This is a genomic window from Rhizobium sp. AP16 (assembly GCF_000281735.1).
Taxonomy (GTDB): domain Bacteria; phylum Pseudomonadota; class Alphaproteobacteria; order Rhizobiales; family Rhizobiaceae; genus Rhizobium; species Rhizobium rhizogenes.
In genome coordinates, this window is the sequence record NZ_AJVM01000069.1 from 1 (window position 1) to 57671 (window position 57671).

Sequence of the window (57671 nt, forward strand, 5' to 3'; positions counted from 1 at the left end):
TACTAGGGGATTTGTCGGGGTGATTGAATGGCAGTGAAAATCGTCCTCTTAAGCGGGCTTTTTCGGATTCATTTTACGAGTCATCGGGGAATCCACCTTCCTATAAAGGACGAAGATTGCGGAATCGGGTTTCCCTACCGAATACACCGCCGGTCAGCGCCGCCAATTGCCAGTTTCTCAGCTAAGACCTAATAGAAAGTCCCAAGCAATAGAGGAGCGGACAATGCTGGTCCTTAATGAAGAGCAGACACGTACGGCGCTGGCCTGGCCGGCACTGATCGAGGCGATCGCCTCCATGTTTACCGGCGACTGCGTCATGCCGGTCAGGCATCACCATGATATGGAGGTGCCGGGCGAAAGCGAAGCGACCCTGCTTTTGATGCCAGCCTGGCTGCCGGGACAATATATGGGCGTAAAGATGGTCTCGGTCTTTCCCGATAATGCCACCCGCGCCCTGCCGGCGATCTTCGGCACCTATCTGCTGTCCTCCGGCAAGACCGGTGAGATGCTGGCGGTAATCGACGGCGGCGAGCTGACGGCACGACGCACAGCGGCCACTTCGGCGCTGGCGGCGCGCTATCTTGCGCGCACGGATGCCGAGAAGCTGCTGGTCTGTGGGTCGGGGCGGCTGTCGCTCAATCTGATCCAGGCGCATGCCGAAGGACGGAGCCTGAAGCGGATCGGCATATGGGGCCGCGATCACGACAAGGCGGCAGACATCGCCGGCCAAGCGCGGGCTCTTGGTCTGGATGTCATCGCCGTCACCGATCTCGAGTCCGCCGCCCGCAGCGCCGACATCATTTCCTGCGGGACATTGTCGAGCACGCCCCTGATCAAGGGCGAATGGCTGAAGCCCGGCGCGCATCTCGATCTCGTCGGCGGTTTCAAGCCGGACATGCGCGAGACCGACGACGCCGCGATCCGACGCGCAGAGGTTTTCGTCGATACGCGCGCCGGCGCTATGAAGGAAGCCGGCGATATCGTGCAGCCGTTGAAGAGCGGCGTGCTGACGGAGGATGCCATCCGCGCCGAACTCAGCGAACTCGTTCGCGAAACAAAGTCGGGACGCGCGAACGACGCCGACATCACCCTGTTCAAATCGGTGGGCGCGGCACTCGAGGATCTCGCCGGCGCAATTCTGGCCTATGAATATGCGCGGGGCAGGCAAGCGTGACATCCATGACGCCTCCGCTGCCCGAGCTGCCGGTCTCGCATGTGCTGGCCGATATCGGCACGGCCCTTGGCCGAGAGCGGCGCGCGGTGCTGTCCGCACCGCCCGGCGCTGGCAAGACGACGCTGGTGCCGCTTTACCTGTTGGGCCAGAGCTGGCGCGGCGACGGCAAGATCATCCTGCTGGAACCACGACGGCTGGCGGCAAGGGCGGCGGCGGCGCGCATGGCCTCACTGCTCGGCGAAGAGGTTGGTGGCACCGTCGGCTACCGGATGCGGCTCGACAATCGCATTTCGGCAAAGACGCGCATCGAAGTGGTGACCGAGGGCGTGTTCGCGCGGATGATTCTCGACGATCCCGAACTTGCCGGCGTCTCCACCGTCATCTTCGATGAATTCCACGAGCGATCACTGGATGCGGATTTCGGCCTGGCGCTGGCGCTCGACGTGCAATCGGCCCTACGCGAGGATCTGCGTATCCTGGTGATGTCGGCGACGCTTGATGTCGAACGGGTAGCAGTGCTGCTTAACCATCCACCTGTGATCGAAAGCATGGGCCGCGGTTTTCCGATCGACATCCGCCATCAGGACCGGCCGGCCGGAGAGCGGATCGAGGATACGGTGACACGGGCGATCCTCGACGCGCATGCGACGGAACAGGGCTCGATCCTCGCCTTTCTGCCGGGACAGGCGGAAATCACCCGTACGGTCGAAAGGCTTGAAAACCGATTGCCATCGGAGACGGTCATTGCGCCGCTTTATGGCAATCTCGGTCAGAAGGAGCAGGACGCGGCGATCCGCCCGGCGCCCAAGGGCACGCGCAAGGTGGTGCTGGCGACCTCAATCGCCGAGACCTCCATCACCATCGACGGCGTCAGGATCATCATCGACAGCGGCCTGCAGCGGTTACCCGTCTTCGAGGCCTCGACCGGCATCACCCGGCTGGAGACGGTACGCGTATCGCGAGCCTCCGCCGACCAGCGGGCCGGCCGTGCCGGACGAACCGAGCCCGGCACTGCGATCCGGCTGTGGCATCCCGGCCAGACGGCAGCGCTGCCGGCCTTCACGCCGCCGCAGATCCTCTCCAGCGATCTCTCAGGGCTAGCGCTCGATCTTGCCCATTGGGGCGTGCAGGACCCCGCCACGCTTGCCTTTGTCGATCAGCCGCCGGCAACCACACTCAGTGAGGCGCGCGTGCTGCTGCGGCAGCTGGGGGCGCTGGACGCCGAGAACGGCTTAACGACGCGCGGGAAGCTGATGCGCGATCTGGCCTTGCCGCCCCGGCTGTCGGCCATGGTGATCTCGGCAGCGGAATTCGGCCAGGCGCGAGAGGCTGCAATGCTCGCCGTGTTGCTGACGGAACAGGGACTGGGGGGGGCGAGCGTCGATCTGGAAGAACGACTCAGGCGGTTCAAGACGGAAAAGGGCGAGCGGGCCGAGGCGGCGCGCCGACTGGCCGGAAGGCTGGCGATGGCGGCAGGCGGCGGCAAGACCACGACTGCGGGTGCGCCGATATTGGCCGGCTCCCTGTTGCTGCATGCTTTCCCGGATCGCATTGCCCTGCAGCGCGGCGGCCGTGGGCGCTTCGTCATGGCGAACGGGCGAGGCGCCGAACTGCCGGAGACGGAGCGGCTGGCCGGCTCGCAGATGCTGGTGATCGCCGATCTGACCGGCCGGGCCGCGCAAGCCCGTATCCTGGCCGCGTCCGAGATTTCGCGGGGGGATGTCGAAGAGCATCTGCCGGGCGAAATCCGCACGGAAGACCAAAGCGTCTTCGACAAGGCGAGCCGGCAGGTGCGTGCGCGCCGCGTCACCCGGCTCGGCGCCATCATCTTTGAAGAGACACCCTTGCCGCGCCCATCGGGGGAAAAGGCAGCAAGAGCCTTGGCCGAGGGCATTCGCGAGCTCGGGATCGGCGTGCTGCCGTTTTCCAAGGACGCAAATCAATTGCGGGACCGGATCGACTTCCTACACCGTACGATCGGCGAGCCCTGGCCCGATGTCAGCGATGACGCCCTGCTCTTGCGGCTCGAAGACTGGTTCACGCCCTTCCAGACGGATGCGCGCGGCCTTTCCGATATTTCCCTCGGTGGGCTCTCCAATGGATTGATGTCGCTGGTGCCGCACGAGCTGCAACGCGACCTTGGCCGGATGGCGCCGACGCATTTCGAGGCACCGACCGGTCAGCGTCACCCGATCCAATATGAAGGAGAGGAGCCGCTGTTGACGATTCGCGTACAGGAACTCTTCGGGCTGAAGCAGCATCCGACGATCGGCGGCGGTCGCTTGCCGCTGGTGCTGGAGCTGACGTCGCCGGCACACCGGCCGATCCAGACGACGCGCGACCTGCCGGGTTTCTGGGCGGGATCGTGGAAAGACGTGCGCGCCGACATGCGCGGGCGCTATCCGAGGCACCCCTGGCCGGAAGATCCGGCGGAGGCCTCGCCGACGACACGAACCAAGCCGAGGGGAACCTGAACATGGCCAGTTTCTTCAGAGGATTGGACAAGATCGCGATCGCGGACGCCAAGCTGCAGGACGATTATCACACCAGCCGGCGGCTGAGATTGCAGACATTGGTGCGCCTGCGCTGGCTCGCGGTCGGCGGCCAGACGGCAACGGTGATGATCGTCGCCTTCTGGCTGAAATTTCCGATGCCGCTATTGGCCTGCTGCGTGCTGATCGCCTGCCTTGCCTGGATCAACTTCTTCCTGACGCTGCGTTACCCGCCGACGCACCGGCTGGAGCCGCCGGCCGCCTTTGCACTGCTCGGCCTTGACCTTCTGCAACTCTGTGGGCTGCTGTTGATTACCGGCGGACTTGCCAATCCGTTCTCGGCGCTGGTCTGCGTGCCGGTCATTATCTCGTTTGCCTCGCAGCCGATCCGCTACAGCATGGTGCTGATCGTGCTGGCGATGATCTGCATCACCGGTCTTGCCTTTTCGCCCTTTCCCCTGCCCTGGTATGGCGGCGTCGAAGTGAACGTCCATAGCGTCATGCAGCTCGGCGTCTGGTGCTCGATTGCCTCGACCATGGCCTTTGCCGCCTTCTATGCCTATCGCGTCTCCATGGAGGCATCGCAGCTCGCCGATGCGCTGGCGGCGACGGAACTGGTATTGCAGCGGGAAAAGCATCTGTCGCAGCTAGACGGGCTGGCGGCGGCCGCTGCCCATGAGCTCGGCACGCCGCTTGCGACCATCAGCGTCGTTGCCAAGGAGATGGAGCGCGAACTCAAAGAGGACGACCGCTTCCGCGAGGACGTGGCGCTGCTGCGCAGCCAGAGCGAACGCTGCCGGGATATCCTGCGGCGACTGACGACGCTGTCGGCCGAAGACGAGGCGCATATGCGACGACTGACGCTGTCGTCGATGATGGAAGAGGTCATCGCGCCGCATCGGGAATTCGGTATAAAGCTGGAGCTGATCGAAAAGAGCCCGAGGGCCGGCGAACCGGTGCTCAACCGCAATGCCGGCATCATGTACGGGCTCGGCAATCTCATTGAAAATGCCGTCGATTATGCGCGCAAGACCGTGACCGTCACGGTGGAGTACGACCCGGCCTTGCTCATCATCATCATCGAGGACGACGGCAACGGCTATGCACCCGACATCCTGACGCGGATCGGCGAGCCCTACGTCACGACGCGGCAGCGCGACGACACGGCCGGCGGCCTCGGGCTTGGACTGTTCATTGCCAAGACCCTGCTGGAACGCTCGGGCGCGGCCATTTCCTTCGGCAATCGCGATCCGGAGACGCCGGGCGCCCGTATCCGCGTCGAATGGCCGCGCGTTTTGATCGACAGTAATTCGACAAAATGAGTTTCACGGCTTAAAACACCGGTCGTTAAAATCAGTAGGACTTGTGCAGGCGGGATGCCGCCGGGATTGAAGATGATGACGGATAAAGAGCTTGCCGATCCCCACGCTGGGGCCAAGGATATTGCGGACCATATCGGCCCGGATGCGACATTGCTGATCGTCGATGACGACGGACCCTTTCTGCGCCGTCTGGCGCGCGCCATGGAGACGCGCGGCTTCACGGTCGAGACGGCGGAATCAGTGGCGGAAGGCGTCGCCAAATCCAAGGTCACTCCACCAAAATATGCCGTCGTCGACCTTCGCCTCGGCGACGGCACCGGCCTCGAGGTCATCGAGGCGATCCGGCAGCGGCGCGACGACACACATATCGTCGTCCTGACCGGCTACGGCAATATCGCAACGGCGGTTACCGCTGTGAAGCTCGGCGCGCTCGATTATCTCGCCAAGCCGGCTGACGCGGACGATGTCTATGCGGCGCTGACGCAGCGGCCGGGCGAAAAGGCCGAAGTGCCGGAAAATCCGATGTCAGCGGATCGGGTTCGCTGGGAGCATATTCAGCGCGTCTACGAAATGTGCGAGCGCAACGTTTCCGAAACGGCCCGCCGCCTCAACATGCATCGCCGCACACTGCAACGCATCCTCGCCAAGCGCGCGCCGAAATAACCATCATTCAGGTGAAAAATCCTTGCCCGTCGCCCATTCGGCTAATAACAGCCGCTGGGCGGCGGCGCGGGAGAAGTTCAGCGTCACCGACTTGCGCGTCGCCGGAGCCAAGCGATGCTCGGGCGCCTCGCGGATCATATGCGCGCCATAGCCGTCCGACAGGAACAGCCCGCAATCTTCCGGGAAGATATCGAGCGGCACGTCCTTATGGGTCGCGAAGAATAGGCGGTCGCAATGCTGACGATAATCCGGCCATTTGCGATCGACGCGGAAGTCCTCGATCGAGGTCTTGATCTCGATGATCCAGATCTCTCCCTTTTCCGACAGGGTGATGAGATCGGCCCGGCGGCCGCTTGCGAGCGGCAACTCCGGCAAGATGGCGTGACGCATCTCATGCAGTAATAGTTGCACGCCCCGACGTACAAGCATCGCCCGTTCCGACTGGCGGCCATCTATTAACGGATTATTATTGTAAACATTCAAAATCGTCATGAATTGCCTCGGGAACCGGCAAGAAACGTTGCAAAAAAGCCATGTCCCTTTAATTTGCGCAGCGGCGCCATTGAACTAGGAGCGCTGCCGCTTGCAAAGCAAAGTTTAATGGAAAATAAACCATATTCAAAGATGGTGAATACCATCCCATTCCCTGCCACAACGCACCAAGAGACTTCCATGCTCACCCGCAATGCTATCACCGCACTGGGCCTCGTCGCGACGCTCGCTATGGCTGGCTATGCCACCACGGCCGCAGCCACGCCGACCGCCACAGCCAATTCCGCAACCGAGACCGTAAAGTCCTTCGATGGTGATTACGGCGTGATCAGTGACAACGGCTACCAGCTGCCGGCGATCCCGATCCAGAAGGTGAAGCCGCAGTTCCGCCGCCAGATCGTGGCCTACCAGTCCAATGAGGCTGAAGGCACGATCATCGTCAACACGCGCGAGCGCCATCTCTATTATATCCTCGGCAACGGCGAAGCGATGCGCTACGGCATCGGCGTCGGCAAGCAGGGTTTCTCCTGGTCCGGCACCGCCTATGTCGCCTGGAAGCAGGAATGGCCGACTTGGCATCCGCCGAAAGAAATGGCAGTGCGCCGTCCGGAAATCGCGAAATATGTCGACGGCGGCATGAACCCGGGTCTCTCGAACCCGCTCGGTGCCCGCGCCATGTATCTCTACAATGAAAAGGGCCAGGACACGCTGTTCCGCCTGCACGGCACGCCGGAATGGGCCTCGATCGGAACCGCTGCTTCCTCGGGCTGCATCCGCCTGATCAACCAGGACGTCATCGATCTCTACAGCCGCGTTCTGCCGGGTCACAGCACCAAGGTCGTCGTGATCCAGTAATTGCTGGCAATCGGAATTTGAAAAGGCCGCCGGATATCGATCCGGCGGCCTTTTTGTTTGTACCCGAATGGTGGACGCAGGCCTATACGGCCTGCTTCGCCTTCAGTTCGATGCGGCGGCGGTGCAGGACCGGCTCGGTATAGCCGTTCGGCTGTTCGCGGCCTTTGAGCACGAGCTCGAGCGCGGCCTGGAAGGCAACCGAGCCATCGAAATTGCCGGCCATGGCGATGTAGAGCGGGTCACCGGCATTCTGCTGGTCGACCACGGTGGCCATGCGCTTCATCGTCTCAACAATCTGTGCCTCGGTGATGACCTTGTGGTGCAGCCAGTTGGCCATGTGCTGCGCCGAGATGCGCAGCGTGGCACGATCCTCCATCAGGCCGATATTGTTGATATCCGGCACCTTCGAGCAGCCGACGCCCTGATCGACCCAACGGACGACATAGCCGAGGATGCCCTGGCAATTATTGTCGATCTCGTGCTGGATCTCTTCCGGCGTCCAGTTCGGGCGCGAGGCGACCGGCACGGAGAGGATATCGGAAAGTTTGGCGCGGACGCGGCTCTTCAGGGTCTGCTGGACATTGGCAACATTGACCTTGTGATAATGCGTGGCATGCAGTGTCGCGGCCGTCGGCGACGGCACCCAGGCGGTGTTGGCGCCGGCTTTTGGATGGGCGATCTTCTGTTCCAGCATCGCCGCCATCAGGTCCGGCATGGCCCACATGCCCTTGCCGATCTGCGCATGGCCGGAAAGGCCGCATTCCAGGCCGATATCGACGTTCCAGTTCTCGTAGGCCGCGATCCAGGCGGCCTGCTTCATGTCGCCCTTGCGGATCATCGGGCCGGCTTCCATCGAGGTATGGATCTCGTCGCCGGTGCGATCAAGGAAGCCGGTATTGATGAAGACGACGCGCTCGCTGGCGGCGCGGATGGCTTCCTTGAGGTTGACCGTGGTGCGGCGCTCCTCGTCCATGATGCCCATCTTGATGGTGTTGCGCGGCATGCCGAGCACGTCTTCGACCCGCGAGAAGATCTCGACGGCGAAGGCGACTTCTTCCGGCCCGTGCATCTTCGGCTTGACGACATACATCGAGCCGGCGCGGGAATTCTTGCGGCGGCCTTTGGGGCCGACGTCATAAAGCGCGATCAGACCGGTGATCATGGCATCCATGATGCCTTCCGGCACTTCGTTGCCGTCACGGTCGAGGATCGCCGGATTGGTCATCAGGTGACCGACATTGCGTATCAGCATCAGCGAGCGGCAATGCAGCTCGAAGCTGGCACCATCGGGTGCCGTATAGGTCACATCGGGATTGAGGCGGCGCGTGAAGGTCTTGCCGCCCTTGGCGACTTCCTCCGTCAGGTCGCCCTTCATCAGGCCGAGCCAGTTGCGATAGACCTCGGCCTTGTCCTCGGCATCGACGGCGGCGATGGAATCTTCGCAGTCCATGATCGTGGTGATCGCTGATTCCAACCGGACATCGGAAATATGCGCCGGATCGACCTTGCCGATATCAGTACTTGGATCGAGGACGATCTCGATATGGATGCCATTGTTCTTCAGGAGAATATGTGAGGGTGCAGCGACATCGCCGAGATAACCGGCGAAATGCCTTTCGTCGGTAAGAGCGACAGTGCCGCTCTTCGTCGCAATCGCCAGAACTCCACCCTTAACGGCAAAGCCCGCGACGTCCTTCCAGCTGGCATCGCTAAGCGGCACAGCAGCGTCGAGGAAATCGCGCACCCAGGCGATGACCTTCTCGCCGCGCTTCGGATTGTAGCCTTTGCCCTTCTCGGCGCCATCAGTTTCGGGGATGGCGTCGGTGCCGTAGAGCGCATCATAGAGCGAACCCCAGCGCGCATTGGCGGCGTTCAGTGCATAGCGGGCGTTCATGACCGGAACGACGAGCTGCGGGCCGGCGATGGAGGCGATTTCGGTGTCGACATTGGCGGTCGAAACCGTGAAGGCCGGGCCTTCGGGAATGATGTAGCCGATCTCGCGCAGGAAGGCTTCGTAGGCGGCGAGATCCACCGGTGCGCCGTTCTTGCGATACCAATCGTCTATCGCCGCCTGCATCCGGTCGCGCTTGGCAAGCAGCTCGCGGTTCTTCGGAGCGAGGTCATGGACGATCGCCGAGAAACCGGCAAAGAAGGTATCCGCGTCGACGCCGGAGCCCGGCAGGGCCTCCTTGACGAGGAAATCATACAGGACCGGTTCGATCTGAAGCCCGTTTTTCTCGATGCGGCTCATACACTCAACTCCTCACGGCCGTTCAACGGCTCAATTCTGACATGGTGCCACTTTGCGGGCGGTTTCGCCTTCCGTCAATTTGGCAATAGTTCGAAAGATTTATGCAGTTTTGGAAACAATCAATCCGCGGCGATTCGCGGCCTGCCGCTGGCCGTCGCGATAAAGCGAGCTTCGATCAGCTTGCGATTGCCCTCAACCTCCGGCGCGTCCACCTGTTCATCCACGGCGATGACGGGGTCGACGGCACCGTTCAGCCGTGCCTGCGCCATCGCCACCGCGATCGCCCGCGCGCGCGCCATGGAGAAACTCTTCTTTTCGTCGGTAAACCGCAAGGTCTCGCCAGCGCCGTTCAGCACATAGATGCCGTCCTCCGGCATGGTGACGAAGACAGTGGCGCTGGTGCGGACCTGGCCGACAACAGCGCCGATGGCGTTGGCGACATCTGAATCAGCAGGGATGGCGCTCTCGCTCGCCAGCATCGCGGCGATGGCGGGATAATAGACCGGAGCGGAAGCGCCGAGGCCGACCAGGGGACGATCGAGCGAAACGGCAAAACGGGCGATGCCCGGGGCACGACGAAGAGCGCGATCGATCGAGATCGACTTGGCCGGATCGAGATCGGCAACGCCATCCTCGGCAAGGCAGGCGGCCAGAATGACATCGGCGGACTGGCGGGTCAGCCGATCGACGATCTTTTGTGCCAGTTCCTCCACGGATGCCGCGATCGGGCGACCGGAACCGTCCTTCATCCGCATTGCCAGCGCGAGGCCGAGCCGCGCGGCTTCCCCGTTCCACTGGCTCTGCCGGCCGAGCACATGCATGGCATCCGATGGCGTCAGGCCGCTAAGGTGCACGAGACCGCGCGCCACCAGCCGATCCAGCGTCGCCTTCTGCGAGGTCGAGGTCAGAAGTTGGTCGAGGGCCAGGGGCGCGGCACCGATCTTGTCGAACAGCGCCTGTTCCAGCGGTGTGAGCCCGCTTGCCAGATGATCCGGCACACCGGTACGCACGGCAAAGCGGCCGGCGTTGCGGCCGAGATGCGGCGCGCGCAGCTGCTGTTCCAGCACGGCAATGATGCTCTCGCTGTGCGTATGGGCGACAAGGCTGAGCGGCAGCAGGCGGCGCGGCCCAAGCTCGAAGCCGGCGACAAGGCCGCGATCGTTGATCTTCACCTCGGAATCGCCGCCGAGCCCATAGGTACGCATGGCAACCGCTTCGACCATGGTGCGATAACCGCCAACCACGGCGCCATCGGCATCGAGCCGCGGCCGGCCGGCCTCCATGACGGCGACATCGGTGGTGGTGCCGCCGATATCGGACACCACGGCATTGTCGAGACCGGTCAAGTAGCGCGCGCCGACAAGGCTTGCCGCCGGACCGGAGAGGATGGTTTCGATCGGGCGGAGCTTGGCTTCAGCGGCCGAGATCAGCGCACCGTCGCCGCGCACCACCATCATTGGCGCCGAGATGCCGCGCGCGGCGAGAAACCCTTCACAGGCGCCGACCAGCCGGTCGATCATCGAGACAAGGCGCGCATTGAGCAACGTCGTCAGCGCCCGGCGCGGACCGCCGAGCTTGGAGGAGAGTTCGTGGCTGCAGGTAACCGGCAGATGCGACAGCTCGCGAATGGCATCGCGCACACGGATTTCATGCGCCGGATTCCGCACAGCGAAATAGCCGGCGATAGCGAAGGACGAAACATTCTTCGAAAGCTCCGGTAGAGCCTCTTCCAAGGCCGTCAGATCGAGCGGGCTCTCATTGCCGTGGACATTGTGCCCGCCGGGCAGGAACAGCACGGGATCGGATCCTAACGCATCGACCAGGCCATCGCGCTTCAGATCATCAGGCCCGAAGCCGATCATCACCAGCCCGGCGCGGCCACCCTGTCCTTCGACCAGCGCATTGGTGGCAAGCGTCGTTGACAGCGATACCAGGCCGATGGCGGAAACCGGAACACCGGCCTTGGCGATGACCGTATCGACGGCGCCGGCAATGCCGACGGCCAGATCATGCCGCGTAGTCAGCGACTTCGCCTTGGCGACGATGCCATCGATTTCATGAAAGAGAACGGCATCGGTATAGGTTCCACCCGTGTCGATGCCGAGCAGGAAGTGAGATGTCACGCTAATATCTAACCTTTTGAACGGAAGGTGACCTGTTATTGCACCCTTCCCGCCTGGCCCGCTAGCTGCGAAGCGGCAAAAACAATCCTACCGTCTCGTTACCCGCATCGGCAGTCCGCCTTGCGGCTGTGTCGTCAGTTTCTGCACCGGCCATGGATTGGTCTCGTCAGTGAGATCGAAGCGGAAGCGGTGCATCATCACGGCAAGGGCGATGACGGCCTCCTGCAGGGCGAAGGTGGCGCCGATGCAGACGCGCGGGCCGGCACCGAAGGGCAGGTACTGGAAGCGGTTGATCTTGCCGCGATTCTCCGGAAGGAAGCGTTCGGGCATGAAGGCGCGCGGCTTATCCCAATAAAGCGCGTGACGATGGAGCGTCCAGGGCATGATCAGCACCGTGACCCCGGCCGGGATCTCGACACGCTCGCCACTGGGGCTTGTCCATTCATCATCGGCGATGGAGGCGCGGTTGATAGAGGGGGCCGGCGGATAGAGGCGCATCGCCTCCTCGAAGGAGGCGCGGACATTCGGCATCAGGTCAAGCCAGGCGACGGGCTCGACGCCGGTGGCAAGCACCCGGTCGATTTCCGTCTCCATGGCCTCACGAATATGCGGGCAATTGGCGACGCAGTAGAGCGTCCAGGCGAGCGCGCGGGCCGTCGTCTCATGACCGGCGCCGATGAAGGTGAGGATATTGTCCTCGATCTCCTCCATGGTCAGGCCGTCGGGGCCGGTCTTTTCCAGGAGCAGCGTCAGGAAGTCGTCGGGTGCAGACGCACGATCCTTCCGCATCTTGTCGAGGCGGAGGTTCATCGTATCGCGGACGATACCGCGAAACTTGTCGAGCACCTTCTGGCCGCCGATGCGGGTGACGCGCGGCACCCAGGAGGGCGCCCGCAGGAGGTCCATCGGATCGACGCGGCCCATACGATGCAGCAGCTGGTTGACGTCATCGGCGAAACTGGCGCCTTCCGTGACGATCTCACCGGAAAACAGCGTCTCGGCGAGAATGGCAAAGGTAAGCTCGGTCATATCGACAGCGATATCGAAGACCTCACCCTCGCTGCCGACATCCTCGTATTTGCGGACGTAATCTTCGCTCTGGCTCAGCATCTGACCGGCAAAGCCCTGGGCGTGGCGCGGCGTGAAGACCGGGGCGACGGCCTTGCGCGAGCGCTTCCAGACCGGCCCTTCCGCCGTCAGCAGGCCATCGCGCAGGATCGGCCGGAGTATGAGCTGGCGGATATCGGACATGCGGTAATTGGCGGCATTGTCGACCAGCACATGCTTGATCAGGCCGGGATCGTTGACAATCAGCGTGCGCTCGCGAATGAAGCGCGTCATGATCCAGGGCAGCGTATAGGAGGGTTCGCCCCATAATTCGAGCGGATTGCGCAGGATGGTGCGGATGATCGTCAGCCGCGACGGCGGCACGGTGCGCGGGATCGGGGCCGGCGGAGAAAAGGCTTCCGGGATCATATCCATGAGATCAAATCTCCTCGAAAACCTTATTTTCTCGACAGTTTCGAAGTCTAGAGCAGCGACTTCAGGTCGTCCAGCTTATCATTGATAAGCCATCCATAGTAATTTTCTTCCGGCCAGACCGGCTGGCTCGCGCCCCGGTTCCTGGCGGCGAGTGCTGCGGCGCGCTGGCGAGAATTGCCGACATTATAGAGCGTCGCCGTGAGGCCGGGATTGCCGGAGATATCCATGCCGGCGATCGAGCGGTAATCGTCGATCGACTTGCGGATCGAGCCGGCGACGAAGGCGAGCGAAAGGTCCGGATCCATGATCGCCTTGTAGACGCCGCTAGCATCCTTCTCGTCCAGCTTCGCAATGCCCGAGGTGGAGCTGACGAGATCGGAAAGCTCCAGAGCAGTCAGGGGATTGATCTGGCCGAGGCCGAAGGTCTGGCCGGCATAGAAGGGCTGGAAGAACACCGCGCTGAAACGATTGTCGGGGAAGGATTTGCCGTCGACCTTCTTACCTCGGAAAGCACTGTCCCAGACATCTTCGCGGCAGGTCCAGAGGCTGTAGGAATCCCTTTTGCTCTTGCAGACGTCGAATTGCGGCCGGGCGACGAAATCGTCGATATTTTCGCCGCTATAGGCAAAGCGGAAACTCTGGCCGGCATAGGAGGCGGCCTTGACGTAGTACGACTGCAGGCCGTCATAGGCATCGACATTATAGGTATGCTCGCCGACCAGCGCGCCGATGATGTGGATCGGATCGATGCCATAGGCGCGCGCCGTCGACTTGATTTTCGACATCAGCCGGCTGTCGGTCGCCAGCAGTTCGCGGACCTTCTGGTATTTCCGGTCGAAGGTCGAGTTCGTGCCCCTCGTGCGACGCACGGAGGCGCCGGGGATCGCCGGCTGCTCGGCATTGCGGTTGCCCGGCGGCACCATGGTCGCCGCATCGGCATAGGCCGGTATCCAGGAAAGGCTGACGAGCGCCAGAAGAAGGGGGATCAGTATGCGTCGCACGATGGCTGCCCTATCGAAGTTTCATCCGATGCTTCCATGCGGCTGCCTGACGGACAATCTTGGCCGAATAAAGCCAAGTCACACAAAGAAACGGGCCCCTAACTAAAAAGTTAACGGCCCGCTGTCGAGTGATTAATATTTCAAGATGCCGCAGCCGGCATCGGTCGCGCTAAAGAATGAAGCGCGACAGGTCGGTATTGTTGGCGAGGTCGCCGACATGCTCGCGGACATAGGCGGCATCGATGGTCACCGATACGCCGGCGCGGTCCGAGGCATTGTAGGAAATTTCATCCAATACCCGCTCCATCACCGTCTGCAGACGGCGAGCGCCGATGTTCTCGACGGTGGAGTTGAGATGCACGGCGACATCAGCGAGCGCATCGATGGCGTCGTCGGTGAAATCGAGCTTCAGGTCTTCCGTCTCCATCAGCGCCTTGTACTGGCGGATGAGGCTGGCTTCCGGCTCGGTCAGGATGCGGCGGAAGTCCTCCTTGGTCAGCGGCCGGAGCTCGACGCGGATCGGCAGGCGGCCCTGCAATTCCGGCAGAAGATCCGAAGGCTTCGACACATGGAACGCGCCGGAGGCGATGAAGAGAATATGGTCGGTCTTGACCGGGCCATACTTGGTCGAAACCGTCGTGCCTTCGACCAGCGGCAGCAGGTCGCGCTGCACGCCTTCGCGCGAAACGCCGGCACCCATGCCACCGTCGCGGGCCGCGATCTTGTCGATTTCGTCGAGGAAGACGATGCCGTCATCCTCGGCGGAGCGCACGGCTTCGCGCTGGATCGCCTCATTGTCGATCAGCTTGTCGGATTCGTCGCGCACCAGTTCCTTATAGGAATCCTTGACCGTGGTGCGGACCTTCTTGGTGCGGCCGCCCATGGCCTTGCCGAACATTTCGGAGAGGTTGAGCACGCCGATATTGGCACCGGGCATGCCGGGGATCTCGAAACCGCCGGGCATGCCGGAGCCGGTGTCGGCCACTTCGATATCGATTTCCTTGTCGTCGAGCTGGCCGTCGCGCAGCTTCTTGCGGAAGCTGTCGCGCGTTGCCGGCGAGGCGGTCGCGCCGACCAGGGCATCGAGCACGCGTTCCTCGGCGCTCATATGCGCCTTGGCCTGTACCTCGGCGCGCTTCTTTTCACGCACCAGGCCGATGCCGACTTCGACGAGATCGCGGATGATCTGTTCGACGTCGCGGCCGACATAGCCGACCTCGGTGAACTTGGTGGCTTCCACCTTGATGAAGGGCGCACCGGCGAGCTTGGCGAGGCGACGGGAGATTTCCGTCTTGCCGACGCCGGTCGGGCCGATCATCAGGATGTTCTTGGGCATGACTTCGTCGCGCAGATCGGGCTCGAGCTGCTGGCGGCGCCAGCGGTTGCGCAGCGCAATCGCCACGGCGCGTTTGGCCTCATGCTGGCCGACAATGTAGCGGTCGAGTTCGGAAACGATCTCGCGGGGGGAAAAAGTGGTCATTTCGTGTGTTTCCCGTCAGGGCTGGATACGATCAAGATAGGAATTCAGGCTTCGGCATCGAGCGTCTCGATCACCACATTATGGTTGGTGTAGACGCAGATGTCGGCGGCGATATCGAGGGCGCGGCGGGCGACGTCCTCGGCGGATTTGTCAGTATCCATCAGCGCACGCGCCGCAGCGAGCGCGTAATTGCCGCCGGAGCCGATCGCCAGCGCACCGTGTTCCGGCTCGAGCACATCACCGTTGCCGGTGATGGCGAGCGTCACGCTCTTGTCGGCAACCAGCATCATGGCCTCGAGATTGCGCAGATACTTGTCCGTGCGCCAGTCCTTGGCGAGCTCGACGGCCGCGCGCATCAACTGGCCGGGATATTGTTCGAGCTTCTTTTCAAGCCGCTCCAGCAGCGTGAAGGCATCGGCGGTCGCGCCGGCGAAACCGGCGATCACGTCGCCCTTGCCGATGCGGCGAACCTTGCGGGCATTGCCCTTCATTACGGTCTGGCCAAGACTGACCTGGCCGTCACCGGCCATCACAACCTTGCCACCTTTGCGAATAGTCACAATTGTCGTCATGTAACACCTGTTTGCCCCCATTCTGGCGGGCTTTCTGCCGGGCCGCGTTTCGGCCCCGTCGAGATCTATGTAAGAGGGCTTTTTGCGATTGCAAATGCCTTCCATTTTGGAATGATGCTTGGAAGCCGGCTAGATAAGTCATTGGAGACTTAACTTCTGGATATTTGCCGATGTGCCTGATAAGGAACGGCCGTCATCCCGATGGAGCAGCCCATGGCAGAGACTGTAGCGAGCCGCACGGCAAGCGTTTCCCGAAAGACCAACGAGACCTCGGTCTCCGTATCCGTCAATATCGACGGCAGCGGCAAGTCGACCATTTCGACGGGCGTCGGTTTCTTCGACCATATGCTGGAGCAGCTGTCGCGACATTCGCTGATCGACATGGAGATCGACACCAAGGGCGACCTGCATGTCGACGATCACCATGCCGTTGAAGATACCGGCATCGCCATCGGCCAGGCCATTGCCAAGGCGCTCGGCGACCGGCGCGGCATCACGCGCTATGCCTCAATCGACCTCGCCATGGACGAGACGATGACGAAAGCGGCCGTCGACCTCTCGGGCCGGCCTTTCCTCGTGTGGAACGTCGCCTTCAGCGCGCCTAAGATCGGCACCTTCGACACCGAACTGGTGCGCGAGTTCTTCCAGGCCTTGGCGCAGAATGCCGGCATCACGCTGCATATCCTCAACCATTATGGCGCCAACAATCACCATATAGCCGAGACATGCTTCAAGGCCGTTGCCCGCGTACTGCGCACGGCAACCGAGATCGACCCGCGGCAGGCAGGCCGTGTGCCCTCGACAAAGGGCACCCTCGCCTGAGCCCCACTATGGGGGAAGTGAAGAGATGGCAAGCTATCTGATTTTGACGCCACCCGGCGGGCCGGACGAAAACCAGGACAAGACGCGCTTCATCCGCGACGGCTTTTCCTGGCGAGCCTTTCTGTTTCCGACGCTGTGGATGATTTACCACCGGCTGTGGCTGCATGCCGCTGCCGCCTTTCTGCTGCAGGGCATCGCGCTGGAGTTGATCCGCCGGCCGGGATTTTTCGCCGCCGGCATCGCAATCCTCATCGGCGTCCGTATCCTTGCGGCGCTCGAAGGCCCGAATGCTGTCTACCGTCGTCTTGCCGATGGTGGATGGAGGACGGAAGGGCTGGTTTCGGCGCAGAATCTGGCGATGGCGGAAGAGATCCATTTCTCGGGCATCGAGCCGAAGGCGCAGGAAAATATCCGCGCGAACAATTGGGATATCCCTTCCTATCCAAACAATAATAATTCTGGCCATGGCGGATCGACATTCGGTCTGCCCGGTTATGATGGAGGACGCTGAATATGCGCGTCGCGATTATCGACTACGGCTCGGGCAATTTGCGCTCGGCCACCAAAGCCTTCGAACGCGCTGCCCGCGAAGCCGGCATCGACGCCGAGATTGATCTGACCGACGATGCCGAGCGCGTCGCCAGTGCCGACCGCATCGTGCTTCCGGGCGTTGGCGCCTATGCCGATTGCCGCCGCGGGCTCGACGCCGTTTCCGGCATGGCGGAAGCCGTCATCGATGTCGTGGAACACAAGGCCCGCCCCTTTCTCGGGATCTGCGTCGGCATGCAGCTGATGTCGTCGCGCGGGCTGGAAAAGACAATCACTGAGGGCTTCGGCTGGATCAAAGGCGACGTCAAGGAGATGACGCCGAGCGATCCGAGCCTGAAAATCCCGCAGATCGGCTGGAACACACTGGATCTGAGGCATCCGCACGCGCTCTTTGACGGCATTCCGACCGGACCGGACGGTCTGCACGCTTATTTCGTGCATTCCTATCATCTAGCCGCCGACCACGCCGACGACGTCATCGCCACGACCGGCTATGGCGGGGCGATGACCGCTTTCGTCGGCCGTGACAACATGGCCGGCTCGCAGTTCCATCCGGAAAAGAGCCAGAAGCTCGGCCTCGCCCTGATTGCCAATTTCCTGCGCTGGAAGCCGTAAGGCTCGCGCTTCAAGGACAGAAACCATGATTCTTTTCCCCGCCATCGATCTGAAAGACGGCCAGTGCGTGCGCCTGAAGCTCGGCGATATGAACCAGGCGACGGTCTATAATCCCGACCCCGGCGCCCAGGCCAAGGCCTTCGAGGACCAGGGCTTCGAATGGCTGCACGTGGTCGATCTCAACGGCGCCTTTGCCGGCGAAACCGTCAACGGCGCTGCCGTCGATGCCATCCTCAAGGCGACGAAGAACCCGGTGCAGCTCGGCGGCGGTATTCGCACGCTCGACCATATCGAAAACTGGCTTGCGCGCGGGCTCACCCGCGTCATCCTCGGCACGGTTGCCGTGCGCGACCCGGCGCTGGTGATCGAGGCTTGCAAGAGATTTCCGGGCCATGTCGCCGTCGGCATCGACGCCAAGGGCGGCAAGGTGGCGGTCGAGGGCTGGGCGGAAGCCTCCGAACTCGGCATCATCGAGCTGGCGAAGAAATTCGAAGGCGCCGGCGTTGCCGCGATCATCTATACCGATATCGACCGCGACGGGATTCTGACCGGCATCAACTGGGCTTCGACACTGGAACTGGCCGACGCCGTTTCCATTCCCGTCATCGCCTCCGGCGGGCTGGCTTCAATGGACGATATCCGCCGCATGGTCGAGCCGGACGCCCGCAAACTGGAGGGTGCGATTTCCGGCCGGGCGCTTTATGATGGCCGTATCGATCCGCAGGAGGCCCTGGCGCTGATCAAGGCGGCCAAGGCGAAGGAGATCGCGCAATGACCCTGAAAGCCCGCGTCATCCCCTGCCTCGACGTCAAGGACGGCCGCGTCGTCAAGGGTGTCAATTTCCTCAATCTCGTCGATGCGGGTGATCCGGTGGAGGCCGCCAAGGCCTATGATGCCGCTGGCGCTGACGAGCTTTGCTTCCTCGATATCACCGCCTCTTCCGACAACAGGGAGACGATCTTCGATGTCGTCGCCCGCACCGCCGAACAATGTTTCATGCCGGTGACGGTCGGCGGCGGCGTTCGCGCCATCGCCGATATCCGCAAGCTGCTGCTTTGCGGCGCCGACAAGGTGTCGATCAATTCGGCAGCGGTGAACAATCCGGATTTCGTCGCTGAAGCCGCCGACAAGTTCGGCAATCAATGCATCGTCGTCTCGATCGACGCCAAGCGCCGGCGCACCGAGGCGCTGGGCGGCGACAATCAGAGCGCCTGGGAGATCTATACCCATGGCGGCCGCAACGCGACCGGCATCGACGCCGTCGATTTCGCGCGCCGAATGGTCGAGCGCGGCGCCGGCGAACTGCTCGTCACCTCGATGGACCGCGATGGCACCAAGGTCGGCTACGATCTGGAGCTGACGCGGGCGATCGCGGATGCGGTGCGCGTGCCCGTCATCGCCTCGGGCGGCGTCGGCGATCTCGATGATCTCGTCGCCGGCATCAAGGAAGGCCATGCGACCGCCGTGCTCGCAGCCTCGATTTTCCACTTCGGCACCTATTCGGTCGGCGAAGCAAAACGGTATATGTCGGAACATGGCATCGCCATGCGGCTCGACTAGGGAGGACCACGACGGATGAGCGGATTTACCCTTTCCGACCTCGAAAGGATCGTCGACGAGCGCTCCAAGGCACCGCCGGAGGAATCCTGGACGGCAAAGCTTTGCGCCGCCGGCCAGCCGAAGGCGGCAAAGAAGCTGGGCGAAGAAGCGATCGAGGCCGTGATGGCCGCCGTGACCGGCGATCGCGACAACCTCACCTATGAGGCAGCCGATTTGCTTTATCATCTTATGGTCGTATTGAAGATTGCAGGCATTCCGTTGCAGAATGTCATGGGTGAGCTCGAAAGGCGCACCGCTCAATCCGGCCTTCAGGAGAAGGCAAGCCGGTAGAACGCGATGACAATAGCGACCAAAACCCCAACCACACCCGAGACGCTCGATATTTTTCAGGCGAAGGCCTATTCGCCCTATTATTTCTTCTCCACGGAGGAATGGGCGAAATTCCGGGCCGATACGCCGCTAACCCTGACCGCCGACGAAGTGACGCGGCTGCGCTCCATGGGCGACCCGATCGACCTCGACGAAGTCCGGCGCATCTATCTTTCGCTATCGCGGCTTTTGTCGTCGCATGTCGAATCCTCGCAGATCCTGTTCGAGCAGCGCAACCGCTTCCTCAGCCTCAACGGTGTCGCCAAGACGCCCTTCGTCATCGGCATCGCCGGCTCCGTCGCCGTCGGCAAGTCCACCACGGCTCGTATCCTGAAGGAACTGCTGCGCCGCTGGCCGTCGAGCCCGAAGGTCGACCTGATCACCACCGACGGCTTTCTCTATCCCAATGCCGAATTGCAGCGCCGCAATCTGATGCAGCGCAAGGGTTTTCCGGAGAGCTACGATACCGCCGCCTTGCTGCGCTTCCTTTCGGCGATCAAGGCCGGGCAGCCGGATGTCAAGGCGCCCTGCTATTCGCACCTCGTCTATGACGTACTGCCGAGCGAATACAAGACCGTCGACCGGCCGGATATCCTGATCTTCGAAGGCATCAACGTGCTGCAATCGCGACACCTGCCGGCCGACGGCAAGATTGTACCGATGGTCTCGGACTTCTTCGACTTCTCGATCTATATCGATGCCGATGAAGATCTCATCCATAATTGGTATGTCACCCGCTTCATGCGGCTGCGCGAAACCGCCTTCCGCGACCCGCACTCCTTCTTCCACCGCTATGCCTCGATCACCGAGGAAGAGGCGCTTGGGATCGCCGAGGGACTGTGGAAGAACATCAACCTTAAAAACCTGCGCCAGAATATCCTGCCGACCCGCCCGCGGGCCGACCTGATCCTGCGTAAGGGCAAGAACCATCTGATCGAGCAGGTGGCGCTCAGGAAGCTGTAAGTCGCGGCTCTTCTGCCGCAAACGTCGTTTCCATGCCTCGCGACCGTCCGTCGCGCAGGATATGCGTGAGCATCCACGCCGCTAGCCCCGCCGGGATCAGAACACCAAGCGAAACCAGTTGCCCGGCAACCTGATGATTGAAGAGCGGGTAAAGCCAGGCGATGCCGAGAAAGACCAACGAGCTTCGGTAGTTGAAGAAAAAATATGCGATGGCGACACTTATGGGGATCGTGTCGTAGGAATAGCCGTAAGGCATCGCGACAAGCGTCAAGACAACGGTGAGGCAGACCTTGGTCGGATGATCGACGGTGGTTCTGCCGCGCCATAGCCACAGGGTTGCAGCGATGGCGGCAACGGAAAAGACCGCTTGAAATGAATAGGAGGCGGCAAGGCCGAGCCCCAGGGACCGCGCCAACATGAAGAATGTCATGGCGTTGACTTGATAACCCTGCGGATAAGGCGCCTCCAGGATCGCCGTCATCAGCGGGCGCGTCTCGGTCAAAAACAGCCGCCAGACATCGAAGCCGAAGAGCAGACCCGTCGCGATCACCAGCAAAAGCGTTGTCACGCCAGCCGAAAGAATGGCGCGGTAATTCCCGCTGGCAAGCAGGCAGAAAGGCACAAGGATGCCCAATTGTGGCTTGACGGTCAGCAGGCCAAACAGAATACCAGCGATGATTGGCCGGCCCGGAGCGAGAAGCAGCCCAGATAGCAGGAGCGCCGTCGTCAGCGCGCCGTTTTGCCCGAAGATCGCGTCCATGACGGCCGCTGGCGAAACAATAATGAGCATCCGCGCCCACCAGGTCAGATCGAGCGATTTCGTTGCCAAGAAGAGCAGGAACAGCGTTCCCAAAGTCCAGAAGAGATAGGCGGCGAAAATCGGCAATCCGGCGAAGGGAATACCGATCAACAGCATGGAGGGCGGGTAGCTCCACTCCTGATTCGGCAGCAGAGGCGACAGGAGCACGCGAAGCTCCTGTCGATAGGCCTCAACATCGAAGAGATGAGCCACATTGCCCTTTAGCGCCATCAGCGTACCAGCCCAGAGATTGGTGAAATCCCAATAGGGCAGACGGTCGGAGATGATGGAGAATCCGTCTGGCCTCAGGGTCCATAGGGATATTTCGAAATGGAGACCGCGCGCCAATCCCAAGATAACGATCAGTGCCGCAAAAATCAGCTCCGATCTCGTTCTCAACCTTATCACGACCGCCCTCAATCGCTTTGTCTTCAATACGCTTATGAGGTCACACGCCTTAACGTCAGGTTTATACGCCCACCGCTCTTTAGTAACGTCGAAGTTGCAGGATGGATGCGGTCGACGCCGTGGAAGCAGAGCCTGCCCTCGCCGCCAAGGACGACGATGTCGCCGCTGGAGAGCTTGAAGGATAGTGTGCGATCATTACGATTGAGCCCGCCGACGCGGAAGAGGCAGGTGTTGCCGAGCGAGATCGACAGCACGGGCGCCGCCAAATCCTGTTCGTCGCGATCCTGATGCAGGCCCATGCGGGCATCGTCATTGTAGAAATTGACGAGACAAGCTTCCGGCGGCTTTTCATAGCCGGCTATATTAGCCCAAAGCTCCAACAGTTGTGGTGGGATCGCCGGCCACGGCCTGCCCGTCACCGGATGGGTCGGCTGATAACGATAGCCATGTTGCTTGTCCGTCACCCAGCCAAGCGAGCCGCAATTGGTCATCCGGACCGACATCTCCTTGCCCGTGCCAGGCATGGCGGGCGTGTAGAGTGGTGCTTCAGCGACGACGTTGCGGATGGCTTCGACCAGGGCTTCCTGTTGGGGCCGGTCGAGATAACCAGGAAGATGGCGAATTCCGTTGGGAAGAAGCATCGATGTGTTCCAAGATTGGCGGTGCCGGCCAGGTGAGTACGCCGTCGCCGCACCTTTGTGCATGGCCCCTCACCCCAACCCTCTCCCCGCAAGCGGGGCGAGGGAGCCGATCTTGCCTAACGCAGTACCATCCGGGTGGGGAGGTAAGATAGCTTGCGCGGTCGCCCCTTCTCCTCGCATTGCGGGGAGAAGGCTAGGATGAGGGGCCAGGCACACAGTTGCAGCACCACCAGACTCACCTGACAAGCCCTACTTTACCCCAGCCAAACCAAAACCGCAGCCCGAAAGCCTAATCGCCGCCCGGCTTGCCGCGCATCTTCTTGACTTCCGAGCGGCCGGATTTTTCCTTCAGGCGCCGTTCGATCGAGCCTTTGGTCGGCTTGGTCTTCTTGCGCGGCGGCGGCGGTGGGGCGGCGGCTTCGAGGATCAGTTCTTTCAGGCGCTCGCGCGCATCCTCCCGATTGCGGTCCTGACTGCGGAAGCGGCTGGCTTCTATCATCAGCACACCGTCCTTGGAGACGCGACGGCCGGCGAGCCTCACGGCATTGGCCTTGACGCGGTCGTTGAGCGACGGCGAATTCACGATACCGAAGAAGAGCTGGACGGCGGTTGCGACCTTATTGACATTCTGCCCGCCGGGACCGCCCGCCAGAACGAATTGTTCCGTCAGCTCCCAGCCGGCAATGGTGATCCGGTCGTTGATGTAAAGCGCGTCGCTGGCCATGATTTTCTCCGCGCCTGTCTATCCCATATTGTTCAGCGGTTGAAAACAGCACGGCGGCAAAATGAAACCCCGGCAGACCGGCTGCCGGGGTTTCACGTGAGTCATCAATGTGATGCGACCGATTATTCCGCTGCGGCGCGCAATCCCGGGGCTGCGTCGCGGACGTTGCCGTCGACATGGTCCTCGAACTTGGCGAAGTTGGACACGAACATCTGCACCAGCTTGGCCGCCTGCGCGTCATAGGCCTGACCATCGGCCCAGGTGGAGCGCGGGTCGAGAATGGCGCTGTCGACACCCTCGACGGCGACCGGTACGGCGAAGCCGAAATTCGGGTCGATGCGGAACTCGGCCTTGTCGAGGTCACCCTTCAGAGCGGCGGCCAGCAGGGCGCGCGTCGCCTTGATCGGCATGCGCCGGCCCGTGCCGTAGGCGCCGCCGGTCCAGCCGGTGTTGACCAGCCAGCAGCCGGCGCCGTGGCGGGCAATCAGCTCCTTGAGCAGATTGCCGTATTCGGTCGGATGGCGCGGCATGAAGGGAGCGCCGAAGCAGGTCGAGAAGGTGGCTTCCGGCTCGACGACACCCTTTTCCGTGCCGGCGACCTTGGCGGTGTAGCCGGAGAGGAAGTGGTACATGGCCTGTTCCGGCGTCAGCCTGGCGATCGGCGGCATGACGCCGAAAGCGTCGGCCGTCAGCATGATGATCGTCTCGGGGTGACCGGTCATGCCGGATTCCGAGGCGTTTGGGATGAAATCCAGCGGATAGGCGCTGCGGGTATTTTCCGTCAGCGAGCCGTCGTCGAGATCCGGTACGCCATGCTCGTCGAGCACGACATTTTCCAGCACCGTGCCGAAGCGACGGGTGGTCTCATAGATTTCCGGCTCGGCTTCAGCCGACAGGCGGATGGTCTTGGCGTAGCAACCGCCTTCGAAATTGAAGATGCCGTTTTCGCCCCAGCCATGTTCGTCGTCACCGATAAGCGTGCGCGTCGGATCGGCCGACAGCGTCGTCTTGCCGGTGCCCGACAGACCGAAGAAGATCGCCGCGTCCCCTTCCGGCCCGACATTGGCCGAGCAGTGCATCGGCATGACGCCGCGTTCCGGCAGAAGGTAGTTCAGCACTGTGAAGACCGACTTCTTCATCTCGCCGGCATAGGACGTGCCGCCGATCAGGACGATGCCGTTGACGAGGTCACAGGCGATCACCGTTTCCGTGCGGCAGCCATGACGCTCGGGATCGGCGTGGAAACTCGGCAGGTCGATGATGGTCAGCTTCGGTGCGAAGCTTTCCAGCGCCGAGCGCTCCGGGCGGATCAGAAGGTTGCGGATGAACAGCGAGTGCCACGCAAATTCGGTGACGACGCGCGTCGGCAGGGCGTAATCATGATCGGCGCCGCCGATCAGATCCTGAACGAACAGATCCTTGCCGTGCACATGCGCCAACATGTCCTTATGCAGCAGCGCGAAATGCTCCGGCGACATCGGCTTGTTGTTGTCCCACCAGATCTGGTCTTCGGTCACGGCATTGCGGACGACGAACTTATCCTTCGGCGAACGGCCGGTATGTTGCCCGGTCAATGCCCGCAGTGCGCCATGAGCGGTCAGATCGGCTTCACGCCGACGAATCGCTTCCTCATAAAGATGGGACTCCAGGAGGTTATAGCGCACGCTGGCAGCGGCTCCCAGACCGATCGAGTCGAGTTCGATTGCGGGATTACGGACGCCGAATTGCTCCATCGCTTCATTCCTCTACAGGGCCGTGGCCGTTAAACTAAATGAAACCTAGTGGGGTCCTTTTAAAAGCACAAGAGCAAATAACGAGAAATATCGAATGATATCAGGTATTTAATCGATTTAGATAAATATCAATAATTTTAAATCGTTTGAATGAGCGACATCGAGACGTTTGGTCGCACAACTCCAGGTCAGGGTTTTTCCCGTTCAACAATCCACCCCTTTATCTTTGCCACAATTTGTTCCACCTTTATCCCCATAAGCGCGCCAGGTTATCGCCAACCGAGCTGGCAACCCACCTGGGCTGGTTTCCAAATCCGGGAGACGCGCACTAATGACGGAGACGAACACCATGTTGACAATCGCGCTCGTAGATGACGACCGCAATATCCTGACTTCCGTGTCGATTGCCCTGGAAGCCGAGGGATATAAGGTGGAAACCTACACCGACGGCGCTTCCGCGCTCGATGGCCTGCTTGCCCGGCCGCCGCAACTGGCGATCTTCGACATCAAGATGCCGCGCATGGACGGCATGGAGCTTCTGCGCCGCCTGCGGCAGAAGTCCGATATACCGGTGATCTTCTTGACCTCGAAGGATGAAGAGATCGACGAACTCTTCGGCCTGAAGATGGGCGCCGACGACTTCATCACCAAGCCCTTCTCGCAGCGCTTGCTGGTCGAGCGCGTCAAGGCCGTGCTCCGCCGCGCCTCCGCGCGCGAAGCGGCAAACAATGCCGGCGGCAACGCAGCACCCAAGCCGGGCGTCACCCAGCAGGCCCGCTCGCTGGAGCGCGGCCAGCTTGTCATGGACCAGGAACGCCATACCTGCACCTGGAAAGGCGAGCCGGTAACGCTGACTGTCACGGAATTCCTGATCCTGCATTCGCTGGCGCAGCGCCCCGGCGTCGTGAAAAGCCGCGATGCCCTGATGGACGCCGCCTATGACGAGCAGGTCTATGTCGACGACCGCACCATCGATAGCCACATCAAGCGGCTGCGCAAGAAATTCAAGATGGTCGATCTCGATTTTGATATGATCGAAACGCTGTATGGCGTCGGTTATCGCTTCCGCGAAGCTGCCTAGAGCCGGATGATTTTAGGTCGATTCGACCTAAAATCTGAATCCGCTCTAGAAAAAAATAGAGCATGATGTCGTCCGAAAACCGCTTACACTTTTCGGCATCATGCTCGAATAGTTAACTGGACCATGCGGCGGACAATGGAATAAGAGCATGCGGACGGGATCAACGATCCCGTTCTTCGAAAGGGCCGTTGGCTTGGCGCAGCTGGTGCAGCACAGAGATAGAGATATCGACGACGCGGAAACCCCGAGCGGTGCCAGGATCGCCCGTCGGCGCTGGACTCACCCTTTCACACTGATCCGCCGCATCTTCGGCAATGCCGTCTTTTCAAGCCTGACGCGGCGCATCCTGTTCTTCAACCTCGCCGCCCTCGTCGTTCTCGTCGGCGGTATCCTCTATCTCAACCAGTTCCGCGAAGGCCTGATCGACGCCCGCGTCGAAAGCCTGCTGACCCAGGGCGAGATCATCGCCGGCGCCGTCTCGGCCTCCGCCTCGGTCGATACCAACTCCATCACCATCGATCCGCAGAAGCTGCTGGAACTGCAGGCCGGCCAGAGCATCACGCCCGTCCCGAACGACGAAGACCTGGAATTCCCGATCGATCCGGAAAAGGTAGCACCGGTGCTGACGCGGCTGATTTCGCCGACGCGCACCCGCGCTCGCATCTTCGATGCCGATGCCAACCTGCTGCTCGACAGCCGCCATCTCTATTCGCGCGGTCAGGTGCTGCGCTACGACCTGCCGCCGGTCGACGACGAAAAGCAGAGCTGGTCGGACTGGTTCAGCGGGTTGCTCAACAAGATGCTACAGCCGGGCAACCTGCCCGTTTATAAGGAAGCTCCCGGCGGCGACGGCTCGATCTATCCGGAAGTGATGAATGCGCTGACCGGCGTGCGCGGTGCGGTCGTGCGTACCACGGAAAAGGGCGAACTGATCGTCTCGGTCGCAGTCCCCATCCAGCGTTTCCGCGCCGTGCTTGGCGTGCTGCTGCTCTCAACCCAGGCCGGCGATATCGACAAGATTGTCCATGCCGAGCGGCTGGCGATCATGCGCGTATTTGGCGTCGCGACGCTGGTCAACGTCGTCCTGTCGCTGCTTCTATCCTCGACGATCGCCAATCCGCTGCGCCGGCTTTCGGCCGCCGCCATCCGCGTGCGCCGCGGCGGCGCCAAGGAGCGTGAGGAAATCCCGGATTTCTCCGCCCGTCAGGACGAAATCGGCAACCTGTCGATTGCGCTGCGCGACATGACGTCGGCGCTCTACGACCGCATCGATGCGATCGAGAGTTTCGCTGCCGATGTCAGCCATGAATTGAAGAACCCGCTGACATCGCTGCGCAGCGCCGTCGAGACGCTGCCGCTTGCCAAGAGCGACGATTCCAAGAAGCGGCTGATGGACGTGATCCAGCATGACGTGCGCCGTCTGGACCGGCTGATTAGCGACATCTCTGACGCATCACGCCTCGATGCCGAACTCGCGCGCTCGGACGAGAAATCCCTCGATCTCGAAGTGCTCTTGCGCGACATGATCGACATTTCCCGACAGGTCGGGCACAGCAAGAAGGCGGTTGAGATAGAGTATATCGTCGACCGCAAGCCCGGCACGAAAACCAAATTCACCGCCAACGGCCACGACCTGCGCATCGGCCAGATTATCACCAATCTCGTTGAAAATGCCCGTTCCTTCGTTGCGAAGGACACCGGAAAGATCACAGTTCGGCTGACGCGCACGAGAACGCGCTGCGTCATCTATATCGAGGATAACGGCCCCGGCATTCAGGCGGAAAATATCGACCGCATCTTCGAGCGCTTCTATACCGACCGGCCGGAAGTGGAAGATTTCGGCCAGAATTCGGGCCTGGGCCTGTCGATCAGCCGGCAGATCGCCGAAGCGCATGGCGGATCGCTACGCGCCGAAAACATCGTCGACAGCGACGGCACGACGCTGCTCGGCGCCCGCTTCATCCTCTCGCTGCCCGCCGAAACACCGGCATGAGCACCGAGGCGACCAACGTCCACGCAACGGCGATCGTCGTCGGCAAGACCGGCCTTCTGTTTCTTGGGGCCTCCGGCAGCGGCAAGTCTTCACTTGCCTTTTCCTGCCTTGCCGCCGCCAAGCCGCTCGGCCTTGCCGCCGCTCTGGTCGCCGACGATCAGGTCTTCATCACCCGTCGTGACGGCGCCGTCATCGCTGAATGTCCGCCTTCGATCGCCGGCCTGATGGAGATCCGCTATACTGGTATTGTCCGACTTCCACATGTTTCTAAGGCCGAAATGCATTTCGCCATATGCCCGGTCGATCCGGCAACGGCAGAGCGGCTTCCGCCCGAGGACGAGCAGATCGATGTTACCGGATCCATCCGTCTGCCACTGATCCGGCTCTCGGTAACATCGGTTAATCCGCTCGCCGCAATTATGGCAAAAATCGCTGTGGATTTAGATTAATCGGCCATTCTCGCCGCTACAGCCACGCAATTATCGTATTTTAAGCTTGCACTTCGTCTTTTCATCGCCAAGATGTCCCCCCACTGGTGGACGACATTGCTGCATTGCGATATGGCCCACCTGTTTGCGTGTGCGATGGGAGCAGTAATATCATGATCGGACTTGTGCTTGTCACTCATGGCAAGCTGGCTGAAGAGTTTCGGCATGCGGTCGAGCATGTCGTTGGTCCGCAGAAGTTCATAGAGACGGTATCGATTGGTCCCGAAGACGACATGGACAAGCGGCGGCAGGATATACTGCAGGCCGTGACCGGCGCTGATGACGGACACGGGGTCATCATCCTGACCGACATGTTCGGCGGTACTCCCTCCAATCTCGCCATCTCCGTCATGAATAGCGGCCACACCGAGGTCATTGCCGGCGTCAACCTGCCGATGCTGATCAAGCTCGCAGGCGTGCGCGGCGACAACAACATGGAGCGGGCCTTGGTCGAAGCTTCCGAAGCCGGGCGCAAATACATCAACGTGGCCAGCCGCGTGCTCAGCGGCAAATGACGAGACAAACATCCTGCCTATGACCGCGCTCTCCCGGGAACTTCTGATCATCAACAAGCGCGGCCTTCATGCCCGCGCCTCCGCAAAATTCGTCCAGACCGTCGAAGCCTATGACGCCACCATCACCGTCTCGAAGGACGGAACCACGGTGGGCGGCAACTCGATCATGGGCCTGATGATGCTCGCGGCCAGCCCCGGCTGCAGCGTGCTGGTGACCGCCAGCGGCAAGCAGGCCACGGAAGCGCTCGAGGCGCTGGACAAGCTTGTCGCCGACAAGTTCGGCGAAGAGATGTGAGCGCCCGCCGCTCCGCTCCTCAAATTGGGATATAAAGACATAAAGACTTCTTTATATCATTATTGATTTCCAGCCTGAAGCCTGCTACACGGCATCATCCTACCACGCTGTCAGCGTGCAATTTTGTTGCATTCGGCCGAGGCGTTAGCCCAGGCGCGATTGCATCGTTCAGGCTGGAGACCCTTTGATGAGCACTGAAAACGACTACATCGTCGCGGATATCGGCCTTGCCGACTTCGGCCGCAAGGAAATCACGATCGCTGAAACGGAAATGCCAGGCCTGATGGCTTGCCGCGCCGAATTCGGCGAAACGAAGCCTCTCAAGGGCGCGCGCATCACCGGCTCGCTGCACATGACGATCCAGACCGCCGTTCTCATCGAGACGCTGGTCGCGCTTGGCGCCGAGGTTCGCTGGGCCTCGTGCAACATCTTCTCCACCCAGGACCATGCCGCTGCCGCAATCGCCGCTTCCGGCGTTCCGGTCTATGCCATCAAGGGTGAAAGCCTCGAAGATTACTGGATCTATACCGACAAGATCTTCCAGTGGGCTGATGGCGGCTTCTCCAACATGATCCTCGACGATGGCGGCGATGCCACCATGTACATCCTGCTCGGCGCTCGCGCCGAAGCCGGTGAGGATGTTCTCTCCGATCCGCATTCGGAAGAAGAAGAAATCCTCTTTGCACAGATCAAGAAGCGTCTGAAGGCATCGCCGGGCTGGTTCACCAAGCAGCGCGACGCCATTAAGGGCGTTACCGAAGAAACCACCACGGGCGTCAATCGCCTGTACCAGCTCAGCCAGAAGGGCCTGTTGCCCTTCCCTGCGATCAACGTCAACGATTCCGTCACCAAGTCGAAGTTCGACAACAAGTACGGCTGCAAGGAATCGCTGGTTGACGGCATCCGCCGCGCCACCGACGTGATGATGGCCGGCAAGGTCGCCGTCGTCTGCGGTTATGGCGACGTCGGCAAGGGTTCGGCTGCCTCGCTCTCCGGCGCCGGCGCCCGCGTCAAGGTCACGGAAGTCGATCCGATCTGCGCGCTCCAGGCTGCCATGGACGGCTATGAAGTAGTCCTGCTCGAAGACGTCGTCTCCAGTGCCGACATCTTCATCTCCACCACCGGTAACAAGGACGTCATCCGCATCGACCATATGCGTGCGATGAAGGACATGGCGATCGTCGGCAACATCGGCCACTTCGACAACGAGATCCAGGTTGCAGCGCTGCGTAACCTCAAGTGGACAAACGTCAAGCCGCAGGTCGACCTGATCGAGTTCGCCAAGGGCAACCGCATCATCCTTCTGTCGGAAGGCCGCCTCTTGAACCTCGGCAACGCCACCGGCCATCCGTCCTTCGTGATGTCGGCCTCCTTCACCAACCAGACGCTGGCGCAGATCGAGCTCTTCACCAAGCCCGGCCAGTACCAGAACCAGGTCTACGTGCTGCCCAAGCACCTCGACGAGAAGGTTGCGCGTCTGCATCTCGGCAAGCTCGGCGTGAAATTGACTGAGCTTTCTGGCGAGCAGGCTGCGTATATCGGCGTGACGCCGCAGGGTCCGTTCAAGTCTGACCACTACAGATACTGATCTAGCGATCTATATCCACAACATCTTGTGGCCCCGGCATTGACAAATGCCGGGGCTTATTTTTTGGCCGGCTCCCTTCCCGGCGATTCCCTTAGGCAGTATTGTTTTTAGACTTGATTCGTGACGAACCGGGGCTTCCTCGGAGCCATGAAAATGGGATGTCTTGTCGAGATGCGGCACATTATAGGACGGAGACAGACCGCTTATGTCTGAAGCGAAAGACAACCTGCTTGAGTCGGCGATGCCCGAAAAGGCATCTGTGCGGCGGCGGCAGGGCGGCGCATATATGCTTTTACCCTGGATGAAGTGGCGCGGGGATATGCGCCCATTGGCCTCGTTGGCGCGCCTGCTGCGCCTCAGCGTTTTTGGTGGCATTGCAACTGGCCTGGCGGGTCCTGTTCTGGCGCAGACCAGCGCAGCCTCGCCGGCGGTGGTTCGCCTCTTCACCTCCTCCGAAATGGCAGTCTTCTCCGTCATCATCGGCGTAATTTCCGCAGCGCTGCTGTCGACCGTCTGGATGGTTCGTCAGCGCGGCAACCTGGAAAGCGAGAGCCGCGAAATCCGCACAGCCCTTTCCGATGCCAACCAGCGCATCTCGCAATACCAGGCACTGATCGCTGACAAGAACCGCCGCATTATTATCTGGGACGGCCAGAACGCACGGCCGGAGCTGCTGGGCCAGCTGCCCGTCGAGACCGGCGCACCGCAGGACAACGAATTTCTCGCTTTCGGCCGCTGGATGAAATCTTGGTCGGCAGGCGAGCTGGAAAAGGCGATCGACAAGCTGCGTGGCAGCGGCCAGAGCTTCGACATCGTGGTCGAAACGAACCGCGAAGAGATCCTGGAAGCCCAGGGCCGCATCTCCGGCGGCCGCGCCTTCGTCCGCTTCATCGCGCTCAACAATCTGCGCGCAGAACTGGCCGAGCTGAAGATCGAGCGCGAACGGCTTATGACCTCGATCTCCGCCTTCCAGAACCTGCTTGATGCCATCGACCTGCCGGTCTGGCAACGCGACGCCGACGGCCAGCTCACCTGGGTCAACCATGCCTATGGCGAAGCGGTCGAGGCCGCGTCGCCGGATGAGGCTCTTCGCGAAGGCCGCGAATTCCTGACCACCGTCGCCCGCGAGCGCATTCGCGCTTCCGCCACGCCGGAATCCCCCTTCCACGACAAGATTTCCACCGTCGTTCACGGCAACCGCACCTTCTTCGATGTCATCGACGTTAAATTGCCGAACGGTTCGGCCGGCATGGCTATCGACGTTTCCGAGACCGAGACGGTGCGCGCCGAGCTGGAACGCACGCTGAAGAGCCATGCCGAAACGCTCGATCACCTGGCGACACCTGTCGCGATCTTCGACGGCGACCGGCGGCTGCAATTCTACAATCAGGCCTTCGTTCAGCTCTGGGAACTCGACATCGCCTTCCTCGAGAAGAAGCCGGATAATAGCGAGCTATTGGATCGGCTGCGCAGCGCCAAGAAGCTGCCGGAACAGCTGAACTGGAAGACCTGGAAAGACGGCGTTCTCTCCGTCTACCGCGCGCTCGATACGCAATCCGACCTCTGGCACCTGCCGAACGGCCAGATCCTGCGCGTCTTCGCCACCGCCCATCCGCAGGGTGGCGCCACCTGGGTGTTCGAAAACCTGACCGAACAGGTCGATCTCGAAACGCGCTACAACACGCTGGTCGTGGTGCAGGGCGAGACCATCGACCACCTTTCCGAAGGTGTGGCCGTCTTCGGCCCGGATGGCCGCATTCGCCTCTCCAACCCGGCGTTTCGCATCCTCTGGAACATCACCGAAATCCAGGCAAAGCCCGGCACGCATATCCAGACGCTGGCCGAAGCCTGCGCGCCCTCCTATGATCGGCCGGATGGCTGGAAGCGGTTTGCCGAGCAGATCACCAGTTTCGACGATGAACGTCCGTCGTCACAGGGTACGCTCGAGCTCTATTCCAACCTCGTCCTCGACTATGCCGTCATTCCGCTGCCGAACGCGCAGACCATGCTGACCTTCGTCAACAAGACCGACAGCGTGCGGGCCGAGCGGGCGCTTACCGAAAAGAACGAAGCGCTGCTGAAGGCCGACGAGCTGAAGAACGATTTCGTCCAGCATGTGTCCTACGAACTGCGTTCGCCGCTGACCAACATCATCGGCTTCACCGATCTCCTGAAAACGCCCGGCATTGGCTCGCTGAACGACCGGCAGGCGGAATATATCGACCATATCTCCACCTCGTCCGCGGTCCTCCTGACGCTGGTCAACGACATTCTCGATCTGGCGACCGTCGACGCCGGCATCATGCGGCTGAACTATTCCGAGATTGCGCTCGACGACCTTCTCGATGAAGTGTCGATGCAGATCGCCGACCGGCTGCAGGAAAGCGGCGTGACGCTGGAAATCACCGTGCCCGCCCATCTCGGCTCCGTCGTCGCCGACCAGCAGCGGCTGAAGCAGATCCTGCTCAAGCTTTTGACCAATGCTGCCAATTTCGCGCCCGAGGGATCGACCATCGCGCTCAAATGCGGCCGCGACGGCACGGATTTCGTCTTCTCGGTTGCCGACAAGGGTCCGGGCATTTCGGAAGAGATCATGCGAACGGTGTTCAACCGCTTCGCCTCGAGCGGCAAGGGCGGCAAACGCAGCGGTGCGGGCCTCGGCCTCTCCATCGTCGAAAGCTTCGTCAGCCTGCATGACGGCCAGGTCTCGATCGAAAGTCAGCCGGGCAAGGGAACTACGGTCAACTGCCGGATCCCTTCCGCCGAATCGCCGCACTCCGTCGCAGCAGAATGACAGCAGCAAACACCAGCATCTCCCTTTTCCTGGCAGACGACGCGGCGACCACACGGCTCGGCGAGGATCTGGCGCTGGCATTGAAGGTCGGCGATTGCGTGGCGCTGTCGGGCGATCTCGGCGCAGGGAAATCGTCGCTTGCCCGCGCCCTGTTACGCGCCCTGGCCGACGATGCCGATCTCGACGTTCCAAGCCCGACCTTCACGCTGGTACAATCCTACGAGCTGCGCATCCCGGTTTCGCATTTCGATCTCTATCGTTTGGGCGACCCCAGCGAACTCGCCGAACTCGGCTTCGACGAGGCGCTGCAGACCGGCATCTGCCTGGTGGAATGGCCTGAGATGGCCGAAAGCGAGCTGCCGAAAGAGCGCATCGACCTCAAGCTGGAACATGAAGCCGAAGGACGCCGGGCAACGATCGTGGCGCCTGCCAAGCAGTCGGCTCGCATCCAGCGCGTCCTGGCGATCCGCGCTTTTCTCGATGCCAACGGCTATGCCGGAGCCGAGCGCCGGTTTCTGACGGGCGATGCGTCACTGCGCGCCTATGAATCGATCTATCCGCAGGGCGGCGGCAACCAAGTGATCCTGATGGACTGGCCGCGCCTGCCGGAGGGACCGGCGGTGCTCGACGGCAAACCCTATCCCAAGGTCGCGCATCTGGCCGAAGACGCCTATCCTTTCGTCGCGATCGCCAATGAGCTGCGTAAGAACGGCTTTGCCGCGCCAGAGATCTTCGCGGTCGACTACGACCAAGGTATCCTGCTGATCGAGGATCTCGGCAGCGAGGGCGTGCTCGACGAAGAAGGCAGGCCGATTGCCGAGCGCTATCGTGCCGGTGTCGCCTGTCTTGCTCATTTGCACGGCTTGGCCATTCCACGAGATATTCCCGTTACACCTGGCCATATCCATCATGTCCCCGATTTCGACCGCACGGCCATGAAAATGGAAGCACGGTTGCTGATCGACTGGCACCTGCCCTGGAAACGCGGCACGCCGGCCAGCGACGAAGCGCGCGCCGACTATCTGGCAATCTGGGACGCTCTGATCGATCAACTGGACGGCGCTGAAAAGAGCCTGCTGCTGCGCGACTTCCACTCGCCGAACATAATCTGGCGGGCGAAGGAAAAAGGCATCCAGCGCGTCGGCCTTATCGATTTCCAGGACGCGATGATCGGGCCAACGGCCTATGACCTCGCCTCAATCGTCCAGGATGCGCGCGTCACCATCGAACGGCCTTTGCACGACCGGCTGATGGACGATTACCTGTCGCTCCGGCGTGCCCAGGGCAATTTCGATGAAGCCGGGTTCCTGAAGAGCTGGGCGATCATGTCGGCGCAGCGCAATTGCAAGCTCGCCGGCCTCTGGGTGCGGCTGCTGCAGCGCGACGGCAAGCCCGGCTATCTGAAGCATATGCCGCGTACGCTCAGCTATCTCGCCATCGCTTTTGAGCACGAAGCGCTTGCGCCCTTGCGCGACTGGTGCGCGAAGGCCGGAATAGGCGAGGCATAACGCCCCGAGACCGGGCGACGGTTTTCCGGCGTTATGCTAAAGGAAGACAGCAGCCGAATCACGAGTTCGAGACGAGATGACCATCAGACAAGCCATGGTGCTGGCCGCGGGGCTCGGAACCCGCATGCGCCCGATCACCGACACCATCCCTAAACCGCTGGTAAAGATCGCCGGCAAGCCGATGATCGATTATGCGCTGGACGCGCTGGCGGAAGCCGGCGTTGAGCAGGTGGTGGTCAATGTCCATCACCATGCCGATCAGATGGAGATGCATCTGCGCAACTATCGTGGGCTCGAGATCCTGATATCCGACGAGCGCGACGCGCTGATGAACAATGGTGGCGGGCTGGCCAAGGGGTTGAAGCTTCTGGGCCGTGACCCGGTTTTCGTCATGAATTCGGATCTCTTCTGGATCGGTGAAACACGGGGTCGCCCCACCAATCTGCAACGCCTAGCCGGATTCTTCGATGCCGAGCGCATGGACATGGCCATGCTCTGTGTCGCGCTCGAAAAGACCACCGGCCATAATGGCAAGAACGATTTCGGTCTGGCTGAAGACGGCCGGCTTTCGCGCTATCGCGATGTCGCTCAGAATGGCGTCGTCTATGCAGGTACGCTGGTCATGACCCCAGCCGTTCTCGACGATGCGCCTGATGATGCCTTCAACGTCAACACCTATTACGACAAGTCGATTGCCACGGGCCGGCTCTATGGCACCATGCTCGACGGCCATTGGCTGACCGTCGGCACGCCGGAGGCAGTCGGCGAGGCGGAGGAGACGATCCGGACTTTCCGGGCGTTTGCGTGAGACGATGACGGGCGGCCACCGGAAACGCATCCTGACGATCCCGGCGGGCCTGCCTTTCCTGAAGACCCTTGCCAGCGCTCTTTGCGACGGCCGGCTGACCGAGCATTTCCGTCATGATCCGAGCGATCCGCTATCGCTCGCCAAGGTCACGATCTTCCTGCCGACACGGCGCGCGGCGCGCGTATTACGCTCGGAATTCGTCGACCTGCTCGGCGGCCGTTCCGCCATCCTGCCGGTGATCCGTCCACTCGGCGAGACCGACGACGACAGTGGTTATTTCGAGGAAGCGCTGCCGGCGACCGCCGATCTGGCACAGCCGCTTGCCAATACCGCACGGCTGCTGGAACTGGCGCGGCTGATCCTTGCCTGGCGCAACAAGCTGCCGCAGATCGTCCGCGACATCCATTCGGACTCGCCGCTGGTTGCGCCCGCAAGCCCAGCCGATGCCATCTGGCTTGCCCGCAATCTCGCCGAACTCATCGATTCCATTGAGACCGAGGATCGCGACTGGGCAGCCCTTGGCGATCTCAGCACCGAGGATCATGCACTCTGGTGGCAGCTGACCGCCGAATTCCTGCAGATCGCCAGTGCCTTCTGGCCGGCCCGGCTGGAGGAGCTTGGCAAATCCTCGCCCGCCCGGCACCGCAACGCCATTCTGCGCGCCGAGGCGCAGCGGATCGCCATCATGCAGCATGCCGGCCCGATCATCATCGCCGGCTCGACCGGTTCGGTGCCGGCAACGGCGGAGCTGATCGCGGCCGTCGCCTCACTACCGCAGGGGGTCATCGTCCTGCCAGGGCTCGATCTGTCCATGCCGGAAGAGGACTGGCAGCTTGTTGCGCCGGAAACCGGCATCGGCGAAAGGGTCGATCCGACGACGCGCAGCCACTCGCAATATGGCCTGTCGCTGCTGTTGAAGCGGCTGCACACGCCCCGAAGCGAGGTCGAAACCGTTGCCGAGGCGACCGAAGACATGCAGATGCGCGCTGAGGTCCTGTCGCGTGCCTTGGCGCCCGCGAAAGCGACGAGCGGCTGGGGGGCATGGCAGCAAACACTTGCGCCCGACGCGATCAGCAACGCCTTTGCCGATGTTGCCCTGATCGAGGCGGCCAACGAGCGCGAGGAGGCAACGGCGATTGCCATCGCCTTGCGTCTGGCGCTGGAAAAGCCGGGGCAGGATGGCGGCGAAAGCCAGGCGGCGTTGATCACGCCGGACCGCAATCTGGCGCGGCGGGTGACGGCGGAGCTGGCACGCTTCGGCATCACCGCCGACGATTCGGCCGGCACGCCGCTGACCGCGACGCCGCAGGGCGCGCTCTTGCAATTGCTGCTCGAAGCCACGCTTCGCCCCGGCGATCCCGTTGCTATCGTTTCGCTGCTCAAGCATCCCCTCGCCCGCTTCGGCCTTCCGCAGGACGCATTGCAGCTCGGCGTCGACGCGCTGGAAATCCTGGCGTTGAGGGGCGGCATCGCCGATGTCGACATCGGCGCGCTGGAACCGCTGCTCGACCGGCAGCTTGCCGAACAGGCGAAGAACCGCCATACGCCGCAATGGCGCAAATCCCTGGCCCCCGAAGCGGTGGACCGGGCGCGCGAACTGGCACGCCAAGTCAGCGGAGCATGCGAGCCGCTAGCATCCGCGCTTTCGCAGCAATCGTCTGACGGCCTCCCCACCCTTTCCGAATGGGCCGAACGCACGGGCCGGGCGCTGGAAGCCGTCGCCATAGATGAGCGCGGCAGTCTGGCTGCACTCTGGTCCGGCGAGGCAGGCGATACGCTCGCCAGCCTGCTGAAGGAAATCATCGATACTGACGGGCAGCTCGAAGCGGACGGACCGCAATGGATCGATATCATGGCAGCGCTTTGTGCGGGCCAAGCGGTCAAGCCACGCGCCTTGAGCCATCCGCGCCTGTTCATCTTCGGCACGCTGGAAGCACGCCTGCAAAGCGTCGATACGCTGATCCTCGGCGGCTTGAACGAAGGCTCCTGGCCGGGACAGACCGCCAACAATCCCTTCATTTCCCGCACCATGAAGACCGAGATCGGCCTGGAGCCGCCGGAGCGGCGCATCGGCCAGCTTGCCCACGATTTCGAAATGGCAAACGGCACGTGCGACCTGATCTATTCGCGCGCATTGCGACAAGGCTCGACTCCGACCGTGGCGTCACGCTGGCTGCAGCGACTGATAGCGCTGGGCGGCAAGGCTTTTACAAGCGAATTGAAGGCGCGCGGCGATCAATATCGCCATTGGGCCGGGATGATCGATCAGGGCGAGAACCAAGCCCCGGCGCAGAGGCCGGCGCCGAGACCGCCCGCCGAACTGCAGCCGAAAAGCTACTCCTTCAGCGAGGTCGGCCGTCTGCGCCGTGACCCCTACGCGATCTATGCCCGGCGCGTGCTGCGGCTCGATCCGATCGACCCGTTCAACCGCGATCCCGGTCCGGCCGAGCGCGGCACGCTCTATCACAAGATCATCGACCGCTTTATCCGCGAAGGCCATATTGCCGGCACGCCGGATGCATCGCTGGCTATGGATCACATCCTCACCGAATTGTTCGACGCAGAGCAATTGCCTGTTCACATCGACAGCGTCTGGCGGCCGCGTTTCCGCGAAGTGGCGCGTGCGTTTCTTATCTGGGAAGCGGAGCGGCGGCCGGAGATCCGCAAGACGGCAACGGAAGTCCCGGCCGGCGTTCAGATCGAGCCGATCGGCATCCGGCTCACCGGCGTCGCCGACCGCATCGACTTCAAGGGTGGCAAGGCCGCCGATATTATCGACTACAAGACCGGCTACAATCCCTCGCCGGCGCAGGCCCGCACGCTGCTCGATCCGCAATTGGCCCTGGAAGCCTATGCGCTCAAGGCCGGCGCCTTCCGCGATATCGACGCGCTCGTCCCGGAAAATCTGCTTTATGTCCGGCTGAGGCCCGGCGACCGCTTCAAGGTCGATCAGGTCAACAACGAGCTTTCCAGTCGTGGCGGGAAGACGGAAACAAAATCGGCTCTGGACCTGGCGCAGGAGTCGATGGACCAGCTCGTCAAGTTCGTCTCCCTGCTGCAATCCGGCGAAAAGGGCTTCTCATCACGGCTGATCCCGGCGCAACAATTCGAATATGGCGGCGATTACGATCACCTCGCCCGCGTCTCGGAATGGTCGACGGCGGAGACCGAACAGGAGGGGGGCGGCGATGAGTGACCTTCCCGCTAACGAACTGGCCGCCCTGCCCGAGAGCGACGATGCCGGCGCCTGGATCGGCTGGACGACAGTGCAGCAATCCATCGCCTCCGACCCCGAGCGCTCCGCCTGGGTCTCGGCCAATGCCGGTTCGGGCAAGACGCATGTGCTGACGCAGCGCGTCATTCGCCTGCTGCTCGCTGGCGCACGTCCCTCGGCCATTCTCTGCCTGACCTATACCAAGGCCGCTGCCTCCGAAATGTCGAACCGCGTCTTCGACCGACTGGCCGCCTGGGCAACCTTGTCGGACGAGGAGTTGAAGGCGCGGATTGCCGAGATCGAGGGTGCGGAGCCGGATCTGTTTAAGCTCGCCGAGGCTCGGCGTCTCTTCGCCAAGGCGCTGGAGACACCGGGCGGGCTGAAGATCCAGACGATCCACGCCTTCTGTGAGGCGCTGCTGCATCAATTTCCGCTGGAGGCCAATGTCGCAGGGCATTTTTCCGTTCTCGATGACCGCGCCGCCGCAACCCTACTCGATGACGCCCGCCGGTCGTTGCTGACGGCGACAACGCCGCAGCGGGATGCCGAGCTTGCGGAAGCCTTTTCCTATGTGCTGGATCTCGGCGACGAATCCGGCCTGGAGACGCTGCTGGGCGATATCGTCGCCAAGCGTAACGCCATCCGCCGCTTCACCACTGACGCAGAGCGGAAAGGCGGGATTGACGCCGCGCTACTCGCCCGGCTCGGCCTTTCCGCCGGAGACACGGAAGCCGGCATCGCAGAGCAATATTGGCCGCTGCCCGGCCTTTCCGGCGCAACGCTCGAGCTTTATCTCACGCTTGCCGACCAGAAGGGCGGCGCGAAGGCGCAAGAGGTTGCCTATGCACTGCGTCTCGCCAAGCGTGAGACGCACCCGGTCGCCCGCGCGGAGATCCTCGAAAAGGTGATGCTGACCGGCAAGGGCGAGCCGAAATCCGACAGCCAGTTTTTCGTCAAGGCGATGCTGGCTGATGCCCCCGCGCTTGCCGAGGCAGTGGCTGCTGCCCGCGCCCATGTCGTCACCTGCCGCGACCGGCTGAAGCTGATGCGGATGTACCGCGCCACCCGCGCGGCACTCGTTCTGGCCGACCGGCTGAACCGCGACTATGAAGAGCTGAAGAAGCGCCGCAGCCAGCTCGACTTCGAAGACCTGATTACCCGCACCGCCGATCTTCTGACCAAGAAGGATGTCGGCCCCTGGATCCACTACAAACTGGATCAGGGCATCGACCATATTCTCGTCGACGAGGCGCAGGATACCAGCCCGATCCAATGGAGCGTCATCCAGTCGCTGGCGGAGGATTTCTTCTCTGGCGAAAGCGCGCGGCAGACGCTGAGGACCATCTTCGCGGTCGGCGACGAGAAGCAGTCGATCTATTCCTTCCAGGGTGCGCGACCCGAACGTTTTTCCGAGGAAAGCGACCGGACGCGACGGCGGGTGGCGACCAGCGGCCAGCAGTTTTCCTCGATCCGCCTGCCGCTCTCCTTCCGCTCGACCGCCGATGTGCTCGCCGCCGTCGACCATGTCTTCACCGCACCGGAAAATGCCCGGGGGCTGAGCGCTGTCGACGAACCTGTGGTGCATCGCTCCAGCCGCATCGGCCATCCCGGGGCAGTCGATCTCTGGGAGATGATCGCGCCGGAGCCTGCAGCGAAGGAAGAGGATTGGACGGCACCGTTCGATTCGACGCCTGAAAGTGCGCCGGCGGCAATCTTGGCGCGGCGCATGGCGCAGACGATCGGCAATCTCATCGGCCGCGAGACGATCATCGAAAAGGGCAAGGCCCGTTTCATCGAGGCTGGCGACATTCTCGTGCTGGTGCGCAAGCGCGACAGCTTCGTCAATGCGCTGACCCGGGCGCTCAAGCGACGCAACAATATCCCCGTTGCCGGCGCCGACCGGTTGGTGCTGACCAGCCATATCGCCATTCAGGATCTTCTGGCGCTTGGCCGTTTTCTGCTGCTGCCGGAAGACGACCTGTCGCTCTCGGCTCTTTTGAAGAGCCCGCTGTTCGATCTCGGTGAGGACGATGTCTTTGCGGTCGCGGCCCTTCGCGGCAGCGATGAAAGCGTGTGGAACCACCTGCAGAAATTCGCCGATGACGGCAATGAGCGGTTCCGTCATGCGGTCGACCGGCTTAAAACCTTTCTCGCCTTGTCGAAAAGTCTGTCCGTGCATGATTTCTATGCCCGCGTGCTTGGCAGTTTCGGTGGCCGGCGGCAGTTTCTGGCGCGGCTCGGGACCGAGGTCAGCGATATTCTCGACGAATTCCTGACTTTCACGCTCGACCACGAGACCTCCGGCCTGCCGGGCCTGCAATCCTTCGTCTCGACGCTGGAGCTGGAAGCGCCGACGGTGAAGCGCGAGCAGGACAAGGGCCGCAACGAGGTGCGGATCATGACCGTGCACGCCTCCAAGGGCCTGGAGGCGCCAATCGTCTTCCTCGTCGACGGCGGCGGCAAGGCCTTTACCCATACGCATCTGCCGAAGATGCGGCTGATCGAGACCGGCAAACAAGACATCCCGCTGCCGGTCTGGGTGCCGGTCTCGGCACTGGCCAATTCATTGACGCAGGCCGATACCGCCAGGCTACAATCGCTGACGGAAGAGGAATATCGCCGCCTGCTCTATGTCGGCATGACCCGCGCCGCCGACCGGTTGATCATCTGCGGCTATCGTGGCATCCGTGAGAATGCCGATACATGGCACGCCATGATTTCCGCGGCGCTGCGGCAGGACGGCGAACGCTGCACACCCGTCAGCTTCTCGGGGCCGGATGGCGAGTGGCAGGGGTTGAGCTGGCGCGTTTCCCAGGTCGAGCGCAGTTTCGAGCGCATGGAACAGGCGGAAACGACCGTCGATCGCGGAGCGCTGCCTGCCGGGCTCAGCCGGCCGCTGCCACCGCAGCGAAACCTGCCCCGGCCGCTCAGCCCTTCCGGCGCCGGCACCGTCATCGACGACGAGGCCGACAATCTGCTGGTCACCTCGCCGCTGTTCACCGAGAAGGCGAAATCGGATCGCTCGCTGGAAAAGGGCCGCTTCATCCACCGCATGTTGCAGACATTGCCCGAGATCGCGTCGGCGGATCGCGCCGAGGCAGCGCGGCGCTATGCCGAACGGGCCGCACGCTTCTGGCCGCAAGCGGAGCGTGATGCGCTGATCGGCTCCGTCATGGCGCTGCTGTCACACCCGGAACTACAGGGCGTTTTCAGTGCCCATGCCCAGGCCGAAGTCTCGATCATGGGCACGCTGACGCTCGATGACCAGGCCTATGCCGTCTCCGGCCGCATCGACCGGCTGACCGTACTCGACGACCGCGTCGTCATCCTCGACTACAAGACCAACCGCGTGCCGCCGCGCTCAGCCGAGCAGATTCCTTTTGCCCACCGAGCGCAGCTTGCCATCTATCGTGAGATCCTCTCGCCACTCTATCCAGGCAAGCGCATCGATTGCGTGCTCGTTTATACCGAGAATGCCTCGATCCACACGCTGTCCGGCGAGGCGCTCGCATTGACGCTTGCGGAGCTCAAGACAAAGTGAAATACCGATCATTGAAAATGAGGCACCGCGCCCTCACATACATTCCAACCGCGAATCCCGGTAAAGGAGCAGCCTATGGCTACCGTAAAAGTCGATAACGCTAACTTCGCCTCCGAAGTTCTTCAATCCGCAGAGCCCGTCATCGTTGATTTCTGGGCCGAATGGTGTGGCCCGTGCAAGATGATCGCCCCGTCTCTCGAAGAGCTCTCCGAGCAGTTCGAAGGCAAGGTGAAGGTCGCCAAGCTCAACATCGATGAGAACCCGGAACTGGCTGCCCAGTTCGGCGTTCGCTCGATCCCGACGCTTGCCATGTTCAAGGCCGGCGAAGTCGCTGACATCAAGGTTGGCGCCGCGCCAAAATCGGCTCTGGAAAGCTGGATCAAAGGCGCTGCCGCTGCCTGATCAGGTATCGACTGAATGAATCAAAAAGCCCGGCTCGTCCGGGCTTTTTATTGACTGGACGTGTTACTTCGGCGGCGTGCCGTTGTCGGCAAGGACATCGCCGACGAGATAGAGCGAGCCGCCGATCAGGATGCGTGGCGCCGGCATATTGGGCACGGCGAGTTCCCTGATTTCGTCCAGTGCCTGGCGAACCGTCGACATCGGCTCGGCCACCAGACCGGCATCATAGGCCGAATTGGCCAGGATGACCGGATCGATCATCGCCTCGCTGCCACGGATCGGCACGCAATAGACCTTTTCCGCCAGCCCGGTGAAAGCCTTGAAATAGCCGACGGGATCCTTGGTGTTGATCATGCCGATGATCAGGAACAGCGGGCGTGGCTGACGCTCCTCGAAACTGGCCATGGCTTCGGCAATGACCTCGCCGGCACCGGGATTGTGACCGCCATCGACCCAGATTTCCGCACCTTCCGGGGCGTGCGGCAACAACTCGCCCTCCGTCAGGCGTTGGAGGCGGCCCGGCCATTCGACCGATATCATCGCCTTTTCCATCATCGCCTCGGTGACGGTAAAGCCGGCGGCCTTGACGGCGCGGATAGCGGCGGCGGCGTTGGCATATTGATGCCGGCCCGGCAGGCGCGGCAGCGGCAGGTCGCCAAGACCGAATTCGTCCTGATAGACCAGCCGGCCATATTCCTCGTGGGCGGAAAAATCCTGGCCGAAGACGGCGGTTGGGCAGCGCAGCCGCTCGGCCGTCGATATCAGCACGTCGAGCGCCGCATCATAGTCCTGATGACCAATCACAACGGGCCGACCGGCCTTCATGATCCCCGCCTTTTCGGCGGCGATCAGCTCGACTCGGTCACCGAGATAGGGCTGGTGATCGAGCGAGATCGGCATGATCACCGAAACGGCCGGTTCGGAAATGACATTGGTAGCGTCGAAACGGCCGCCGAGGCCGACTTCAATGACGGCGGCATCGGCCGGATGCTCAGCAAACAGAGTGAAGGTGGCCGCCGTCAGGATTTCGAAAACCGTGATCTTCTCGCCGCCATTGGCATCGGCGATGCGCCGCAGCACTTCGGCAAAGACTGCGTCGGCCACCAGCTCGCCACGGCCGCCCTTGACGCCGATGCGGTAGCGCTCATGCCAGTTGACGAGATGCGGCGAGGTATGGACATGCACGCTGTAGCCGCCTGCTTCGAGAAGCGCGCGGCAGAAGGCCGTCACCGAGCCCTTGCCATTGGTACCGGCGACATGGATCACCGGCGGCAGCTTGTTCTGCGGATTGCCGAGGATGTCGAGAAGGCGAGTGATCCTGTCCAGCGAGAGATCGTAGCCCTTGGGGTGCAGCCCCATCAGCTTGTCGATCTCCTGCGCTGCCTCGCTCACTGCGGATTGATCCATCGCCATCACCCGCACCTCCGCCTTTCGGCCATCCGTTTCAGGTCAGCCGTTCGCCACCAGCGGCGCGGCCGCACCGTTCAGACTCTTCGCAGACACGTCATTTGCCGGAGCCTTGGTCAGGATCTTCAGAAGCGTCGCCAGGGTATCGGGGATATCGTGGCGCTTGACGACCATGTCGACCATGCCGTGCTCGAGCAGGTATTCCGAGGTTTGGAAGCCTTCCGGCAGCTTTTCGCGGATCGTCTGTTCGATGACGCGCTTGCCGGCAAAGCAGATTTCCGCGCCCGGCTCCGCCAGATGGACATCGCCGAGCATGGCGTAAGAGGCGGTGACGCCCCCCGTTGTCGGGTTGGTCAGGACGACGATATAGGGCTGGCCGGCTTCCTTCAGCATGTCGACGGCAACCGTCGTGCGCGGCAGCTGCATCAGCGACAGAATACCTTCCTGCATGCGGGCGCCGCCCGAAGCCGGGAACATCACCAGCGGGCACTTCTCGGCAATGGCGCGCTCAAACGCCTTGACGATCGCTTCACCTGCGGCAATGCCGAGCGAGCCGCCCATGAAATTGAACTCATGGACGACGGCCACGAGCTTCAAGCCGCGAACCTTGCCGACGCCGGCGACGATCGTGTCTTCCTGATCGGTCTTGACGCGGCTGTCCTTCAGGCGGTCGGTGTATTTCTTCGAGTCGCGGAACTTCAGCGGGTCCTGCGCGACCTTCGGCTGCTGCAGGGCTTCATATTCGCCCTTGTCGAAAAGATCGGCAAGACGAGCCTTGGCCGGCATCTTCATATGGAAGCCGGAGGCCGGAATAACCCACTTATTGTCTTCCAGATCCTTGTGGAAGACCATCTCGCCGGTCTCCGGGCACTTGATCCAGAGATTTTCCGGCACTTCGCGGCGGCCCAGCATGGAATTGATCCGCGGGCGGACGTAGTTGGTGATCCAGTTCAATTCGCAAACTCCTGATCGACTGAATTAATCGATATCGTAGTCGTCAACTAATGCCCACGGGCCTTTTCTTCAACCTCTTCGGATTGAGGGGCCAGCCTTTGTGGGAAAATTATTCGGCGGCAACAAGGCGCGCGGAGCGCGTTCCCGTCGACAGGCCGCGCACCAGTGTCGCAACGGCCTGGATGGTATCGGCGCCGGCCTTGCCGTCCTTGGTCAGGCTGGTGGCGATCTGATTGACGATCGCCGTACCGACGACGACGCCATCCGCGGAGGCGCCGATAAGCTTCGCATGCTCGGCCGTCTTGACGCCGAAGCCGACGCAGACCGGCAGATCGGTATGCTGCTTGATGCGCTTGACGGCACCGGAGACCAGCGACGGATCCGGCAGGGCCGAACCGGTGATGCCGTTCATCGAGACATAATAGACGAAGCCGGATGTATTTTTCAGCACGGCCGGCAGGCGCTTTTCATCGGTGGTCGGTGTTGCCAAGCGGATGAAGTTGATGCCCTTGCGGATCGCCGGGATGCAGAGCTCGTCATCCATTTCCGGCGGCAGGTCGACAACGATCAGGCCGTCGATACCGGCGGCGATCGCGTCATCGAGGAAGGTCTCGACGCCATAGATATAGATGGGATTGTAGTAGCCCATCAGCACGATCGGCGTATCGCCGTCCGTCTTGCGGAAATCGGCGGCGAGCTGCAGCGTCTTCTTCAGCGTCTGGCCGGCCTTCAGCGCGCGCTGACCGGCGAGCTGGATCGCCGGGCCGTCGGCCATCGGGTCGGAAAAGGGCATGCCGAGCTCGATGACGTCGGCGCCGGCTTCCGGCAGCGCCTTCATAATGCCGAGCGAGGTGTCGTAATCGGGATCGCCGCCCATGAAATAGGTGACGAGCGCCGGGCGGCCTTCAGCCTTCAGAGCGGCGAAGCGTTTGTCCATACGTGCGGTCATGATGTCTAACTCACATTCCCAAAATCTTGGCCACGGTGAAGATGTCCTTGTCGCCGCGACCGGAGAGATTCATCAGGATGATCTCGTCCTTGCCCATCTTCGGCGCGCGCTTGATGACTTCGGCGAGGGCGTGGCTCGGCTCCAGCGCCGGAATGATGCCTTCAAGGCGCGTCAGCGTCTGGAACGCTTCCAGCGCTTCATGGTCCATGATCGGCACATATTCGGCGCGGCCGATATCGTTCAGCCAGGAATGTTCCGGGCCAATACCGGGATAGTCGAGGCCAGCCGAAATCGAATGTCCTTCCTTGATCTGGCCGTCGCCGTCCTGCAGCAGGTAGGTGCGGTTGCCGTGCAGTACGCCGGGCGAACCGGCGGTGATCGAGGCGCAATGCTCGTCGCCCTGCAGGCCCTTGCCGCCGGCTTCGACGCCGACGATCTTGACGCTCTCGTCATCGAGGAAGGGATGGAAGATGCCGATCGCGTTCGAACCGCCGCCGACAGCAGCGATAACGAGATCCGGCAGGCGGCCTTCAGCTTCCAGCATCTGCTGCTTGGCTTCCGTGCCGATCACGGCCTGGAAGTCGCGGACCATTTCCGGATAGGGATGCGGGCCGGCAGCCGTGCCGATCAGGTAATAGGTGTCGTCGACATTGGTGACCCAATCGCGAAGAGCCTCGTTCATGGCGTCCTTCAGCGTGCCGCTGCCGGCCGTCACCGGAATGACTTCGGCGCCCAGAAGCTTCATGCGGAAAACGTTCGGAGCCTGACGCTCGACATCGGTCGCGCCCATGTAGACGACGCAGGGCAGGCCGAAGCGTGCGGCAACGGTCGCCGAGGCAACACCATGCTGGCCGGCGCCGGTCTCGGCGATGATGCGGGTCTTGCCCATGCGCTTGGCAAGCAGGATCTGGCCGATGCAATTGTTGATCTTGTGCGAGCCGGTATGGTTCAGCTCTTCGCGCTTGAAATAGATCTTGGCGCCGCCAAGCTCGGCCGTCAGGCGCTCGGCGAAATAAAGCGGGCTCGGGCGGCCGATATAATGGGTACCGAGCGACTTCAGCTCCGCCTGGAAGGCTGGATCGTTCTTCGCCTTTTCCCATTCTTCCTGCAGGTCCAGGATCAGCGGCATCAACGTCTCAGCGACGAAGCGGCCACCATAAATACCGAAACGGCCATCCTCATCGGGACCGGCGCGGAAGGAATTCAGCTTTGGCGTCTGGTTCACTCTTAACTCCCTGCTGCCGGTTCCGGCAGGCATGCTTCTGCAACAGCGTCGAAAAATTCGTCGATCTTTTTCGGATCCTTCACACCCGGCGCGCTTTCGACGCCGGAGGAGAGATCGATGCCCGTGGCCCTGGTGGATGCCAGTGCCTGGGCGAAATTATCCTTGTTCACGCCGCCGGACAGCATGTAGTCGACGCGATCGTCGAGCCAGCTCATCAGGCTCCAGTCGAAAGACACGCCGTTTCCGCCCGGCAACTCCGAACCAGCTGGCGGCTTGGCGTCGAACAGGAAGCGGTCGGCAATACCGATATAGGCTTCGACCCGCTTCAGATCGTCGGCGTCACGCACCGACATGGCCTTCATGACCGGCAGATTATAGACCGCTTTGATCGTCAGCACACGCTCCGGGCTTTCATTGCCATGAAGCTGGAGAATATCCGGACGCACCAGCGAGATGATCTCATCGAGATCGTCATTGGTCGGATTGACAGTTACCGCGACGATCTTCGCCTTGCCGCGAGCGCGCTCGGCAAGCTTGCCGGCAAGATCGGGCTCTATATAGCGGGGGCTTTTTTCAAAGAAGATAAAACCGACATGCGTGGCGCCGCGCTCAAGCGCACGATCCATAGCTTCCGGCGTTTTCAGACCGCAAATTTTGATATCGGGGTTCATGGCAGCGGAGTGACATGAAAATTAGAAAGAGTCGAGCCTAAAGGCGACAAACTGGGAATTTTACGCGCCTCTGATGAAGCCGAATATGGCTCAATCGAAGTCAATTGCATGCAGGTGGCTGCCATGGCGTTTCAACCAGGCCTTGGCCTCGTCCATCTCCGGGCAAAGCTTGCGGCACAGCGCCCAGAAGCGCGGGCCGTGGTTCATTTCGCGCAAGTGCGCGACCTCGTGGGCGGCGAGATAGTCGATGACCAGCGGCGGCGCCATGACGATCCGCCAGGAGAAGCTCAGATTTCCCTCGGACGAGCAGGACCCCCAGCGGCTGCGGGTGTCCTTCATGCTGATCGAGGAGACAGGCGCACGGATCGCTCCCGCATGCAGCTTTACCAGCCTTTCCAGATCAGCGCGGGCCTCCTTCTTGAGGAAAGTGGCGATGCGCCGGCCCGCATGTTCCGGCATGCCGCTGACGCGCAGGACCGGCACGCCATCGATGACGATCGCCTCGGTCAGGCCGCGCAGCGTGCCGGTGTGCTCGATGCGATGGCGGATGCCGCGCAGGAGAATTTCGCCGCCGCTTCTCAGGCTGCTTTCGGTGGAGAATTTCGCAAGCTTGGTCAAAAGCCAGCCCTGGTGGCGGTCGAGGAAGGCGTTGACCTCGCGCGCTGCCAGGCCACGCGGAATGGTCATCTTCAGCGCCCGTCCGCCGGGTTCGATGCGAAGCGTGATCCGTGTCGCCCGCTCATTCTGGCGGATCGTCAGCGGCATCAAGCGGCCGGCCACCTCCAGCGTGCGCGTTTCCGGCGCAGGCGGCTGGGGAGCGGATCGGCGGGATCTGGACAGAAGCGGAAACATGAGAGGCAGTTTTATACGATTCGCTCGGGTTTCTGGCAAAGAAAAACCGGCATCAGATGATGCCGGTTTTGTGGGGAGGTTGATTATCGATTACGGCGTCTGGAATTCCGGAGCCGGACCGTTATCATCATTGCGCTTGACGTTGTTGCGGTCGCGCATGAAGCGATCGAATTCGTCCTGATCCTTGGCGCGGCGAAGCTCGCGGACATAGGTATCGAAGTCGGCACGCATTTCATCGAGCTTGCGGCGTTCTTCTTCAAGACGCTCCAGCTCTGCCCGGCGCCAATCGTCGAATGCGACGTTGCCGGTGGTGAAATGGGCGCGGTGACGACCACGGTGGCGACCGCAGCCGGAGAAGCCGCTAAACACGCCGTCGGCCTTCTCGTTCACATCCCGTTTGAAATCCCTCAGGCGTTCGCCGAAGAGAATATAGGCAAGCATGGCGAGGCCGAGCGGCCAGAAGACCACGAAGCCAAGCACCATCAGAGCAATGGTGGCCGGAGTCCAATCCGGACGAAGCAATGCTGACTGGTTCATCGTGAGGTATCCTCGCAGTAAGTCGGTCCGACCACATGCCGAACCGCTGGAATCGAGATGGTTACCTCTTCGCGAGCCTTCAATGGTATTTGCCGGGGAAATCGAGCAAGCCTTTGATTCAAGCTCAATAATTCAGCAAAAGCTAATTCTTTGCGATCTCAGGCGGTTTTGCCGCCCTTGATCACACGCTTGACGACCGGCTTGCCGCTGCGTGCATGCTCGCGGGCAAAGGCGATAATGCGCGGTGCAATCTCGCGGCGGAAGCGCGAACCGTTGAAGACGCCGTAGTGGCCAACATCGGGCTGCAGGTAATGCATCCGCATGTCGTCGGGAATATTTGTGCAGATGGTCTGCGCCGCCCCGGTCTGGCCGACGCCGGAGATATCGTCGTTCTCGCCCTCGACCGTCAGCAGCGCGACATTGCGGATGGCTGCGGGATCGACGCGCTGGCCGCGATGCAGCAGCTCACCCTTCGGCAGCGCATGCTTGATGAAAACCTCATCGACGGTCTGCAGATAGAATTCCGCCGTCAGGTCCATGACCGCCAGATATTCATCATAGAAATCGCGGTGCTTCTCCGCCGGCTCGCCGTCGTTCTTGACGAGGTGCATGAAGAAGTCCTTGTGGGCGATCATGTGCCGATCGAGGTTCATCGACATGAAGCCGGAGAGCTGCAGGAAGCCGGGATAGACCGGCCGCATGAAGCCCGGCTGCGGCCAGGGCACGTTCATGACGACATTGTCGGCGAACCATTCCAGCGGCTTGTCCTTGGCGAGCTGGTTGACGGCCGTCGGATTGATGCGCGTGTCGATCGGCCCGCCCATCAGCGTCATCGACGCAGGCGACAGCGGATCACCAGCCGCTTCCATCACCGCAGCTGCGGCCAGAACCGGGACTGAAGGCTGACAGACGGCGACGACATGGGTGTCGGGACCGAGATGGTGCAGCATCTCGATGACGTAATCGATATAATCCTCCAGATCGAAGGTGCCCTCGGTCATCGGCACCATGCGGGCGTCGATCCAGTCGGTAATGTAGATATCGGCGCTCGGCAGCAGCGCTTCGACGGTGCCGCGCAGCAGCGTCGCATAGTGGCCGGACATCGGCGCGACGATCAGGATGCGCGGATCGCTGCCATGGCCGGCAGGCAGGCTGCGCTCGAAATGGATCAGATTGCAGAAGGGCTTCTTCCAGACGACCTTTTCATGGACCGAAACCGGCTTGCCGTCGATCTGGGTTTCAGGGAGCCCGAATTCCGGTTTGCCATAGCGCCGCGTGGTGCGCTCGAACATCTCGAGACTTGCCGTCATCGTGCGGCCAAGCACCGTATGGGAGAGTGGATTGAGCGGATTGGCGTAGGCCAGGCGCATCATGTCGGCGGCGGCGCGGAAAGGCGCAAGGGCGGCATGATTGAGTTCATAAAACTGATAAAACATCGGAAAGCGTCTCCTCTCGAGAAGCTGGTGCCAAGCCTCGAAAATCAGCGATTTCCAGAAAGCTTAAATGCGCCTTTAAGCGTTACTGCGTCCTCCGCAACGTGCTCCCGGACACGCTGCACAATCAGATAACGACCGCTCCCCACGCGTGGTCTTCATCCTTCAAGCCAGAATAGCATCTTTTGCTGCAAGGCAACATCAATTTTGCATCGCACCAACCAGCAAAAATGCCGGGGAGCAAGTTCCCCGGCATCCAGAATGGTCTCAAAACCTTAACGCACCGACTATCAGGCGTCGGCCAGGAACGTCTGGCGCTGCGAGCCGAGGCCTTCCATGCCGAGCTCGACGACATCGCCGGCCTTCAAGAACTGCGGCGGCTTCATGCCCATGCCGACGCCGGGAGGCGTGCCGGTGGAGATGACGTCGCCCGGATGCAGCGACATGAACTGGCTGAGGTAGGAGACGAGATAGGCGACGCCATAGACCATGGTCTTGGTCGAGCCGTCCTGCATCGTCTTGCCGTTGACCTTCAGCCACATGCCGAGATTCTGCGGGTCGGCGACTTCGTCCTTGGTGACCAGCCAGGGGCCGATCGGGCCGAAGGTGTCGCAGGACTTGCCCTTGGTCCACTGTCCGGAACGCTCGGTCTGGAAGGCGCGTTCGGAAACGTCATGCGAGACGCAATAGCCGGCGACATAGTCCAGCGCGTCGGCTTCGCTGACATATTTGGCGGTCTTGCCGATGACGACGCCGAGTTCGACTTCCCAGTCGGTCTTTTGCGAGCCGCGCGGGATCAGCACATTGTCGTTCGGGCCGACGATGGCCGAGGTCGCCTTCATGAAGATGATCGGCTCCGGCGGCACCGTGGCGCCGGTTTCGGCGGCGTGGTCGGAGAAATTCAGGCCGATGCAGATGAACTTGCCGGTGCCGGCAACGCAGGCGCCGAGGCGGCCTTCAGCCAATTCCGGCAGGCTCTTGGGATCGAGCGCCGCAATTTTCGCGAGTCCGGCCGGCGAAATCGCCTCACCGCCGATATCGGCGACATGCGCGGAGAGATCACGGATCTTGCCGTCGCTATCCAGAAGCGCCGGCTTTTCCTTGCCAGCCGGGCCAACACGCAACAATTTCATAGGTCTTCCTTCCCTGCATTTTAAAAGACGAGATTGATTTCACCATATATGAACGACTTATTCACCAGTGTCATCAATCGATTTCGGAACATAGCACGTCCTGTTTGTCCGCGCCGGAACAACAGCCTTTCCTATGTGGACGACAAAGATCGCGCAATCTCAACAATCGTCGCAAAGGCCACATCGATATCGTCCGCCGTCGTCTCGAACTGACCAGCCTGAAAACGGATGACCAGCCGTCCGGCAACCCGCGTCTGCGTCAGATAGATGCGGCCGTCATTGTTGATGGCGGCGATCAGGCGCTGGGTATGGCTCTCCTGATCGACGCCGCCTGGCGCCTTGTGATCGAAGGAAAAGAGCGACAGGAACGGCTGGCTGACGATCTCGAAATCCGGCTCCGCCGACAGGCGCTGAGCCAGATTTTGCGACCAGGCGACATGATTGCGGATCATCGTCCGCAAGCCTTCAAGCCCATGATAACGCAGCAGGAACCAAAGTTTCAACGCACGAAAACGGCGCCCAAGCGGCACCGACCATTCGGAATAATTGGTAATGCCGTCATGACCGTGGGTGCGCAGGAATTCTGGATGGATCGCCAGCGTCCGCACCAGCGATTCCGGCTCGCGAATGAACTGCACCGAGCAATCGAACTGCGCGCCGAGCCATTTATGCGGATTGAAGACGATGGAATCGGCCTGCTCGACGCCTTGCCACAGTGTCCGGAATTCCGGGCAGATCATCGCCGAACCAGCCCAGGCCGCGTCGACATGCACATAGAGACCATGAGCGTGGGCCACCTCGACAACCGCGGCAATATCGTCGCAGGCACCGATGCTGGTGCCGCCGACACAGGCGATCACACCGGCCGGCAGCAGGCCCGCGGCACGATCCCGCTCGATCGCCGCCGCCAGCGCCTGCGGATCCATAGCGCTATTCGGACCGCTGGAGGGGATACGGACGAGGTTGTCCGCACCGATGCCGGATATCCAGATGGCGCGATCGATCGAGGTGTGGACCTGATCGGTGGAATAGATCCGCACCGTCTTGTTGGCCGTGAGACCTTGTCTGTTGCCCTGCCAATCAAGTGCCTTTTCACGCATCACCAGAACAGCCGCAAGCGTCGCCGTCGAGGCGGAATCCTGGATGACGCCGGTAAAACTGTCAGGCAGGCCAAGGGCCTGTCGCAGCCAGTCGACGACCTTGGTTTCCAGTTCGGTCGCGGAGGGCGAGGTCTGCCAGAGCATACATTGGGCGGCGATGGCGCTGACCAGATATTCGGCGACAACCGAGACCGGAGCCGCATTGGCGGGGAAATAGGCGAAGAAGCGCGGATGCTGCCAATGGGTCATGCCGGGGACGAGGATATCCTCAAAATCCTTGAAGATATCCTCCATGGATTCGCCGGATTCAGGTGGGGAATCAGCAATATGCGCCGCAATCTCGCCGGGCGCCGTCTGTGCCCTGACCGGCCGCTCACGGAGCGATGCGCGATAATCCGCGCCCCAATCCGCCGCCTTTTCCGACCAGCGCCGAAACTCCTCCCAGTCCATGACGGCCTCCGTTCCACCGAAACGAGGCGGACCTTAGACCGGTTTTGGGAGATGGTCGAGTATCAGAAAAGCTCGATCGCTAGCCACCGCCGAGATCGGCTCTCTTTAAAATAACGGAATGTTGAAGCAGACTGTCTACCTGGCAGAGCCGGATGCGAATATGTAGGAAAACCTGTCGTTCAAATTCCAGTTATTGGAGTGCCGCATGCCCACCTCCGTTTCCTCCGTGAAAACCGATCATGCCAGCCGCTACCTGCAGCAGCTCTGCAAGCATTGGAGCCACAAATTCACCATCGAATTCAACGAGACCGCCGGCAAAGTGCCCTTTAACCCCGAGACCTCGCTTGAATTGGCGGCCGATGCCTCCTCGCTGCTGATGACTCTGCATGTCGAAAATCCGCAAGACCTCGACCGCATGCAGAACGTCGTGGCCGATCACCTCAAGCGCTTCGCCTTCCGCGAAGAGCTCGACGTGGTCTGGACGGCGGATACGAGCAAGGTATAGGTTTCACGCGTATCCCCCAGGGCTTGTCGTCGACCCTCCCCCACAGCTCCACGACGGCCTCCTTTAGATGAAAGATCCCTCATGACATCAAGCAACAACCGCGAATCGCAATATCCGATCGACAAGCTCTTCCTCGACCGTTGGTCGCCGCGCGCCTATTCCAACGAAACCATGCCGGAAGCCGACCTGCTGACCATTCTGGAGGCTGCCCATTGGGCGCCGTCCGCGTCGAACCTACAGCCCTGGCGCTTCGTCTACGCGCTGCGCGGCTCGGAGAACTGGGACAAGTTTCTGAGCTTGCTGATCGAATTCAACCAGGGTTGGGCGAAGTCCGCCTCCGCCCTGCTTTTCGTCGTCTCGCGCACGCATGGCGGCGAGCTTGGCTCGGCCGAACAGAAGCCCAACTACAGCCACACCTTCGATGCCGGCACTGCCTGGGGTTTCCTGGCGATCCAGGCGCACCTGGCAGGCTATGAAGCTCACGGCATGGGCGGTTTCCATGTCGAAAAATCCTATGAGGTTCTCGGTATTCCCGAAGGCTTTCGCGTCGAGGCCGCCGTTGCCATCGGCAAGATCGGCGACAAGAACCAGCTTCCGGAAAAGCTGAGGGAGCGTGAAACGCCGAACGACCGCAAGCCGCTTTCCGAAGTTGCCTTCAACGGTACCTTCATAGCCAAGTAATTGATCACAAAATGAAAAAGGCCCGCCTGAAAATCAGACGGGCCTTTTTATTATCGGTATTGCGACGATCAGATATCGAGGTTTGCGACGTTCAGCGCATTGTCCTGGATGAATTCGCGCCGTGGCTCGACCTCGTCGCCCATGAGCCGGGCAAACAGGCCATCGGCATCGGTCGCGTCGGGAACCCTCACCTGCAGCAGCGAGCGTGCGTTCGGATCGAGCGTCGTTTCCCAGAGCTGTTCGGCATTCATCTCGCCGAGACCCTTGTAGCGCTGCATGGTGAGACCCTTGCGGCCGGCGGCAAAGACCGTTTCCAACAGCATGCCCGGGCCGGAAATCTCGGTCTCGCCATCCCGGCGCGCGAGCTTCGGCGGCTGGTCGTAGACGTCCTTCAGGCGCGAGCCGACCTGATCGATCAGACGCGCATCCTGGGAACCGATCAGTGCCATGTCGAGAACGACGACTTCCTTGACACCGCGCACCATGCGCTCGAAACGCAGGCCGCCTTCGCTGGTCACGGCACCGGTCCAGCCACGTTCGGTTTCCTCGGCAATGATATCGAGCCTTCTCGCAACATCGTTCACCAGACCTTCGGCACGCGCCGGGTCGCTGACGAGTTCGGCGTTGAGAGCGCCGGCGATTGCCGCCTGTTCGACGACAGCGCGATTGTAGCGCGAATGCAGATTGCCGAGCAGCGTGCGCAGGCGCAGGGCATCGAAGATGAGTTCGCGCAGATCCTCGCCGGCGCGAACTTCACCGGTGCCGAGCTTCAGGCTGGCATCGTCCAGACCCTGGCCGATCAGATATTCCTCGAATGCCTTCTCATCCTTCACGTACTGCACCGACTTGCCGCGCGTCACCTTATAGAGCGGCGGCTGGGCGATGTAGAGATGGCCGCGCTCGATGAGATCAGGCATCTGGCGGAAGAAGAAGGTGAGCAGCAGCGTGCGAATATGGGCGCCGTCGACGTCGGCGTCCGTCATGATGATGATCTTGTGATAGCGCAGCTTGTCGGCGTTGAACTCGTCCTTGCCGATGCCGGTGCCGAGTGCTGTGATCAGTGTGCCGATTTCCTGGCTCGACAGCATCTTGTCGAAACGGGCACGCTCGACATTGAGGATCTTGCCGCGCAGCGGCAGGATCGCCTGGTTTTCGCGCGAGCGGCCCTGCTTGGCCGAACCGCCTGCCGAGTCGCCCTCGACGAGGAAGACTTCGGACTTAGCCGGATCGCGCTCGGAGCAATCGGCGAGCTTGCCGGGCAGCGAGGCAATGTCGAGGGCACCCTTGCGCCGCGTCAGTTCACGCGCCTTGCGGGCGGCTTCGCGGGCAGCCGCAGCTTCGACAACCTTGCCGACCAGCACCTTGGCATCGGCGGGATGTTCTTCTAGCCAGGTGCCGAGCGCCTCGTTGACGAGGCTTTCGACCACAGGGCGGACTTCGGAGGAAACCAGCTTGTCTTTGGTCTGCGACGAGAATTTCGGATCCGGCACCTTCACCGACAGCACCGCCGTCAGACCTTCGCGGCAATCGTCACCCGTCAGCGTCACCTTTTCCCTTTTGGTGATGCCCGATGTCTCGCCGTAGGAGGTGATCTGGCGCGTCAGAGCGCCACGGAAGCCGGCCATATGCGTGCCGCCATCGCGCTGTGGGATGTTGTTGGTGAAGCAGAGCACATTTTCGTGGTAGCTCTCATTCCACCACATCGCCACTTCGACGGTGATGCCGTCCTTTTCACTGCGGATGGAGACCGGTTTGTCGACCAGCGGCTTCTTGGCGCGGTCAAGATACTTGACGAAAGCCTCAAGACCGCCGTCGTAGAGCATTTCTTCCTGCCTGACGTCGGAATGACGCTTGTCCGTGAGCAGGATGCGGACGCCGGAGTTCAGGAACGCGAGCTCGCGCAGGCGATGCTCCAGCGTGCTATAATCGAACTCCGTCATGGTGAAGGTTTCCGAGCTCGGCATGAAGCTGACTTCGGTACCAGTCTCGGTGCCGGCATCGCCGGTCACCTTCAACGGCGCGTCGGCGACGCCGTGCGTAAAGCTCATTTCATTGATCTTGCCCTGACGGCGAATCTTCAGCTTCAGCCAGACGGACAGCGCGTTGACGACCGAGACGCCGACGCCGTGCAGACCGCCGGAGACCTTGTAGGAATTCTGGTCGAACTTACCGCCGGCATGCAGCTGGGTCATGATGACTTCAGCCGCCGAGATGCCTTCGCCGGTATGGATATCCGTCGGGATGCCGCGACCATTGTCGGTGACCGTCACCGAACCATCCGGATTGAGCGTGACGGTGACGAGATCGGCATAGCCGCCGAGCGCTTCGTCGATGGCGTTGTCGACGACTTCGTAAACCATGTGATGCAGACCGGAACCATCATCCGTGTCGCCGATGTACATGCCGGGACGCTTGCGCACGGCATCAAGACCTTTCAGGACCTTGATGCTGTCTGCG

General features: G+C 61.6%; 49 protein-coding genes (1 of these 49 running past the window's edge). 26 read left to right on the plus strand and 23 right to left on the minus strand.

From position 1 onward, the window contains the following. Positions 1-223 precede the first annotated feature (223 nt). The 4 genes from PMI03_RS22410 (at position 224) to PMI03_RS22425 (ending at position 5651) form a co-directional block, all read left to right on the plus strand. Positions 224-1174, plus strand: coding sequence for an ornithine cyclodeaminase family protein (locus tag PMI03_RS22410; protein ID WP_007698488.1), 951 nt, complete (start codon positions 224-226; stop codon positions 1172-1174). A gap of 5 nt (positions 1175-1179) precedes the next feature. Continuing rightward, a complete protein-coding gene (hrpB, locus tag PMI03_RS22415; RefSeq protein ID WP_007698492.1) occupies positions 1180-3648 on the plus strand; it encodes an ATP-dependent helicase HrpB in 2469 nt (822 codons plus the stop codon). A gap of 2 nt (positions 3649-3650) precedes the next feature. Further along, positions 3651-4988 carry an ActS/PrrB/RegB family redox-sensitive histidine kinase gene (locus tag PMI03_RS22420; RefSeq protein WP_007698495.1) on the plus strand — a complete coding sequence of 446 codons (1338 nt, stop codon included), beginning with the start codon at positions 3651-3653 and terminating at the stop codon, positions 4986-4988. 75 nt (positions 4989-5063) lie between these two features. Beyond that, positions 5064-5651, plus strand: a complete 588-nt coding sequence (locus tag PMI03_RS22425) for an ActR/PrrA/RegA family redox response regulator transcription factor (protein WP_012650667.1) — start codon at positions 5064-5066, stop codon at positions 5649-5651. 3 nt (positions 5652-5654) lie between these two features. Here PMI03_RS22425 and PMI03_RS22430 read toward each other — a convergent pair whose 3' ends face one another. After that, positions 5655-6143: an MmcB family DNA repair protein gene (locus PMI03_RS22430; protein WP_007698517.1), complete on the minus strand. Its 489-nt coding sequence runs from the start codon at positions 6141-6143 to the stop codon at positions 5655-5657. Then, a complete protein-coding gene (locus PMI03_RS31855) occupies positions 6140-6289 on the minus strand; it encodes a hypothetical protein (protein ID WP_155293944.1) in 150 nt (49 codons plus the stop codon). The genes PMI03_RS22430 and PMI03_RS31855 overlap by 4 nt, the downstream gene beginning before the upstream one ends. Before the next feature lie 34 nt (positions 6290-6323). Here PMI03_RS31855 and PMI03_RS22435 point away from each other — a divergent pair, with 34 nt between their 5' ends. Beyond that, positions 6324-6998 carry a L,D-transpeptidase gene (locus PMI03_RS22435; RefSeq protein ID WP_007698520.1) on the plus strand — a complete coding sequence of 225 codons (675 nt, stop codon included), beginning with the start codon at positions 6324-6326 and terminating at the stop codon, positions 6996-6998. Positions 6999-7080: 82 nt separating this feature from the next. Here PMI03_RS22435 and PMI03_RS22440 read toward each other — a convergent pair whose 3' ends face one another. The 6 genes from PMI03_RS22440 to hslV form a co-directional block, all read right to left on the minus strand. Beyond that, on the minus strand, positions 7081-9249 hold the full coding sequence (locus PMI03_RS22440) for a malate synthase G (protein ID WP_007698521.1): 2169 nt from the start codon (positions 9247-9249) through the stop codon (positions 7081-7083). A 119-nt stretch (positions 9250-9368) separates the two neighbouring features. After that, entirely contained in the window at positions 9369-11372 is a 2004-nt protein-coding gene (locus PMI03_RS22445; protein WP_007698524.1) for a hydantoinase/oxoprolinase N-terminal domain-containing protein, read from the minus strand. Between the two features lie 87 nt (positions 11373-11459). Continuing rightward, the gene (locus tag PMI03_RS22450) at positions 11460-12854 is read right to left on the minus strand and encodes a cytochrome P450 (RefSeq protein ID WP_007698527.1); all 1395 of its coding nucleotides are present in this window, start codon (positions 12852-12854) and stop codon (positions 11460-11462) included. A 47-nt stretch (positions 12855-12901) separates the two neighbouring features. Continuing rightward, positions 12902-13855 (minus strand): DUF1402 family protein, encoded by a 954-nt coding sequence (locus PMI03_RS22455; protein ID WP_007698529.1) that lies wholly within the window; start codon positions 13853-13855, stop codon positions 12902-12904. 169 nt (positions 13856-14024) lie between these two features. After that, positions 14025-15335, minus strand: a complete 1311-nt coding sequence (hslU, locus tag PMI03_RS22460) for an ATP-dependent protease ATPase subunit HslU (RefSeq protein WP_007698531.1) — start codon at positions 15333-15335, stop codon at positions 14025-14027. A gap of 44 nt (positions 15336-15379) precedes the next feature. Continuing rightward, the gene (gene hslV / locus PMI03_RS22465; protein ID WP_007698536.1) at positions 15380-15907 is read right to left on the minus strand and encodes an ATP-dependent protease subunit HslV; all 528 of its coding nucleotides are present in this window, start codon (positions 15905-15907) and stop codon (positions 15380-15382) included. 213 nt (positions 15908-16120) lie between these two features. Between hslV and hisB the strand changes: the two genes are divergently transcribed. From hisB to coaA, 7 genes are read left to right on the plus strand one after another with little or no spacing between them, the layout of a single operon-like run. Next, the gene (gene hisB / locus PMI03_RS22470) at positions 16121-16729 is read left to right on the plus strand and encodes an imidazoleglycerol-phosphate dehydratase HisB (protein WP_007698539.1); all 609 of its coding nucleotides are present in this window, start codon (positions 16121-16123) and stop codon (positions 16727-16729) included. 25 nt (positions 16730-16754) lie between these two features. Continuing rightward, positions 16755-17240, plus strand: coding sequence for a DUF2628 domain-containing protein (locus PMI03_RS22475; protein ID WP_007698543.1), 486 nt, complete (start codon positions 16755-16757; stop codon positions 17238-17240). 2 nt (positions 17241-17242) lie between these two features. After that, the gene (hisH, locus tag PMI03_RS22480) at positions 17243-17893 is read left to right on the plus strand and encodes an imidazole glycerol phosphate synthase subunit HisH (protein WP_007698546.1); all 651 of its coding nucleotides are present in this window, start codon (positions 17243-17245) and stop codon (positions 17891-17893) included. A 25-nt stretch (positions 17894-17918) separates the two neighbouring features. Then, entirely contained in the window at positions 17919-18668 is a 750-nt protein-coding gene (gene hisA, locus PMI03_RS22485; protein ID WP_007698549.1) for a 1-(5-phosphoribosyl)-5-[(5-phosphoribosylamino)methylideneamino]imidazole-4-carboxamide isomerase, read from the plus strand. Beyond that, positions 18665-19453 (plus strand): imidazole glycerol phosphate synthase subunit HisF, encoded by a 789-nt coding sequence (gene hisF / locus PMI03_RS22490; RefSeq protein WP_007698552.1) that lies wholly within the window; start codon positions 18665-18667, stop codon positions 19451-19453. The genes hisA and hisF overlap by 4 nt, the downstream gene beginning before the upstream one ends. A 15-nt stretch (positions 19454-19468) precedes the next feature. Beyond that, entirely contained in the window at positions 19469-19783 is a 315-nt protein-coding gene (locus PMI03_RS22495; protein ID WP_007698556.1) for a phosphoribosyl-ATP diphosphatase, read from the plus strand. Between the two features lie 6 nt (positions 19784-19789). Continuing rightward, positions 19790-20785: a type I pantothenate kinase gene (gene coaA / locus PMI03_RS22500; RefSeq protein ID WP_007698560.1), complete on the plus strand. Its 996-nt coding sequence runs from the start codon at positions 19790-19792 to the stop codon at positions 20783-20785. On the opposite strand, the gene PMI03_RS22505 is transcribed toward coaA, so the two are convergent. The 4 genes from PMI03_RS22505 to PMI03_RS22520 all read right to left on the minus strand — a co-directional run bounded on the left by PMI03_RS22505 (position 20772) and on the right by PMI03_RS22520 (position 25090). Beyond that, positions 20772-21992 (minus strand): glycosyltransferase family 87 protein, encoded by a 1221-nt coding sequence (locus PMI03_RS22505; protein ID WP_007698564.1) that lies wholly within the window; start codon positions 21990-21992, stop codon positions 20772-20774. The genes coaA and PMI03_RS22505 overlap by 14 nt on opposite strands. Positions 21993-22024: 32 nt before the next feature. Then, positions 22025-22633: an alpha-ketoglutarate-dependent dioxygenase AlkB gene (locus PMI03_RS22510; RefSeq protein WP_007698567.1), complete on the minus strand. Its 609-nt coding sequence runs from the start codon at positions 22631-22633 to the stop codon at positions 22025-22027. Positions 22634-22922: 289 nt separating this feature from the next. Then, on the minus strand, positions 22923-23357 hold the full coding sequence (gene arfB, locus PMI03_RS22515; RefSeq protein WP_007698568.1) for an alternative ribosome rescue aminoacyl-tRNA hydrolase ArfB: 435 nt from the start codon (positions 23355-23357) through the stop codon (positions 22923-22925). A 122-nt stretch (positions 23358-23479) separates the two neighbouring features. Then, a complete protein-coding gene (locus tag PMI03_RS22520; RefSeq protein WP_007698571.1) occupies positions 23480-25090 on the minus strand; it encodes a phosphoenolpyruvate carboxykinase in 1611 nt (536 codons plus the stop codon). A gap of 349 nt (positions 25091-25439) precedes the next feature. On the opposite strand from PMI03_RS22520, the gene PMI03_RS22525 reads away from it, so the two are divergent. The 12 genes from PMI03_RS22525 (at position 25440) to trxA (ending at position 43317) form a co-directional block, all read left to right on the plus strand. After that, positions 25440-26171: a response regulator transcription factor gene (locus tag PMI03_RS22525; RefSeq protein WP_194290184.1), complete on the plus strand. Its 732-nt coding sequence runs from the start codon at positions 25440-25442 to the stop codon at positions 26169-26171. 193 nt (positions 26172-26364) lie between these two features. Beyond that, positions 26365-28164 (plus strand): sensor histidine kinase, encoded by a 1800-nt coding sequence (locus PMI03_RS22530; RefSeq protein WP_174006179.1) that lies wholly within the window; start codon positions 26365-26367, stop codon positions 28162-28164. Beyond that, the gene (locus tag PMI03_RS22535) at positions 28161-28613 is read left to right on the plus strand and encodes an HPr kinase/phosphorylase (protein ID WP_007698578.1); all 453 of its coding nucleotides are present in this window, start codon (positions 28161-28163) and stop codon (positions 28611-28613) included. The genes PMI03_RS22530 and PMI03_RS22535 overlap by 4 nt, the downstream gene beginning before the upstream one ends. Positions 28614-28765: 152 nt before the next feature. Next, positions 28766-29167: a PTS sugar transporter subunit IIA gene (locus PMI03_RS22540; RefSeq protein WP_007698585.1), complete on the plus strand. Its 402-nt coding sequence runs from the start codon at positions 28766-28768 to the stop codon at positions 29165-29167. Positions 29168-29186: 19 nt separating this feature from the next. Beyond that, the gene (locus tag PMI03_RS22545) at positions 29187-29462 is read left to right on the plus strand and encodes an HPr family phosphocarrier protein (RefSeq protein WP_007698588.1); all 276 of its coding nucleotides are present in this window, start codon (positions 29187-29189) and stop codon (positions 29460-29462) included. A gap of 187 nt (positions 29463-29649) precedes the next feature. Then, on the plus strand, positions 29650-31050 hold the full coding sequence (gene ahcY / locus PMI03_RS22550; RefSeq protein ID WP_007698591.1) for an adenosylhomocysteinase: 1401 nt from the start codon (positions 29650-29652) through the stop codon (positions 31048-31050). A 319-nt stretch (positions 31051-31369) separates the two neighbouring features. Further along, entirely contained in the window at positions 31370-33844 is a 2475-nt protein-coding gene (locus tag PMI03_RS22555; protein ID WP_374193303.1) for an ATP-binding protein, read from the plus strand. Further along, the gene (locus PMI03_RS22560) at positions 33841-35352 is read left to right on the plus strand and encodes a bifunctional tRNA (adenosine(37)-N6)-threonylcarbamoyltransferase complex ATPase subunit type 1 TsaE/phosphotransferase (RefSeq protein ID WP_007698600.1); all 1512 of its coding nucleotides are present in this window, start codon (positions 33841-33843) and stop codon (positions 35350-35352) included. Before PMI03_RS22555 ends, PMI03_RS22560 begins: the two co-directional genes overlap by 4 nt. A 76-nt stretch (positions 35353-35428) precedes the next feature. Beyond that, on the plus strand, positions 35429-36160 hold the full coding sequence (locus PMI03_RS22565; RefSeq protein ID WP_007698602.1) for a nucleotidyltransferase family protein: 732 nt from the start codon (positions 35429-35431) through the stop codon (positions 36158-36160). A 4-nt stretch (positions 36161-36164) separates the two neighbouring features. Continuing rightward, positions 36165-39356, plus strand: a complete 3192-nt coding sequence (addB, locus tag PMI03_RS22570; protein ID WP_007698604.1) for a double-strand break repair protein AddB — start codon at positions 36165-36167, stop codon at positions 39354-39356. Next, entirely contained in the window at positions 39349-42915 is a 3567-nt protein-coding gene (addA, locus tag PMI03_RS22575) for a double-strand break repair helicase AddA (RefSeq protein ID WP_007698606.1), read from the plus strand. The genes addB and addA overlap by 8 nt, the downstream gene beginning before the upstream one ends. Positions 42916-42990: 75 nt before the next feature. Further along, entirely contained in the window at positions 42991-43317 is a 327-nt protein-coding gene (gene trxA, locus PMI03_RS22580; RefSeq protein WP_007698608.1) for a thioredoxin, read from the plus strand. 63 nt (positions 43318-43380) lie between these two features. On the opposite strand, the gene PMI03_RS22585 is transcribed toward trxA, so the two are convergent. The 10 genes from PMI03_RS22585 to PMI03_RS22630 all read right to left on the minus strand — a co-directional run bounded on the left by PMI03_RS22585 (position 43381) and on the right by PMI03_RS22630 (position 54028). Further along, positions 43381-44730, minus strand: a complete 1350-nt coding sequence (locus PMI03_RS22585; RefSeq protein ID WP_007698610.1) for a folylpolyglutamate synthase/dihydrofolate synthase family protein — start codon at positions 44728-44730, stop codon at positions 43381-43383. 36 nt (positions 44731-44766) lie between these two features. Further along, positions 44767-45678 (minus strand): acetyl-CoA carboxylase, carboxyltransferase subunit beta, encoded by a 912-nt coding sequence (gene accD, locus PMI03_RS22590; protein WP_007698612.1) that lies wholly within the window; start codon positions 45676-45678, stop codon positions 44767-44769. A gap of 109 nt (positions 45679-45787) precedes the next feature. Further along, entirely contained in the window at positions 45788-46627 is an 840-nt protein-coding gene (gene trpA, locus PMI03_RS22595; RefSeq protein ID WP_007698614.1) for a tryptophan synthase subunit alpha, read from the minus strand. Positions 46628-46637: 10 nt separating this feature from the next. Next, complete coding sequence (gene trpB / locus PMI03_RS22600) at positions 46638-47852, minus strand: tryptophan synthase subunit beta (RefSeq protein ID WP_007698616.1); 1215 nt, start codon at positions 47850-47852, stop codon at positions 46638-46640. 2 nt (positions 47853-47854) lie between these two features. Next, positions 47855-48523, minus strand: coding sequence for a phosphoribosylanthranilate isomerase (locus PMI03_RS22605; RefSeq protein ID WP_007698619.1), 669 nt, complete (start codon positions 48521-48523; stop codon positions 47855-47857). 90 nt (positions 48524-48613) lie between these two features. Further along, entirely contained in the window at positions 48614-49375 is a 762-nt protein-coding gene (locus PMI03_RS22610; protein WP_007698621.1) for a M48 family metallopeptidase, read from the minus strand. A gap of 90 nt (positions 49376-49465) precedes the next feature. Beyond that, positions 49466-49912: a DUF2852 domain-containing protein gene (locus tag PMI03_RS22615; RefSeq protein WP_007698624.1), complete on the minus strand. Its 447-nt coding sequence runs from the start codon at positions 49910-49912 to the stop codon at positions 49466-49468. A 158-nt stretch (positions 49913-50070) separates the two neighbouring features. Then, positions 50071-51348: a polyhydroxyalkanoate depolymerase gene (locus tag PMI03_RS22620; protein WP_007698627.1), complete on the minus strand. Its 1278-nt coding sequence runs from the start codon at positions 51346-51348 to the stop codon at positions 50071-50073. Between the two features lie 287 nt (positions 51349-51635). After that, positions 51636-52478 carry a fumarylacetoacetate hydrolase family protein gene (locus PMI03_RS22625; RefSeq protein ID WP_007698632.1) on the minus strand — a complete coding sequence of 281 codons (843 nt, stop codon included), beginning with the start codon at positions 52476-52478 and terminating at the stop codon, positions 51636-51638. A gap of 131 nt (positions 52479-52609) precedes the next feature. Then, positions 52610-54028 carry a pyridoxal-dependent decarboxylase gene (locus PMI03_RS22630; RefSeq protein ID WP_007698636.1) on the minus strand — a complete coding sequence of 473 codons (1419 nt, stop codon included), beginning with the start codon at positions 54026-54028 and terminating at the stop codon, positions 52610-52612. Between the two features lie 205 nt (positions 54029-54233). Between PMI03_RS22630 and PMI03_RS22635 the strand changes: the two genes are divergently transcribed. Beyond that, entirely contained in the window at positions 54234-54533 is a 300-nt protein-coding gene (locus tag PMI03_RS22635; RefSeq protein ID WP_007698639.1) for a DUF2218 domain-containing protein, read from the plus strand. An 81-nt stretch (positions 54534-54614) separates the two neighbouring features. Beyond that, entirely contained in the window at positions 54615-55214 is a 600-nt protein-coding gene (locus PMI03_RS22640; protein ID WP_007698643.1) for a nitroreductase family protein, read from the plus strand. A gap of 68 nt (positions 55215-55282) precedes the next feature. On the opposite strand, the gene gyrB is transcribed toward PMI03_RS22640, so the two are convergent. Next, positions 55283-57671, minus strand: partial view of a DNA topoisomerase (ATP-hydrolyzing) subunit B gene (gene gyrB, locus PMI03_RS22645; protein ID WP_007698645.1) — the 3' portion only. 47 nt of this gene lie beyond the right edge of the window; the window shows 2389 of its 2436 coding nt (coding positions 48-2436); the start codon falls outside the window, past its right edge — the gene reads right to left on this strand; it ends in the stop codon at positions 55283-55285.

What these genes read in the sequence shown, in the direction of transcription:
- PMI03_RS22610 (WP_007698621.1), bottom strand. Translation starts at nt 49,375, where the DNA reads ATGTTTCCGCTTCTGTCCAGATCCCGCCGATCCGCTCCCCAGCCGCCT.
- PMI03_RS22585 (WP_007698610.1), bottom strand. Translation starts at nt 44,730, where the DNA reads ATGGCGATGGATCAATCCGCAGTGAGCGAGGCAGCGCAGGAGATCGAC.
- PMI03_RS22555 (WP_374193303.1), top strand. Translation starts at nt 31,370, where the DNA reads ATGCGCCCATTGGCCTCGTTGGCGCGCCTGCTGCGCCTCAGCGTTTTT.
- PMI03_RS22545 (WP_007698588.1), top strand. Translation starts at nt 29,187, where the DNA reads ATGACCGCGCTCTCCCGGGAACTTCTGATCATCAACAAGCGCGGCCTT.
- addB (WP_007698604.1), top strand. Translation starts at nt 36,165, where the DNA reads ATGACGGGCGGCCACCGGAAACGCATCCTGACGATCCCGGCGGGCCTG.
- PMI03_RS22560 (WP_007698600.1), top strand. Translation starts at nt 33,841, where the DNA reads ATGACAGCAGCAAACACCAGCATCTCCCTTTTCCTGGCAGACGACGCG.
- ahcY (WP_007698591.1), top strand. Translation starts at nt 29,650, where the DNA reads ATGAGCACTGAAAACGACTACATCGTCGCGGATATCGGCCTTGCCGAC.
- PMI03_RS22535 (WP_007698578.1), top strand. Translation starts at nt 28,161, where the DNA reads ATGAGCACCGAGGCGACCAACGTCCACGCAACGGCGATCGTCGTCGGC.
- PMI03_RS22640 (WP_007698643.1), top strand. Translation starts at nt 54,615, where the DNA reads ATGACATCAAGCAACAACCGCGAATCGCAATATCCGATCGACAAGCTC.
- PMI03_RS22565 (WP_007698602.1), top strand. Translation starts at nt 35,429, where the DNA reads ATGACCATCAGACAAGCCATGGTGCTGGCCGCGGGGCTCGGAACCCGC.
- trxA (WP_007698608.1), top strand. Translation starts at nt 42,991, where the DNA reads ATGGCTACCGTAAAAGTCGATAACGCTAACTTCGCCTCCGAAGTTCTT.
- PMI03_RS22540 (WP_007698585.1), top strand. Translation starts at nt 28,766, where the DNA reads ATGATCGGACTTGTGCTTGTCACTCATGGCAAGCTGGCTGAAGAGTTT.
- PMI03_RS22630 (WP_007698636.1), bottom strand. Translation starts at nt 54,028, where the DNA reads ATGGACTGGGAGGAGTTTCGGCGCTGGTCGGAAAAGGCGGCGGATTGG.
- PMI03_RS22450 (WP_007698527.1), bottom strand. Translation starts at nt 12,854, where the DNA reads ATGGATATGATCCCGGAAGCCTTTTCTCCGCCGGCCCCGATCCCGCGC.
- PMI03_RS22440 (WP_007698521.1), bottom strand. Translation starts at nt 9,249, where the DNA reads ATGAGCCGCATCGAGAAAAACGGGCTTCAGATCGAACCGGTCCTGTAT.
- trpA (WP_007698614.1), bottom strand. Translation starts at nt 46,627, where the DNA reads ATGACCGCACGTATGGACAAACGCTTCGCCGCTCTGAAGGCTGAAGGC.
- PMI03_RS22430 (WP_007698517.1), bottom strand. Translation starts at nt 6,143, where the DNA reads ATGACGATTTTGAATGTTTACAATAATAATCCGTTAATAGATGGCCGC.
- PMI03_RS22425 (WP_012650667.1), top strand. Translation starts at nt 5,064, where the DNA reads ATGACGGATAAAGAGCTTGCCGATCCCCACGCTGGGGCCAAGGATATT.
- PMI03_RS22615 (WP_007698624.1), bottom strand. Translation starts at nt 49,912, where the DNA reads ATGAACCAGTCAGCATTGCTTCGTCCGGATTGGACTCCGGCCACCATT.
- PMI03_RS22635 (WP_007698639.1), top strand. Translation starts at nt 54,234, where the DNA reads ATGCCCACCTCCGTTTCCTCCGTGAAAACCGATCATGCCAGCCGCTAC.
- hisA (WP_007698549.1), top strand. Translation starts at nt 17,919, where the DNA reads ATGATTCTTTTCCCCGCCATCGATCTGAAAGACGGCCAGTGCGTGCGC.
- PMI03_RS22525 (WP_194290184.1), top strand. Translation starts at nt 25,440, where the DNA reads ATGTTGACAATCGCGCTCGTAGATGACGACCGCAATATCCTGACTTCC.
- hisF (WP_007698552.1), top strand. Translation starts at nt 18,665, where the DNA reads ATGACCCTGAAAGCCCGCGTCATCCCCTGCCTCGACGTCAAGGACGGC.
- addA (WP_007698606.1), top strand. Translation starts at nt 39,349, where the DNA reads ATGAGTGACCTTCCCGCTAACGAACTGGCCGCCCTGCCCGAGAGCGAC.
- coaA (WP_007698560.1), top strand. Translation starts at nt 19,790, where the DNA reads ATGACAATAGCGACCAAAACCCCAACCACACCCGAGACGCTCGATATT.
- PMI03_RS22495 (WP_007698556.1), top strand. Translation starts at nt 19,469, where the DNA reads ATGAGCGGATTTACCCTTTCCGACCTCGAAAGGATCGTCGACGAGCGC.
- hisB (WP_007698539.1), top strand. Translation starts at nt 16,121, where the DNA reads ATGGCAGAGACTGTAGCGAGCCGCACGGCAAGCGTTTCCCGAAAGACC.
- hisH (WP_007698546.1), top strand. Translation starts at nt 17,243, where the DNA reads ATGCGCGTCGCGATTATCGACTACGGCTCGGGCAATTTGCGCTCGGCC.
- PMI03_RS22620 (WP_007698627.1), bottom strand. Translation starts at nt 51,348, where the DNA reads ATGTTTTATCAGTTTTATGAACTCAATCATGCCGCCCTTGCGCCTTTC.
- PMI03_RS22475 (WP_007698543.1), top strand. Translation starts at nt 16,755, where the DNA reads ATGGCAAGCTATCTGATTTTGACGCCACCCGGCGGGCCGGACGAAAAC.
- PMI03_RS22435 (WP_007698520.1), top strand. Translation starts at nt 6,324, where the DNA reads ATGCTCACCCGCAATGCTATCACCGCACTGGGCCTCGTCGCGACGCTC.
- hrpB (WP_007698492.1), top strand. Translation starts at nt 1,180, where the DNA reads ATGACGCCTCCGCTGCCCGAGCTGCCGGTCTCGCATGTGCTGGCCGAT.
- hslV (WP_007698536.1), bottom strand. Translation starts at nt 15,907, where the DNA reads ATGACGACAATTGTGACTATTCGCAAAGGTGGCAAGGTTGTGATGGCC.
- hslU (WP_007698531.1), bottom strand. Translation starts at nt 15,335, where the DNA reads ATGACCACTTTTTCCCCCCGCGAGATCGTTTCCGAACTCGACCGCTAC.
- PMI03_RS31855 (WP_155293944.1), bottom strand. Translation starts at nt 6,289, where the DNA reads ATGGTATTCACCATCTTTGAATATGGTTTATTTTCCATTAAACTTTGC.
- PMI03_RS22605 (WP_007698619.1), bottom strand. Translation starts at nt 48,523, where the DNA reads ATGAACCCCGATATCAAAATTTGCGGTCTGAAAACGCCGGAAGCTATG.
- PMI03_RS22520 (WP_007698571.1), bottom strand. Translation starts at nt 25,090, where the DNA reads ATGGAGCAATTCGGCGTCCGTAATCCCGCAATCGAACTCGACTCGATC.
- PMI03_RS22420 (WP_007698495.1), top strand. Translation starts at nt 3,651, where the DNA reads ATGGCCAGTTTCTTCAGAGGATTGGACAAGATCGCGATCGCGGACGCC.
- PMI03_RS22410 (WP_007698488.1), top strand. Translation starts at nt 224, where the DNA reads ATGCTGGTCCTTAATGAAGAGCAGACACGTACGGCGCTGGCCTGGCCG.
- PMI03_RS22510 (WP_007698567.1), bottom strand. Translation starts at nt 22,633, where the DNA reads ATGCTTCTTCCCAACGGAATTCGCCATCTTCCTGGTTATCTCGACCGG.
- PMI03_RS22625 (WP_007698632.1), bottom strand. Translation starts at nt 52,478, where the DNA reads ATGAAATTGTTGCGTGTTGGCCCGGCTGGCAAGGAAAAGCCGGCGCTT.
- arfB (WP_007698568.1), bottom strand. Translation starts at nt 23,357, where the DNA reads ATGGCCAGCGACGCGCTTTACATCAACGACCGGATCACCATTGCCGGC.